A 54,919-nucleotide genomic window follows, 5' to 3' on the forward strand; every position below is an offset into this window, starting at 1 on the left:
CTCCATCGACGTTCACGGCGGAGCCGTGAGCGCCTGACGTGACGGGAATCGCCGACGGGGCGCATTGGGAGCGTGCTACCTGCTGATTCATCGTGATCACCACTCCACGTCGTACGGCTGTGGTGGACAGGGACGGCGATCCGCTTCCGCCTTCGGGGCATCCACTGGTGTGCGTGCTGCTCGGGGCACGAGGCACGGCGCCGATCGCTTCTCGGAGTTGCTGTCCATGTGGCTGCGCACGGGAGATGCCCGCGCCAAGTTCCCTGGTCGTGGTCCCGCTCGGAACTGAGGGGCGGGGATGTCAGGCAGCCACAGGGTCGTCGTCCGCGAGGACGGCGTACTCGTCGTCCAAGATCGAGTTGAACACGCGGTCCGTACGGTCGCGTGCCTCTTCCTCCCGGAAACCGCCGAACTTCTTCCAGTAGGCGCGGGCGATGTCACGTTCCATGAGCCACTTCGCCTGCGCCCGCAGCGACTGCTTGTCGAGCAGGCCCGCGCGGAACTTCACCGACAGGAAACTGATCAGCCGGTTGGCGTGCAGGTGGTTCGTGTACTCGCCGTCGGGCAGTTCGCTGCCCGACGGCGTCCAGACCGTCTGCAACTCGGGTTTCTGGGCCAGCTCGGCGATCCACGCCTGGTGCATCTCCTCGGCGTGCAGCGCGAGCCGCCGGCGGTTCTGCCGCTCGGACAGCCAGAGCCCAGCGGCCCCGACCATCGAAGCGAGGAGCACAGAGTGGGAGGTCTTCATGAAGAGCCCTGCCTTCTTGTCGTGGCGTGTCGCAGTTGAGGGTGCGTGGTGTGCGTCTGTTCCTTGGTGACCCGTCCGGCTGAGCGCAGCAGCCCCTTGACGAGGCGGGCGAGGTTCTGCGCCCGACGCGCGGCTGCGTGTGGCGTGCCGGGCGGGGGCGCGAGGTGGAGCCGTCGGACGGATTCGCTGAGGGTGGCCTGCGCGCTGATCCAGGCGTCCGAGTCCGCAGAGATGCTGAGGACCAGCGTGCGCAATTCGTCGGCGAGGGTCCGGCCGTATGCGATGAACTGCTCGACCTCGGCGAGCGAGATGTCGACGGCCGGGAGGTCGGGGCCTTCCAGGTTCCGGGCGAGCGTCATGTCGACTTTCGCCAGGATCTCGACCTCGTCCGGCACAGCGGGGGTCAGCGGAGCCATTCGGCCACCAGGTCGGAGGTGAGGATCTGGACTTGCCACGCGCGGGTGATCAGGTGGGTCCGGTTTCGGGCACCGAGGTTCGTGAGGAGTCCGCGGCCGTCCGCTCGTACTGCGGTGACCGGTTGGTTCAGCTCCGTGGCCATCTGGGCGGGCCCCATGCCCCGCGCGATCAGCGGGATGAGGTCGCGTTGTTCGCGCGGCAAGTACAGCGTCTCGGGGTCGAGCAGGGGCGGATGCGTGAGGGCTCTGGTGGCGTAGCCGACGGCGACGGCGGCGGGGGTTTCGCTCACGCCGTGCAGCTTGTTCTTCGCCATCTTGAGGTAACCCGCTGCGGTGCCTTCGCGGATCTTGAGGTTGAGCGCGACCTCGGCAAGCGTGCTGCCGACAGACAGGCCCTCAAGAACCTGTCGCTCTCGGGGCGCGAGAAGAACCGTCGCGATGATCATGCGGGTCACTGCTTAACTCCCCTGATTGTGCGGGTGATCCGCTGGCACAATGCGGCGAACCGCAACTCATCGACGGCCACCCGACGGTGTAGGGCTGGGATCGGCTGCTGTCGGCGTTGCTCCCTGCGCAGCGCTCCGACGCCTGTGAAGTGAAGGCGCGTCATGAGGCGACGTCTCCCATCTGGTCGAGGAGCGTGAGGATGGAGCTTGCGAAGCGCACGAGGTGACTGTGTGCGTCTTCGAGGGCGGGCTGCTCGGCGCTCAGGTCGATCACAGCGCGCAACTGGGCTACGGGGTAAGGCTTGATGAGGCGCGGGACCACATCCACGAGCTTGGTTGCCGTCACCCTCATCCGGTCCGCGATGGCTGCCCCTTCGGTGGAGGAAGGGCGGACGGCGAATTCGCCGAGAACGGTCTCCAGGTCGTCGTACAGCTCGTCGGTGACCGCCTCGGCGGCGAGGAAGCGCAGCAGGCCGAAGAAGACCCTGCCGGCCGTCGCATCGTCGTTGGCGAAGTCACCGTTCCGTGAGGTCTCGTGCATGACGGTGGTCACCCCGTACCCCTGGCCAGGCTGAAGGCGGCCCAGGTGGTGCGGCCGTTGCCGCTGACGCCCCACACATCAGCCAGAGACGCGACGAGGAACAGACCTCGGCCACACAGGTCTTCGCGATCAGCCTCCTGAAGCTGGGCGTGGGCCGGATTCTCGTCGGTGACCTCGATCCGGAGTTTGTCGTCGGTGTGCCGCATCCGTAGGAGGACGGCTCCCCGGCCGTGCTCAATGGCATTCGTAACCAGCTCGGAAACGACCAGCCGCGCCTCCTCCGCCATCGGTGTGGGTACGGCCCACAGCCGCATGTGCGCGACGGCGATGCGGCGTATCTGGGCCACACGAACCCGGTCCGGTGTCATGGCTACCTCGAAGGCACGTGACCTCGGCGTCTTCGGCTTTGTCGAGAGCAATGCGACGGCGGTTGCAGGGCTCATCGGGGGCCTCCCAGTTGGACGGTGTGAGAGAGCCGCGTGCGCCGTCGTTCCGTTTCTGCCGCGAGGCTCGGCCGTAGGGCGGCACGGCTGCTGACTACCGCCGGGGGCGTCACTGTCGCCCCGCATGGACGGCCGGGGCGACCACGGCGACGAACGCACGGCGCAGCTCGAACCAGTGCAGCTCCTCCTCGTACTCGTCGGTGTGAGGGCTGATGACACCGGTGGTCACGACCACGACGCCGTCCGCGTATCCCGCCTGAATCTGCTTCCGCACGAGGCACCAGCCCGTACGCGTACCAGGGGACGCCGCGCCATGGGGGTCCGTGAAGGTCTGTTCCTCACCGACCTGCCAGGCTTGGCGCACCGCAAAGGCGGTAGCCGCGGCCAGGGAGGTGGAAGGCCAGTGGCCGTCGATGCGCAGCGCGTACCGGCACACCCGAGGCGCCCGGCCCTTGGCCCGGACCTGGGCGACCACTCGCCGGAGGTTGTCAGACCGTAAAGCAGCGAGCCGCGCTATGGGGTCGGGCTCGACCGGGAATTTGCCCGGGTTCCACTCCACGTCGCGCTCGCGCTCGGCGTCCATCCAGTCAGGGGTCCTGTGGGCGGTGATGCTCTGGCGCATTACTGGCCTCGGCTTCGTCGGAGGATGCGTTCGCCTCATGCGGTGACGTGGCCTTCCGCAACTGGGCAGGGGAAGCCACACCGACGAGCGACCGCACGTCACTAAGTGATCATGAAATGACTGTGCGCCACCTCATGGACACCAGCATGCTCCCATCGAGCGTCGCTGCGCAATATCGAGCACCAGATTCTCGAAAGACCAGAACTGTTGTTTTATCGCCAATGCTCCTCGTGACTGACAGACTGCTACCCATGACTCAAAAGAAGCTCCCTCCGCCTGTCATGAGACGTCGCGTTGGTAGTGTGCTGCGCGATTACCGTGAACGTGCGGGCCTGGCACCCGGCGCAGCCGCCAAGCAACTCGGCTGGGACTCCACGCGGCAAGGGCGTATCGAGCGGGGCATCTACAGAGTTGCCGTCGACGACATCCGCAAGATGCTGGAGACGTATGGCATCCACGACGACGAGGAAGCGGTCCACGAGATGGCGGCAGCCTCCAACGAGGCGCCGGGCGCCGGCTGGTGGGCCGCGTACGTGGGGCAAATCTCCGACGCCCTACTCGACTTCATCATCCTGGAGTCGAAGTCGAAGAAGATCCAAGTTCAGCACCCTTCGATCATCCCTGGCCTGCTTCAGGCGCCTGGATACGTCAGGGAGATCTTCAACAGCCCGCTTCACCCGGACAATCGAGACCGGTCAGACATGCTGAGCGCCATCCGCATGGCGCGTCAGGAAGTCCTTCATCGCCCCGGAGGCGCGGTCCACCTTCACGCGCTGATCTCCGAGGCCGCGCTCCTGCACCGCTTCCCCAGCGCTCCGGGGGTGATGAAGGAGCAACTTCGCAAGCTGGCCGACGACGCCGAGCAACCCAACATCACCATCCAGATCGTCCCTGCGGACGTCCCCGCCTACGCGGCAGCGAACCAAGCCATGACCGTCATGAGCTTCCGCCACCCCTGGCCCGTGACCATCTCCATCGACAACTCCTTGGGCGGCAACTTCTTGGACGACCCAACCGAAGTGAGCGACCTCTCCGTCATGTTCGAGAAGATCGCCGAGCTTGCTCTTCCCGCGGACAAGTCGCGGGATCTCATCAACGCTCACCTTGAGGAGAAGTTCTGATGACCGGTTACAGCTACATCGACAAGAAGACTGGCCTGACCTGGCGAAAGTCGTCCTACAGCGGCGGAGAGCAAGGGCAATGCCTGGAGATCGCCGAGACCACCAGCGCAGTCCATGTGCGGGACTCCAAGAGCCCTGACGGTTCTACGCTGACCTTCGCCGCTGCCGAGTTCGCCGCCTTCGCTCACTTCGCGTCAAAGTTCGAGGTCTAACCCGTACGACGCACCGATCGAAAGGGCTCGCCTCCCCCCACGGCCAGTGCGGGGGGAGGCGAGCCTTCTCGTGCGGCCGTACCTATGGTTGCGTGGAGCGTACCCTGCGTGATCAGTAGCGAAAAGGCGGCACGAGGGGCCGCCAAGTGGTTGCTCGTGCCTGTGGGAAGTGAGTGTCCCGCCGCTTCCTACGAGGGGGGTTTCCTGTACACGCGGAACTGGGCACCGGTCTGTTGCTGGCCACAGAGCCTCTTTCGGGGGTGCCTGTAGGCCAGGCGGGACCGTTCCTTGCTCCGTGTCCTTTTGCGCTGCCCGTCGTTGCGGATGTATGACGGTGATTGCTGTATGAAGGGTGATCGGCACCCGAAGCCGGATGTCGAAGCGGCTCTGCGGCGGGCGGAGAGCACTGGTCTGAAGGTCAAGCGAGACCAGAATGGCCACCGGTGGGGATACGTAATCTGCTGCCCGTGCTCGGCCAGCACGAAGGTGTGGTCCACGCCGGCGAATCAGGGCACGGAAGGTAAGAAGATCGATGAGTTCACCCGCCGGCACAGCAACTGTGCGTGAGTGGTCGTTCGTTCTATACCCCGAGGATGAACCGACGCAGGAGCAGTCCGACCGTTTCGACCATGCGGACGCCCTTGCCGGGGGGCAGGTCGGCTGGGAGGAGGACGGAGAAGGCACGCGGTTCCCCTGCGTGGTAGAGGCGCCCCACTTCGATGAGGCCGTCGCTTGGGCTGTTGAGCGTCTAGGTGAACTGGGAATGCCGATCGCACGGGTCGAGACAACGAGGTAACTGGTCACGATGTGCCCAGTTACTCGGGCGTGTACGCCGCCGGGGCGGAGGTCCAAGCAGCGAGTTGGAAGCGAGCGGGGCGAGCGTCGTGCCGACCGACTCGACACTCGTCACCGGCCTTGCCGAGGACGTTGTTCATGCGGTTGAGGAATCGGTCGTACTGCTCGTGCCAGATCACGACGGACCCGGCTTCCACGTAAGCGTCGGTTCGGGCGAAGGCCAGAGCCGCAATCTCGTACGCCAGATGTTCGTGCTCCGTCCAGCACGGAGGTATGACGTGCTGCGGGAGCCAGGCGTAGGTCTGGTTCAGCCAGCGGCACACGGCGTCGAGCCACGCGGGCAACGGTGCGAGCAGCTCAGCAGTCAAGGCTCCGATATCCCACGGCGAGGGACCGTCCATCACTGACTCCATAGCGCTCCTCTCTGCCATGTAGTCCGCGATCAGCGGGGGCGGCTCTGGGAATGGTGCGTAGCCGGCAAACGGGTTCTTGGTCATACGACGTGGATCCCCTGGTGGTTTGCCCACGTGGCGGCGTGGGCCATCGCCTGATTCTTCTTCGCGATGATCTGGCGTGAGCGCTCGGCCTCGTTGGCCGCTCGGAGGTTGCGGACGTGACCTTGAATCTTGGCCCAGGACTCCCACGTCCACATGCCGTCGAGGCGTGTGACGACTGGAGGGAGGTTGTCCGCGAGCACCAGGGCGTGACCTTCAGGCAGAGCCCTGATTTCGTCCCCGCGCAGGATCGGCTCCAGTGCCATGTGCGTGGCGGTCGAGTGCCCCCCGCGGTCTCCGCCGGACGTCGTCTTCGTAGTGCGTTCCCGTTCGACTTGGCCGCATAGGTCGGACATGTCTTTGAGGAAGACCGGGTCCTTGGCTCCGCCGAAGACCACTACGTGGTTTGTGAACGAGGCCAGCTCGTTCGCAGTGTCCTCGCCGAAGCGGGCCCGAGCGGACGCCCAACCCTGAAGGCCATAGATCACCGTGATGCCTCGGCCGCGGCCGTCGGCGACGCGTTGACGAAGGCTGGGGATCGGCGCGATGTTCGGCGCCTCGTCCAGAGCGGCGAGGAGGGTCGGGTCGAGCCGCCCCGCAGGGGAAGTGATCGAGTGGGTCTCAGCGAGGTCTAGCAGGTCCTCGGCTATCGCCGTGGTCAACGGTGAGATGGAGTTGACCTCCGAGTCCTTGCCGAGCAGGTAGATGGTGCCTTCCGCGTCAAGGAACTCGTGGAAGTCCGTCGGGGCCTCTCCGTCTCCTTGCAGAGCACGGATCACCGACTGGTGCATCAGGGGTTCGAGGGCCGCGTCGAGGGTGCTGGCCGTGTTGCCGACGGTGCGGCTGTCACCCGTGGTGGCCGTCCGCAGCATGTCGGCCCAGCCGGGGCCGGCGCCGGGGTGGGCACTGAGGATGCCGAGGGGCGCGGGGTCGGTCAGCTTGCGGGCCCACTTCAGCACCCAGTCCAGGTTGGCGCCGTCGAGCGCGGCTGCGTGGAAGAACGCGGCGAGGATCTTGGATGCCTGGCCCTTGTAGAAGGCGCTGCCCTCGCTCGACTGCGCCGCGGACCCAGGGGTCCGGGAACCGGCGACGAATGCCTTGGCGCGCATCATCGCGACCTCCGTTTCGGCCGCGCCCGTGATCGGCGTCCACCGGAACTTCGGGAGCGAGGGAGCGATGTTCTGCGGGTCGAAGACCATGACCGGTCGGTCGTCACGCCGCCGTGCGTCGAGGGTCAGTTCGACCAGGTCAGGCTTGGTCGAGGTGGCGAGAACCGGACCGGTCCAGCTACGGATGGTCGGGGCGAAGAAGCGCAGCGTCTTTCCGCTGCCCATGGGGCCGATGACCCGGCATGCCTTGTCGGCGCGGGACCACAGCTCGATGCCCTTCGGGCGTTGCGAGGTCCCCAGCGAGTAGCCGAAGTCGTGAGGATCGAGGGGGTGGCGCATGACGTGCTCCGGGACGAGGAGGGGGTGAGGAGGACGGGTCAGGATCCGGCGGTCCGGTCCTTCGCGAGGCTCACCGCTGATGTGTGGGCGGGTCGGTCTTCACCGCGGGTCAGGGAGGGGCGGATCTCTGTGGCCTTCAGGACCGCCTTGGCCGACAGCTGGCGTTTGAGCTGGGACTTGCCCGCGAATCCGGCGTTGCGGCGGCCCCGGTTCGTCAGAATCCAGACGGCGGCCAGGGACACCGCGCACACGGCGGTGAGGACGTACAGGGTCAGGGAGATCCCGCTCGGTATGAAGTCCACTACTCGGTCCTCCGTGCGACGCGGGCCGCGAGGTAGCGCATGCGCCGGCCGCACAGCCGGGAGAGGGAAGCATCGGGCCCTCCGCAGCGCGGCGGAGCCGTATGAAAGGCGCTGTGCAGGTCTTCCGCCGCGCGCCAGATGTGGGTGACGGCCGTACGGACGCGTCCACCCGCAGCGGAGTAGTCGCCGTGGTCCAGCACGGTGGCCAGCGCCTTCGTGCGGCGGGCGAGTGCGAGGGCATCCGCGTGCAGCTGGTCGATGTCCTGCCGCACCGCGCGCTCGTCCGCCGGAAGAGTGGTCTCGTCGGTGGTGCTGGTCATGGAGGGAGCGCGCTGCGAATCTGCGGGGAAGGTGCTGGCGGCGGAGAGGTGGCGGTAGCTGCTCATTCGGTGTCCGGCGAGGTGCTGGCGAGGTCGGTCATCGAGCCGGAGGAGAAGCACAGGTGCTGCTCGGCTTCGACCAGGAGGTGTTGGACGCCGGGGTAGATGATCTCTCCGACCTTCCACAGCGCGATCCCGCGGCGCAGGCGCATGATGTGCTCCGCCGTCCAGGACGGCAGTCCCAGCCGGGACACCGTCGCTTCGGCCTCGCTCTTCTTCTGCGAGTAGATGACGATGGTGTCCGCCATCTTCAGAGCGGCTTGGGTCTCCGGACTGTCGTCAATGTCCGATAGATGGTGGACGATGAAGATGCAGCTCAGCCCGTAGCCGCGAGCGAATTTGAGGAACTTCTCCAACAACAAGGCGAGTTGTGGGGTCCCGAGGATGTGCCATGCCTCTTCGCAGACGAGGATGCGCTTCCGCTGGGTGTAGCGGCGGCAGCCCGACGCCGGGTTCGGGCCCAACTCCCAGGCGCCGGAGTTCGTATCGACCACGACACGTTCGTGCTGGCCCGGTTCTGTTCCGCACTCGCACAGCGGGCGCAGCCAGACTTCTTCGAGGAAGACGCTGATGACGGCGACGAGGATGGTCATGGCGACGCCGCCGGACGGGACCTTGGTCAGGTCGAAGACGATCATGTCGGCGTCGAGGTCCACCCCGAGGCTGGTCGGCCCGTCGAGCATGCCGGTGAGGTCGCCGGTCGCGTCCTGCTCGCTCCCGCAGAGCCGGTCCAGGACGTAGGACGCTTCCAGACCGTCACCGAGGAGTTCCTCCCGCGTCCGCTGCTTGGCCGAGGCGTCGGACTCCTCCGGCCACCGGAGCGCGGCGGCGACGTCCGCCAGGACGGGCGTCCGGCCGAGGTCGCCCGCCCGCTGGTGAGCCCGGCGGATCGCGATGCGCAGCGCGGAGCCGGCGAACTCGTCCAACTGCTTGCCGAGGCCGAGTTCCACGATCGTCCGCACCAGCTCGATCTGGCGCCTTCCCGCGATGTCAGGGTCCATCGGGTTGATGCACGAGGCACCCCGACCGCCGCCGGGGGCGAACTTCACCGGGGCCTTCCCGGTCAGCGAGCGCCCGAGCGCGGCCCACTCGCCTTCCTCCCGCTCTTTCTGCTCCTTGGTGTCGAGCACGACCACCTGACGGCCGAGGCGGATTTGCCGGGCGGTGTAGGTCTTGGTGAGCGCCGACTTGCCCCGGCCTGTGTCGCCCATCACGATCATGTTCCCGCCGGGTAGACCGTCGCCGAACGCCGAGAACGGGCAGTAGATGAACGCCTTGCCCGAGTACAGCTCGCGGCCGATGATCGCGCCCGCAGTACCGAGGGTCGGCGGCGCGATGGGCAGGTACAGGGCCTGACTGGTGGTCGTCTCCGTATAGAGCGGGCGGCGCACCGTCTCGTACATCGGGGACAGCGGGGCGAGGTCGAGCAGGTCAGTCACTTGATGCCTCCGGCGAGGGGCAGGGTCGTGGCGAAGGCACGAGCGTGTTCCAGGTCGAGCCATTCGATCCGGAGGTGCGCGTTGCGGGCCCGGGAAGCGGTCGTTCGCTTCGTGCGCTCCAGCTCCCCGGCGCTCCGCGAGGAGATGGTGATGTAGCCGACGACGGCGGAGCCGGCCGCGCCCGAGGAGGCCAGGGCCATGCCTCGTGAACCGGTGGCACTCGCCGCGATCTGGTCGCGGGGGTCGATGTTCCTGCCGCGCTGTCGGTCGCGGTGCATCTCCGCCTGGTTGTTCGTGTCCTCCGCGAGCATCCGTTCCACAGCCTTGTCGTTTGGCTCCAGCTGCTGAGTGATCGAGATGGTGCGGATCACGTCCGGCATTCCGATCAGCAGGGGCGACAGGAAGTCCGGGCCCACGGGTGTGGTCGGCCATCCGACGACGGCAGCCGTGGCGTGGAACCAGGCATTGCTTGAGCCTGCGGCCCGGGTGGCGACGTGAGCCCCGTCGCGAACGTCGACGTTGCGCGGGAAGGCGTGCGCCTGTGGGAGGTCGGTGTCCCAGATGGCATGGTCGGGGTCGTAGGAGTTGCGGATGAACGCGGTCATCCGGCCCTCGTCCAGGGGCGCGATCACGGAGAGGTCGGCGTCCTCAGCGCGGGACCACAGCTCGTCCAGATACGCGGTCATCGCGGCGGCGACCCCTTCGTCGCCGGTACCTCGGGCCGCGCCTTCGGCCGCCAGGTCGCGGGTGAACTTCGCGTGGATGGTGATGTAGTAGCGGTGCTCCTCGGCCGAAGTGGACACGGCGTTGGCCAGCAAGTCGTACGAGTCCTTCAACCACTGGGGAGCGTCGGCCGTCGCTGCCGATTCGTCGCGCTGCGCGATGAACCGCTGGTGCGCGTAGGGGTCGGACTTCATCTGCCGGGCGAGGACCTGAACCCTCTTCACCGGGTGTTCCTCGATGTTGCCGAAGCCATCCAGCAACTCGCCCCAGCGTTCCAGGGCGACGACCTGCTCACCGACCTCCTTGCCGCCGAGACCGGGGGAGGCGATCTCCAGGGTGGCCGTGACGCATCCGGCCTCCGGCTGGAGCAGGACCACGGCCTGCTGCCCGCGGACCGTGACCGGCACCCATGTCATGCCCGCGATGCCCTCCGGCTCCGTCAGGGCTGCCTCCGGCGGGGTGCCGTCGCGGCGCACGCCGGCCTCGACAGCCGGAGACACCCACACGCCGCCGGTGCGGCGGAGCGCCTTGCGGTGGTAGCGGTCGATCCGCCACCAGCGGTAGAGCGTGCGCCGCTGGGACGTGCCCTTCGGCCGGTACGGGGCGTACACGATGACCAGGGCGAGCAGGATCGGCAGGACGAGGCAGGCTGCGGCGATGGCCGCCTCTTCGTTGAAGAGGTAGCCGAACAGGATGCCGGTGATCGCACCGCCACCGAGAACGGCCTGTTCGCCGAGGTCGCGGCGGCCCACCAAGCCCGTCGGGCGGTGCTTTCCGAACTGATATGTACGAGTCGACATGGGTCACTGATCCTTGCTGGGGCTCGGTCGTCCGGGTGCCTGGCCGCCCGACGGCCGCGACGGTGGCGGAGGCGGAGGCGTGACCGAGGGACCGGAGCCCGAGGTGGTTCCTGATGCGGAGGAGGGGGAGGTGGGCGTTGGCGGCGGTGAAGAGGCCGCTGCCGCAGGGGCCTGCGATGAAGGCGGCTGCGCCGCACCTGGTGATCCACTCGCGCCCGGCGGACGTCCTCCAGCGGCGTGACTGCCTGCGGAGGACCAATCCGGAGGCGAGCTGACGACGGAAGGGGAGGGCGCTCCCTCTGGACGGGCGGAAGCTGGTGCGCCGGACGAATCACCGTGGTCGTCGCCGCCCTGCGGACCTTGGTCTTGCGCGGAGCCGCTGTTGCCAGCGTCGGCGCCCTGCGCACCAGGGGAACTCGTGACCTTGCTCTTCGCCATGTCGACACCGGCCTTGGCCACAGCAGCCGCCGCACCGATCGGTCCGGCCACCGCCGTACCGCCGCCGAAGGCCGAGCTCGCAGCCTTACCGCCTGCCGCAGAAGCCGCCTGGCCGCCGGCCGCCCTGCTACCGCCCCCGACCAACGAGTCCTGAACGCGCATGCCGATTGCTCGGTTGGCATGCTGACCAGGGCCGTCCACCACAGAAGCTGGGCCCGAGGACTGCGCATGCTTCCGGTCGTGGTGGAGCTGGGCCATCTCGTCGCCGAAGGCAGGCACCCACTTGTAGAGCGTGCCGGAAGCGAAAACGGCCAGAAGCAGAATCAGCCCGCCCACCAGCGTCTTAGAGACCGCGTCGGACCTGTTCCCCGACGAGTCGCTGAGGATAGCGCCGCCCAGGCCGAGCAGAGCGAAGAGGACGGGCTTGGTCAGGCCGATCGCGATGATCGCACCGATCCACTTCTTGCTCTTGCCCCACAGGTCCTTGTCCACCAGGCCCGCGTTCACGATGGGGCCGAGCGCGACGGCAACGTAGATTGCCGCACTGCGGATCAGCAGCTCGACCCACATCAGCAGTGCGCCGAGCAGCATGACCAAGTTGACGACGAGCAGTTGAGCCTGCCCCTGCCCCGGTGTCGTCGCCATGACCGTGAGCGTGTCCTCCAGGAAGGGCTTGAAGTTCGAGATTGCGTACGGCTCGAAGACAGCCGTGACCTCGTCAATCGCCTTCATCAGCAGGGCGATGGCACCCGGAGTCATCGCATTGACCACGAACTGGAGGAGCAGGAACCCCACCGCTTCGCTGACAGCGGTGGTCACCGCGACCCCGCGTACCGCACGTTTGGCGACGGCGATCAGCCACAGGGCTACCGTCAGAAGCGACGAGACGGCAAAGATGATCGCGTACTGCTTGAGGAACCCGCTGCTCGTGAGATCGATCTCCGTCGTGTCCTGCATCAGCTCCAGCATCTTGCGGAGGAACCAGATGTTCGCCTCGACGAGCTTCTGGAGCATGAAGCCAAGGGGGTCCTTGACGAAGTCGATCGTTGCCTTCGCCTCACACACCATCGGGATGTAGCAGAACGGGTTGGCGACCGCGAACGGCACCAAGAGGAACCCGACGATCAAGTTGACCCACGCCACCGTCCGGAAGCGACGCCTCCACCGGCCTGGCGTTCCCGGTTCGAGGGCCAGGAGGCCGGGGGCGTTGTCACGCAGTCGCAGGCGCATTGCTGGCACCCCCCACGTCCGCGAAGCCGACGGCGGGGTCCGCCTCCTGCATGGCGGGGGGAGATGGCACGAGCGGTTCGGCCGGAGTGACGGCCGTCGTCCTCCAGGTGCCGTTCTCCCAGACCAGGTCCACGGTCATCCGAAGGAAGGCGACCTGCGGGCGCTGGGTCTCGTCCCTGCCCGCGACTCCGCCCACCGACGCGGTCCACAGCTCGATGCTCGCGGCCTGGCCGGAGTAGGAGATGGACCGAGTACCGAGTGCCGCCGTCCGCGTGATCAGTTCGCTGCCGTCAGCCGCCTTGCCGTCAGCACCGACCCCGCGGTTCTCCACGACCAGACGAGCCGTCGAGTCGGTGTCCGAGGTGACCGAGTGCAGCACGCTCGACGCGGCGGTGGCCGCCAGCATCCGGTGCCGCCAGTCCTCGTCGGTGAAGAACCGAGGGTCGCCGTAGAGCATGGTGGCGCTGACCGCTGCGGCACGGGCGCCGCGCTTGTTGTGCCCGTACGGTGCCGGGAACCCACTTCGGCCTTCGGCGCCGCTCAGGATGGGGTCTTCCGCAACAGCCGGAACGTAGTCGGAAAAGTCGCCCGGAACGTTGGACGCCTGCCGTACGTCGATCGGAGCGACCAATCCGGTCGTGGCCGAACTACCCTTCAGCTTCCAGTCGTTGGACTCCCAGATGAGCGTGACTGTCACCGACTGGAAACCCGTCTTCGGCGTTGCGTGTCCGGCGGCGCTGCCGCGAACCGTCGTCGTCCACAGCCGAACCATCGCCCCGTGGGCGTCGAAGCCCAGGACATGAGCCGAGAGGACGCCGGTGCGCGCCACGGTGTTCTTGGCGGAGACCTTGGAGGTGTCGCCGCGCAGGGAGCCGACCGCGGCACCGGCCGCGTGGTCAGCCTTCTTTACCGCCGCCTCGGACGTGCCCTTGGCTGCCATGACCGCCAACGCCCGGTGCCTCGCGACCTTGTCCGTGAGGAACCGGGAACTGCCAGAGACCGTGGTGTAGTTGGCTGCCGCTGCTTTGGCGCCGGATCGAGTGTGCGGGTAGCCGACTGGGACGCCGTGCAGCTCGCGCACGCCTTCGCCGCTCGCTTGCGGAGTCGAGCGTGCGGGTACTGACGCGGAGGGAGCCGTGGCCGGAGGGGTACCCGTCGCCATGCTGACGATCACCCCGGCCGCGGTGACCACTGCCGCGCCGCCGACGGCGATGCCCCAGAGCTTGGCCGACGGGCCGCGCGCTCCGCTGGCCTTCGAGGAGGAAGCATTCCTCCGTCGGGGTCGGGAAGCCATAGCCATGGGTCACACACCCATGCCGTACGTGATGGCGAAGATGGTGCCGAAGCTGGCCACGAGGAAGACGCAGGTCAGACCGCCGACCATCATGCCCTTGCCGCGCGAGCTGTCCATCGTGGAGTGGCCCTCGCCGAACCACCCCTTGCTCTTGCCGACACCGGCGAGAAAGGCACCGGCGCCGACGACGAGGACGACGGCCGCGATGACGCCGAGGATCACCTTCGCCGTGCCGCCGAGCTTCCCGAAGGGGCCCCAGTCCGGCTTCACGCCGGACACGACATCGGCTCCGGCAGCGAGGGTCGTGTGCAGGGAGAGATCGGCAGCGGCGGACAGGAGGTTGTGCATGTTCAGCCCCTTGGTGCAGTAAGACATCATCTGAGGTGTTTTGGAATGATCAGCCGACGTGCCGCATCGCGATGATCTGCGGTTTCCAGTAGCTGAGCGGCTTGATCCGCACCTGAGCCCCGGTGTGCGGGGCGTCGATGACCTGGCCGCCGCCGACGTACATGCCGACGTGCCCAGGTCCGGCGCTGCCGGGGACGCTGAACAGCAGGTCGCCCGGGGCGAGTTGGGAAACGGCCCTCACGGCCGTTCCGGCGTGGACCTGGTCGTACGTGACCCTGGGGAGGTTCACACCCGCCGCCGCCCACGCCATCTTGGTAAGCGAGGAGCAGTCGCAACCGCCCGCGCCCTCGTACGGCATGACACAGCTGCCGCCCCACCGGTACCAAGTGCCCAGAGCCGTCTTCGCGGCCGTGATCGCGCGAGCAGCACCCTTGCCGGCCGGGGCGTCAGGGCTGACGGCGTCGGCCCATTTCGAGGCCAGCGCACGGATGTTGCGTACGTATTCGCGGGTCTCGGGGTACGGCGGGATACCGCCGTACTTGATCACCGCGCCGCCGCCCGCGTTGTACGCGGCCAACATGTTCTCCGTCGAGTCGCCCGGCACCTTCTTGACCTCTTTGGCCAAGGTGCAGTCGTACGCGGCCTGCGCGGCGATGGCGTCGGCTGGATTCCAAATATCCTTGACCCCGTCACCGTCGCCGTCCACGCCGTGCTGAGCCCAGGTCGCCGGCATGAACTGAGCGATGCCGAGGGCGCCGACGGGCGACTTCGCGTCGGAGTCGAAGGCGCTCTCGGTGTACAGCTGAGCCGCCAGAAGCGAAGCTGTGACCTGCGGGCACTCGCCCGCGTGCTTGTTGATCAGCTCACGTACCCAGCCCGGTACAGGAGCGTCCGTCCTGATGCCGCCACCAGGACCGGTTTCCTCTGCGGAAGCGCCGCCGACCCCTCCGAACGTGGTCAGCATCGCGACGCCAGAGAGGAGCCCGGCCGTGACGAGTCCCAGGCCAGCTTGCGTGCCCTTGTTCATCGCGGCCCCGTCACGCCCAGGGCAAGGCGGTGACGCGCCAGCCCTTGGAGTTGTGCTCCAGGCGGAGCGCGAGCTGTTCGCCACTGCTGCGTGCGTGCCCCGACTTCGGGGTGGTCGTGAGGGTGTAGCTCACGCGGACGAGAGCGGAGGAGGCTGTTACCGCAGGTGCACCGTCGGGGACGACGGCTGACGTGATCTTGGCCGTCTGGTATGCCTCCTCAGCCCGCAAGGCGGCCCAGGCGGTGTCCTGGCTCGGCCGCTTCTGGGCAAGTACGCCCGCGAGTTCCCCCGATGCGAACCGGGCGGCCCGAGCGCCGGCGTCCGTGTACGAGCTGTCGGCTCCGTCGCGGGCGTCGCGCTCCGCGTAGGCCGTAGTGAAGGCGCGCGCCGTCCGCTCAACGTCTGCCGGGAGAGCGGTAGTCGATGACGAGGCGGCGGCCTTGGCATTCGGCGGGGCCGTGCCGGGGATGCCCGCCGAGGCGGAGTGTGGCTGCGCGGTCGAGGTCGAGGTTGCGGACGTGCCGCTGGTCGAGCTGGAGCAGCCGGTCGACAGGAGGACCAGGGAGCCAGCCACTCCTATTGCCGCTGATATAGGTATGAAACAGGTGTATCGAAGCATGCGAGGACCACAACCTTGTGCATGAGATTCGGAAGTGCGAGCGGCGCGGCCCTGTGGGGCTGGGGGCCGCGCCGCTCCTTCGCAGGAGGAGGGGGATTCCTCCTGCGGGCTTTACCGGCGATTGCCGGAGAAATTGAAAAGCAGGCCGGAGCGTGTAGCTCTATCTGCCTGTCTCATCTGTTGAAGAGTTCGATCGTGTTTCGCATCTGCGAGACAGTTGAGCTGCCGGGTGCGTCACTCATATCAAGGTCATCAGCCCCCTGCCTACGACCGGAGAATGCCTTTTGGCGTTGGCCGTGCCTGAATCATTACAGGGGTTCGCGGACAACTCGAATCAGCAAAAGAGCCGGAACTTAATTCTAGGAATTAAGTTCCGGCTTTGGGTGGAGAGGCTTTCAGCCCTATGCGGAGCGGCGGCGCAGGTGGTCGATCGCCACGCCGAGCCACGGCGCAGCCGGCCCAGAGAGGAGCACGGGCGCGCACACGCTGTACGAGAGCACGACGGCGGACTGCTCATCAGTGACTCCGGTCAGGAGGGCGTGGTCGAACGGCAGCCAGTCACCAACCCTCACCGGCAGGAGCCGTACTCCGATCGAGGTGAGGACCACTCGGGCCATGGTGTGATCGCGCCACTGCGGTAGGGCGGCGTTCTCCGCTTCTTGGCGCCGACGGGCGTCGAGACGCCTATTGGTCACCCACCGTCGGCCGAAGGTCGGGTGATCCTCGAAGTACCCACTGCCCGAGGGCGGGTAGTCGACGTCTGTTCCGTAGAAGCGGGCGGCGGAGCACGCCACGTCCGCGAAGGCGACCTCACCGGTCGCAAGCGCAAGGCTGTCCACCTGGACCGGCAGAAGACCGCCGCCGCCCTGGAGGTGAACCGCGAGCGCGGATGCTGCCTGTACGGCATCGGCTCGGACGGCGTCCGCCGCCCGGCCGCGTCGGCGAGACCACATCGTCGTTCCTTCCTGATCAAGCGGACCGGCCGGGGCCTGTACAGCGCAAGCCGCCGGCCCCGGGCCTGCCATGAGATGAGATCACCAGAGGGCGCTGGAGTCAGCGGCGGGTGTCCTCGCCGTCTCGTCGTCCTCTTCCTTCAGCCGGGCCAGCAGCACACCAAGACGGTCGTTGCTGATCGCCTGGTGCTTGCGGACAGCGTCCGCCACCACCTCACGACTGGTCCGTCCGGCCCGCTCGGTAGCGGCCCGCGCAATCGGCAGCAGCTTCGCGAACCAATCGTCCATCGGATCCCGGTCCTGCGGGCACTCCGCCGCGTCCGGGACGGACGGCGTTTCGCCGTCCGCAGGGGCGCGGACTGCCGCCGGGACAGAGGGATTGTCTGCTGGCGAGGGTGCCTCTGTCGGACCGTGGCCCGGCGATCCAGGAGCTGGTCCGTCCGTATCGCACGGGCCTTCACCCACCTCGTCCGCGTCTGCGGACGAGGTGGCATCGGCCCTGTTCGGAGGTGGCTCGGAGTCTCGTGCCGCCTCACGTTTCCGCAGATCAACAGGAATGGAAGGCGATTCCTCTGACGCGGACGGACCGGATGCGAGACTCCGCGCCCCGGACGTTCGCGTCGTTACCAGAGCACGGGGATCAGGCTGAACGGCGATCTTTTCAAGCTTCGGGACCTCGTCGCGGACCGGTCCGGGACCGCCGTCCGCACCGTCCGGGACCGCCAGCTCAGCCGTCCGCGCCATCAGAATGTAAAGGTGCACGGAGCCCGCCAAGGCCAGCGGCGCGAGCGTCGACAGCACCCCGACGACGCTGTCCGCAAGGTGCAGAGCGGACCGTCCGGCCTGCGGTCCGTCGTTGAGCGTGACGGCGTGCAGAGCGTTGGCACCCAGGCTTGCCCCGGTGGCCGCGAGGAAGAGGAACCAGGCGTACAGCCGAGCACCGAAGCGCTGGTGGCGGAGGAGCAGAATCGCTCGAACGCCGTACGCAATGAACCCGTCGATGAAAACCGGAAACAGGTAGGACAAGCTCTCCCGTGCGTGGATCGCAATGGCGATCTGCCGCAGCGCGTCGTACGAGAAGGCGAAGCCGGCCGCGCCGAGAAGGATGATCGCGGAACGGTCCCAGGCCGTCATGCCTCGAAGGCTGTAGCCCCCCGGACGTTCGGCCGGCGCCGTGTCTATGTGAGTGCGTGACATCAGAGGTTGCGCCCGTCGCGCGGGTCGATGTCCTGCCAAGCCGGGGTCTGCGAGAGCAGTTGCCCGAGCTGCTCCAAGGACGTCACGTCGTGCACATGCTGACTCGGGCAGCTCACACACGACACCCGCAGCAAGATACGTTCCGTGCCGCCCTGGTCGGTGTAGTACAGCTCCAGGTGCTGGCCCCCGGTCGTGTCGAGGGACGCGAAGGCTTGCAGGTGTTCTTCGAAGCTGAGCAGGCCCAGAACCTCCCAGTCGAGCGTGACTGCGGCGTCGCCCAGAAGGGTGCGCGCGTACTTCGAGGCTGCGGTGATGGACCTCGGTCCCCAGGTGCGGAATGCGTTCTCCCGAGCGGTCTTCCGCCGCTCCTCAGCGGTTGTGAGGTGCTTGGCCGCAGCGAACATGATCGGGTGACTCATCGGGGGCCTTCCAGAAGATGGTTGGTTCGGGTTGCGCCGTCGGTCCCGGGTTCGTTGGCTAGACGGAGAAGCACGTCCGCGTGGCACGGGGCGTCAAGGAGGCAGGTGCACATCAGGTCGAGTCCCCGCAGCGCTCGGGCGAAGCGAGCGGCGTAGTAGCGGCCTACCGGGCCTCGGAGGGTGGCCGCGAAGAGGTCCACCGACTCCGCAGCGTCCATCGGGGGACCGAGCGGGGAGGGAACCCCGGCCGTGAACGGGTTCGCGTACCGGCTGCGAGGGCCGACGTATGCACAGGCTGTGGACAGTGATGCGGCGTCGCGGGACGCGCCACGGAGGCGGACGGGCATCACGCGGCCCTCCCACCGCGGCGCCGGTCGGCACCGATCATCGGGACGAGGGTCGTCACCATCTCTGCCAGGCGACTCGCCACCCGGGCCCCGACGAAGTCGGTCAGGTCCGGCCCGTTCTCATCGCGGGCGGGAAGGTTGGACGTGATGATCGTCGGCAAGCAGTGGTTGTACCGGGAATTGATCAGCCGGTACGTCACCTCTTCGGTCCACTCCGAGGTTTTCGCCGTACCGAGGTCATCGAGGAACAGGTACTGCACTTCGCTGAGTCGACGGAGCTCGCGTTCAGCCGCGCCCAGGACCTGTGAAGGGCGCAGGTTGCCGTACATGTCTGCCGAGTTCACGGTGATCAGCTCGAATCGGTTCGGTCCGCCGGCCGCGATCCTCCGCAAGGCCCCGTATGCCTGGTGGGTCTTGCCCGTCCCCGTGAGGCCGCTGAGGAGCAGCGCACCAGCGGCGGCGTTGTCCGCGAGTGCGCGATCGGCCCAGTCGATGACCTCCGGCATCGTTGCCTCGGCGTCGCGGAACCGAGGAGGCGTCGCCCTCCGCCAGCGGCTCAGGGCGTAATCGGCCCGAGCCCGGCAGTGCCACTCGCGGTCTCCGGGGCTCTCTTCCGGCACTTCGTCGGCGGCATCCTGCACGACCTGAAGTCCTTTCGCAGCGAGAATCCGTTCCATGGCGCGCATCGACCTGGCGCTGCCCGCACGTTCCGGCTCTGCCATGATCAAAATCCGTTCTGGTAAGCGCTGGGGGCAGCAGTGTTTTGGAAAGGAACCCAACTTCCGGACTGCCGATGCAGCGGCACGACATTCCCTTGGGTAACTGCTGTGGAAGCGTGCGAGGGGAGGTCCGCCCAGATGCGGAGTAGATAGCGCGCTGACTGTGGTGGGCGATCGGCGTTCCATCGCCGCGAGACCATCTCGACCAGCCGTTCATTCCCCCATCGCGCCGCGAGAGCTGTTACCCGATCCCATTCGGATTCAGTCAGTCTCCAGCCGACGAGCATTCCAGCGCTTGTCACGGCTGTTACCAGGTCCTTGGCGCCGTCCGGAACCGTCACCGAGTCCTGCGTGACGGATTGGTTCTCTCGACGGGAACCCAGCAAGCTAGCTTGCTCTTTGGTGGTGGTAATACTCCCGTAGGGAGTATTACCACCACGTACGTGCGAGGAAGAAACTTCCGAATCTGCGTGCTGAAAATTCCCACTTCCGGAATCCGGGGCGGAGTTCTGGGAAGGAACTTCCTGGAACCTAGTTCCCTCTTCCGGATCTTCAGGGTTGGGAGGTGGAAGTTCTTTCTCTGAACCGAAACGGCCAGCCCCAACCGTGCACAGCAGTATCGAGTAGGCGTTCGGGTTGGAGGCTCCCCCTCCCCGCTCGTGGCTGAGTTCTCCGAGCTGCTCCAGCTCACCGAGGCATTTTGTTATCGAGCGAGGCGTAAGACGGGTGAGCGTGGATATTTCGTCCAAGGTCAGCGTGGCTTTGCCGTCGTCGTCCGCCTCGCGGGCCAGCGCCAGCATGACGAGGCGCGAGCCCCTGCACGACTTTGATTGTGACCAGATCAGTTCGGTTGCTATGCCGCTCATCAGCGCTCACCGCCAACTATTGCTATGCGGCGGCGGAGGGAAAGGCCGAAAGAGTGGTCATCCTCCGGGATGTAGCCGTTCTGGTACGGCTCCGGGGTGAGGTACAGCGTTTCGGTGGGAAGGTAGAAATCGTGGGCAAGACGCCAGTCTGCGACCTTGCCGAATCCGCGCCTGACTATGCGCGCCACTTCTTCTTCGGTCCTGCGGTCGATAAGCATGCGGTAGAAGTCCGATTCGAAGAGGTAGGTAACAGACCGGCGCTCGGGATAAACCCGCACGAGTGTGGCTGTAGGTGCAATCTCACGGATCGCGTCACCGATATTTGCGCGCCGAAATCCGGAAGGGCTGTTCTGAAGCATGGGGAGAACTCCCGTGAACGCAGGGTCCGCTACCTGGAAGAGTCGTTTCCTCGGGCGCGTCAGGCCGCGTCTGAGGCGACGCGGACCGAGGGCGTGCTCCGCCCGGTCTGCGACTTTCGGTAGCGACGGGCGAGCTTCAGCAGGTACTCATGCGTTACGCCAAGGCCGCGAGCGACGGCGGCGGCGTCCAGTGAGGGATCAGTGGCGAAGCGCGCAATCACGGCGTCCCGGGCGGGCTTTGTCAAGGCCGCAGTGCATCCCCGAAGCGCGCCTTCTACGGCTTTCTCGCTGTCCCGTTCCTGCCATGCACGCCGCAGCTCTGAACGCTCCGAAGCCAGAATACCGCCCCGGATTCCGTATTCGTCGTCATTCTTGAAGGATTCCACCAGGCACCGGGCAGCGACGGCCAACGGGCATGACGCGCAGAGATTGCGCGGACGGTTGAGGGAGATTCCCAATTTGGCTTTCACCGAATCGGGGTCTTCCCGTGGGCCGTCAGCGAGTGGGACGAAAATGCTGATGTCCTGGTTCGTGCATCGTGCAGATTCGGCCCAGTGCTTACCCGGAGCCTTCTTCGACTCTTCTATGAGGGGCAGCCAGTTTCCGTGTTGCGCAGCCTCAATGAGGCTGGATATGTCAGTGCTCATATGTATCTCGCGATGTTTGCAGCGCCGCGAATTTGCAACCGGGCGCGAGAGGAGATCAGGAACGCTTACGAGAGCGCTTGGAAGGCTGAAGCGCCATTAGCGCCGACTCGTCATCCCTCTGGTTCTCTGCGCCAGGGTTGACGAAATGCATATCGGAAATCGCGTGGAGGTCGTCCTCCGTGAACTGAACGAATTTCCCGAACTTCCGGTGTGGGATCGTCGATATGCGCTCACGGAGCCACTTTTCCGGAATGTTCAGCCGTTCAGCGGCTTCGCTGTACCCGATGTGCAGTCGCTTGTCGCGGGAGTCCGTAGCCTGACTGCCCAACAGGGCATCCAGACCGCCGGCCTGAGCCAAGAGGCCGACCATGGCCGCGAGTCCCTGCAAGTCCACGGCCGGGCCCGCGTTCACCGGTGCCACGGCCGCCATCACGCTTCCAATCCGCACAGTTCAGCGGTCCGCAAGTCGAAGGCGTGCCCGCCGGAGGCCGCCCATCCGGCCTGTGGGAACGAGCGGATGATCCACCGGGCGATGGCGAGCGCCTGCGCCCGAGGCACACGAACTGTGCGTCCTCCGGCGGCCAAGACGGTGATCCCGAGATGGGGCCACAGGGTCCGAGGCCCATGGAGGCGCACCTGTACGACAGCAGCCTCGGGCAGCATGGATGCCAGTTGCGCGGCCAGCCGCTCGGCCGGGCCCGAAGCGATCTCCGGCTTCGGGTTGCAGTCCGCAGTAGGGGACATGCGAAACTCCTTCACGTGGTACGCCACTCCGTCGTGCCGTGCGAAAGGACACGGAGTGGCCATGCGAGTGACCGGCGCCCCTCTCGGGAGCTGCGGATCACGAGCTGTCTGGCGTCCGAGAGGTGCGAACTCTCGGACGCCGATGGCGTTTTGAGGGGGAGGGTCGCGCCTGATTGATGCGTGGCTTCCCCTCTCCACCGGACCGGTCCACGATGGGAACCACAGATGGGCGAAGGTTGAGAGGGATGCGAACCCCCTCGTTTTTCGCTAAGATGAAGCTATCTTGGTTCATCCAAAAAGTCAACAGTCCGAGATTTCCTCGGTTCATCCTAAAAACGAGGTCCGATGCCAGCTCGCCGTTTCGACAGAGAACGTGTGCGCGCGGTACGTCGGGCTGCGGACGTCTCGCAGGCCGACGTGGCGTCCGCCCTTGGTGCTGCGGACTCGACCGTGGCGGGGTGGGAGTCGGGAGCGACGGCACCCGATCAAGAGAAGTTGCCTGACCTCGCGGAAGTGCTCAAACGGCCGCTGGACGACCTCTTCCCGCGCGGCGGCTTGCCAGATCTGACCGACCTGCGATGCGACGCCGGCCTCTACCGGTACGAGACGAAGGCGATCATCGGGACCAAGAGCGATGGACCTGTGGCGGGAGCTGAACAGGGAGTCCGACGGCTCAAGGACCGGTACATCCCTCTCCTGGCGGCTGCCTACGGGGTGCCCGAGGAAGAGCTGAAACGTGCCCAGGACCGGTCTTTCGGAGAGGCCGACGAGGGCGCCGCCGAGGCCGAGAAGGTGCCGGAGACACTGGCTGAGAAGATCACTCTCCTACTGGAGCGCTCCTACCCGGGCCGAACCGCGCCAGGGGACCAAGAGATCGCGGAATCGGTGAACGCCTACGCAGGCTCCCAGGTCGCGTCAGCCGAGGACATCGAGGCCCTGCGGACGGGTGAGAACGACGCGCCGGTGCCCGTGGTCCTCGAAGGTCTTGCCCGGTTCTTCGATGTGTCCAAGCTGTACTTCGAGCCGAACGACGCCGTCGCCCGGCAGGTCTACGAGGGGCTCCGCCTCATGCAGGCGGCCAAGCAGGGCAAAGTGGGCCGAGTCCGCGCCCGCGGGATGAGTGCCGAGGGCCTGCCGGCCGATGTCCTCTCCATCCTGAACGACCTTGCTGGCGAGCTGGACAAGAAGGCCAATCCAGGTACCAACAGCTAGTAGGGCTTGGTCATGTGCGGTCCGTGACGGCGTGTCCTCCTGATCGGTCGTGTCGTTGATCGAGTGTGCTGAGTGAGGAGTTGGCTGCGGTCCGGTGTGATCTGGAGGACTTCGCGGCGGAGATGTTCGAGCCGTTCGCGCGGGCGGATCAGCGGCGGTGGGGCGGGGTCTATCTGCGGGGCCTGCTGCTGGACGGCGGGCGCAAGTCGGTGGAGCCGATGGCGGCCCGCCTGGGCGAGGACGGGAACCGGCAGGCCCTGGCCCACTTTGTGACCTCCAGCCCGTGGGACGCGGCGCATGTGCGGGCCCGGTTGGCCTGGCGCATGCAGCCGGTCATCAAGCCCACCGCGCTGGTCATCGATGACACCGGATTCCTCAAGGACGGGGACGCCTCCGCGTGCGTGACCCGGCAGTACACCGGCACTGCGGGCAAGGTCACCAACTGCCAGGCCGGGGTTTCGCTGCACCTGGCTTCCAACGGCGCCTCGACGGCGGTGAACTGGCGTCTGTTCCTGCCCGGGAGCTGGGACCCTGCCTCGCCGAAGGCCGATCCGGCCAGGGTCGCCCGCCGTGACAAGTGCGCCATCCCCGCCGGGATCGGCCATGTCGAGAAGTGGCAGCTGGCCCTCGACATGATCGACGAGACGCGGTCCTGGGGCATCGAAGTGCCCCAGGTCATCGCCGACGGCGGCTACGGGGACACCGCCGCCTTCCGGCTCGGCCTGGAGGAACGCGGTCTCGACTACGTGGTGGGCATCTCGACCACGACCACCGCGCAACCCGAGGACGCACAGCCATGCACCCCGGCCTACCCCGGCAGGGGCCGACGGCCGGATCCCGCCTATCCCGAGCCGGCACAACGGGTGAAGAGCCTGGTCATCGCGGCCGGTAAATCTTCCGCCCGGCCGGTGCAGTGGCGGCAGGGATCACGGCCGGGCAGCGGCCGCAGCGGGCACAAGCGCATGTATTCGCGCTTCGTGGCTCTGCGGATCCGGCCCGCCGGACGTGAGATCCGCAGGGCCACGGACGCTACCGGGCTTCCGGTCCGCTGGCTGCTGGCCGAATGGCCTGCAGACCAGGCCGAGCCCGTGCAGTTCTGGCTCTCCAACCTGCCCAAGACCACCCCGCTGCCCGAACTCGTGCGCACCGCGAAGCTCCGCTGGCGCATCGAGAACGACTACCGCGAGATGAAACAGGCCCTGGGCCTGGCCCACTTCGAAGGCCGGACCTGGCCGGGCTGGCACCACCACGTCACCCTCGTCTCGGTCGCCCACGCCTTCTGCACCCTGCAGCGACTGAGCCGATCCCCAAAAGAGACGGCGTCGGCCTGAGCCTCTATCGGGTCGTTCGCGAGCTGCAGATACTCCTCGTGATCTGGACCGGCGCCTGCCCCACCTGTCACCGCGACATGCCAGATCCCGCACCAACATGACCAAGCACTACTAGGGCCGGATCAAGCAACGTTCGCCCTATCGCCGACGGTGCGTAGGCGCTGGTCGTCGGCGTGGCGGTTTCGCCAGATGATGTAGCGGCGGATCATGCTGCCCTGCTCCTTGTGATCGGCGTGGTCCGTGCCGTCTGCGGAAGAGACGCTGGCTAATCAGGAGGGCCTGCTGACTCTCAGCCCAGGCGGTCGGATCCGGATGGCACCACTGTTCTCCGCAGTGCCCCCGGCGTTCGGAGCCACCCTCTCGCCATGTAGAGCCACCCCTTCGCCATCGACGGCGTTCAAGCCGTTCTTCGATGCGGAATCAAAAATTCCACTTGCACGTTAATTCGATTTCTTTCTCATATCAGCACACCGAAAGAGAGCCCTTTCGGGGGACAGCGGCATCTCGCCGCGTCGGCCTAGGATGATCAGCGTTCCACCGGTCCGTGAAATTTCATCGGTCCTGATATTTCTATCGCGGGGTCGAGGAAATTCGGTCGAACGCAAGAGGCGGCGTCCTTGTATGTGCAGGTCAACGGCAACGAAAGGGTTAAGATGATCAGTTTTCAGAATGGCGTGGCAGCGTCATCAATCAGCAGCGTACGGTGGGTGAAGAGTTCCGCCAGCAACCCGGCCGGAGGGGACTGTGTGCGGTTTGCAGAGCTTCCGAACGGGGACGTAGCGTTGAGTAACTCGCGCTTCCCTGATGGGCCCGCGTTGGTGTTCACTCGTTCGGAGATCACGGCCCTTCTGATCGGTGTTCGCCAGGGAGAATTCGACGGCATGGCTGGCTGACATCGCAGAAGACTGAAGGTTGCAGCCGCTCCTGTGACATCCTCACCCTGAGAAGCTAGTGAGCAGGTCAGCGAACAAGGGGCGGGATGTTGAGCAGTCAACCTCTCTTTGCAGTGCCGGACGATGGCAAGCCGTCCGACTCTCCAGCTGGCGCAGGGCGAGTGCTCGGCGCTCGCCTGCGCCAGCTTCGCGAGGGGAACGGTCTCCGGCTCTCAGACGTAGCCAAGGCCGGCGTAATCGGCTCTGTCGCGACGCTGAGCCGCATCGAGAATGCCGCAACTCCTCTGAGGGAGGAGACGGTACTCGCCCTGGCACGGTACTACGGGGTAAATGACACCGAGGCCCTTGAGATCATGTGTGAACTGGTCAGAAAGTCGCGCACCGGAGAGTGGTGGAGCGCATTCCACGATGTGGTACCCGGCTGGATGGAACGACTGATCAGCGTCGAGGCGTCAGCCAAGTCTATTCGCACGTACCAATTGCAGTACATACCTGGACTCCTGCAAACGGGCTCGTACGCGAGGGCTTTGATGCAGGCTCACCGCGAACCCGGAATAGATAAGGCCCAGATTGAGCGCAACATCGAGCGACGGGTCGAGGTCCGCCGTATCCGACAACATCTCCTCCAACGCCCCTCGCCGCCGCAGTATTACGCGGTGATGGATGAGAACGTGTTGGTCAGAAACGTGGGCGGCACTGCCGTCATGCGTGAACAGCTTCGCCAGTTGTACAGCTGGGAGGAAAACAGGGAGCATGTGCACCTGCGCATTATCCCCTTTGGTCGGGGTGCCGAGGCGCTTGCTCCCGCTGCCTCCATTAGCCATCTTTCTTTTGCGTCAGGACGCGAGATGGACATGCTGTATCTGGAAGTTCCCGATGGGGGAACCTATGTGACGAACCCAAGTGAACTGCTCCGTTACAAACTCGCCCTGTCGTCCCTGTGGGAGTTGGCAGCGGATCGCACAGAATCCATGGAAATTATGGACAGTCACATCAAAAGGCTCAAGGGCTGAACTTTACGGGACCCGTGCTACACCTCCGTACTCAATCCACTCGGTTTGCTCCTGCCGAGGTCCCACTTCGGTGTCTGGCCGCCACCGGGACACGTCACACAGTTCCCCGACGATTTCCAGTCCCTCGAAAAAACGGTCCACCTCGGCGAACGATCTGACTTTTCCCCATTTTCCTCCGGTGACTCGGTGCATTAATTTTGTCACTTCATCGCGCAGATCGGCATCATTGCTTGCCAGGTGGCAGAGAACTAGGTAACTGCCGGACGGCAGTTCTCTGATCACGTTTCTGATTAGTTTCCAAGGTTCATCCTTGTCGCTAATACAGTGAAGGACAGAGACGAACAGGGCCGCTACAGGTTGGCCTGGTTCGTAAAACTTCAGCCTTTTCGCTTGCTCGAAGATTTCACTCGTCTTCAACATATCGGATTCAATTACCGTGGTGTTCTGGTTTTCTTCCAGCATCATACGCCCGTGTGCCAAGACTATGGGATCGTTGTCGACATATACGACGCGTGCATTTCGATTGGCGCGCTGGGCTACTTGATGGACGTTGTTCTGAGTGGGTAGACCTGATCCGTGGTCGATGTATTGGTCGACATCACCGGTCCCTGCAATATATTTTACCGCCCGCACGAGGAAATGGCGGTTGATTAATGCGATCTGTTGCGTACTGGGGGCGATACGCAGAAGCTCTTCGCACGCCGCCCAGTCGGATTCGTAGTTGTCGGTACCACCTAACAGGTAGTCGTACATCCGCGCGACGCTTGCCTTACTGACGTCCATGGCGAGACCCCCGCTGTCATATGCCCGCGCAATATCACCACGGGCAAGCAGCGTTGTACGGCGTCCGCAGCCCTGGCAGGCGCCCCATGCTAGGAGTAATAGCCCACGCAGACCACCTCAACACCGTTTTGGGCCCCGAAAGGTGGAGCGTATTTGGCCAGCCCGAGGAACTCGGCTGCAGCCGTCAGTGGTGCGGGCTTGCCTGTCTCACAACGGTGTGCCGTACCAGGAGAATCATCACGCGTCGCACTCAAGGCTCGGAGCGCTGAGGGAGGGACCTGAGTGCCGCTTGGGAAGCTACTAGGACATCGGCGGTCGCGACACCCATGATGTCTGCGGCATCCCGGACGGTCAGGCCGATACGGTAGCGAAGCAGCACCACGTCGGCCTGTCGGGCGGACAAGGCCCGATGAAGCCAGTCTGCGCTCTGGCCTCGGACGGAGCGTACGATCCGCTGGTTCAGCAGCTGCCAGGACAGTGCGGCGGGTGAAGGACTCGCCAGGGCCTCCAGCCAGAGGAGAGCCAGGTCGCCGAGCGCGGCCATCGCAATTTCTCTCCCCGCCGAGCAACTGCTAGTACGCAGCGCGCAGTAGCGCGTGTAGAGAGGACAACGGCGGGTGCAGAAGGCGGCGAAGTCCGCCGGGAGCTGGATCACCGATGCCGCTCCATCTCCCGAGGCCCCGGCGTCAGCAGCCAGCTTTGTTGGTACGAGTGGGAGGTAGGGAGATATCTGAGCGGGGGAGGGAGCCCTCGGCTGAACGAAGTGCGGCTCATTCCTGTCCATGAGGTCCGCCCTTCACCGATAGAGTGAAGATGCTGTACTGAACGTCTTCCCACAGAGGACGGAACTGCTCTGGACGACCGCCGAGGTGACGGACGAGCAGTGAGATGTCCTCCCAACCAGCCAGCGAGTCACCAGCGAGAGCAGACTCCAGGATCCGAATCTTGTCAGTACCGAGGCTGCCGGACAGACTGACTTCGTCCAGGGCTGGACGTCCTGCGGCGAGGTGCAGACCTCGTAGTGCGCTCTGAAACCGCGATACCGCAGTGACGCCTCCGTGGAAGGCGATTGGGGCCCTGCCCTTGGCCCATTCCCACAACGGACGTAGCTCATCGGGGCGCCCGTCGAGGATGGTGACGAGCGTGAAGATCGTTGGCCACTCGGGGACACGCTCCCCCGCCAGAAGCCTGGAAATGGAGGCGGCGGGGACTCCGGTCTGTTCCGCTGCCGCACCGACCGTGCGACCACTGGCACGGAGCAGAAAGCCCAGCGCAGAACCCAGCTGCTGCTTGTTGGAGTGGGCCGGTGCAGTGCCTTTCCCCACGCGGGTTCGCCCCTCGTTCTCGGCTCCCGCGCTGCCGAGTCCGGGCGGCGGCGCGTCGGCGCCAGCAGTGTCCTTCCATTTCCGGCAAGCCACCTCCGAGCTGATGCGCAGCGCACGCGCGATCGAAGCCCAACTCTGGTCCTGCTCTCGCGCATCACGCACAAAGGCATCGACGTACCGCTCGACGCCCCCTGCCACCGCGATCGCAGCTTTCGCACGATCCTCTAATCCCGCGGTGCGATATTCGATGTCAAGCAGTTCCGCGCTCACCAGTTGGAGGCCTTGGGCGGCAAACTTGCCACGCTCAGCCCTGCTTCGCAGAGCGACAGAAGGAACAGCATGACCGTCCCGCAGACGCTGGGCCAGCCGCCTGCAAGCAGGCCGGCAATAGGTTTTGGGACGGCCGGGTCCGCGCCGACGGCGAAAGCGTCGCCGGCACAGCGCATAGCGGCACACGGCGTACATGTATTCGTACTCCCGGAAACCTGACTCAGGCTGAGCCACACTTCTCTCCGTTTCGTCTGGGTGCCACGAGAAGGCGCGCAGCGCCTTGGTCACGACAGGGAGAGAGCAGGGGGCCCGGCTCCGGGCCCCCTGCTCGCGTCCTACCGGCGGTGGTAGCGCTGGTACATCAGCACGGATTGGTCAGCGGCACATGCCACCACCAGCGCCCACAAGACCCCCGACGAAACAACAGTTCCCCTCATGGACGCCATCGCGACCGGCGGGGTCATCATCAGCGAGCCCCACGTCACCCGGACAGCGAAAGTACTGAGAAGCGTGGTTTGCGGCAGCAGAAACGGCGGAAGGGTAATCTCGGTTGAAGTTGGCTGCACGGCACTGTGCAGTCGACGGAGAAAGTGTCGCATTCTTGTTCTCCCAAAGGGATTTCCGGATGGACACACCAGGCGGGGGTCCCGAGGGCAATTCGGGGCTCCCGCTTTCTTGGTGACACCGGAAAGCTATCCCGTCTAGCGGCAACTCGTGTCGCTGCAACATTGTGAAAACCAGATGCGCGGACTGAAGTTACCCCCCTGGCAGCGCAGAGAGGCGCCAGTGAGAACGAATTTGACCAAGATCGCCTCCTTCTGATCGCCCCCTTGTGGGGTTTGATTGACTCGACATCCCTTAAATGTGATACTCGTCACAGTATGTTTAATTTCGGTAGGGTAATTATGCGCCGAAATGTCCATCGGTATGCGTTGTCCCTGAAAACGGAACCTGCGAGAAGGGCAGTTAGAGACTGCGTCCTGCCCGGTCAGGTTGCGGGAGGGGCAACGACCTCACACAAGCTGCGGGTCGATCACGTCTCAGCACCTGCCCTTACGTATCGACGTTCCCCATCGCACGTAAAGGCGTCGAGTCCAGCGAACGAGTCAGACGTCGCCGGTGGGTCATCGAACGCACTGATACTGGTCGGTCGGCTACCGGTGTCCGTGGACTCGTGCCCTGTTTCCCGGACCGGAGAGGGCCGGGAAAACAGGGCACTAAGGTGGGTTCCTACTGCTCCGTGCCGTTCGGCTCGTGGCGCAGACCGGAGACGAACACGGCTTGGACCCCGCTCAGCGCGGAAAGATCCCCGAGCGGGTCACCGTCCACCAGGAGGAGATCCGCGTGGTAGCCGGGAGCGACCTTCCCAGTGATGTCGCCCAGGCCCAGAGCAGCGGCTGCTTGTGACGTGGCCAAGTCGATGATCGAAGCGTTCGACAGACCCAGGTGAGAGTAGAACGACAGGGCCTGGGCGAGTCCGTCGAAGCCGGCGCGCTGCACGCCCGCGTCCGTCCCCGCGATCAAGCGGACTCCGGCTTCGGCCATCTGCCGCACCAGATCGAACATCGCATTGGCGCGTTCCTCGCCGAAGAAGCGCGGGATCATCTGCCAGTGCGGGCTTACGGCCGGGCAGACCGCGATGCCTTTCGCGATGATCTGCTGGACCACGTCGGGCCGGAAGTCCAGGCCGTCACTCGACATCCAGGTGCAGTGCTCGATGGTGTCGACGCCCGCCTCGACGGCTGTGGCGATGCCGTCGGCACCGTGGGCATGGGCCGCGACGGGAACGCCAGCCTTGTGTGCTTCCTCGACCAGAGCGGCCAGTTCCTCCGCCGTGAACTGTGACTGGTGGCTCTTGGGACCGCCCTTCGTCAGGCCGCCGCCGGTGACCATCGCCTTGATGACCCCGGCGCCGGCGGCGAGATTGCGCCGTACGAGCTCTCGGATCTCGGTCTCGCCGGACACTTCGCCGCCGAGGAAGTGGCAGTGTCCGCCCACGGTGGTCGCCGGGGTGCCCGCGGAGACGATCCTCGGTCCCGGCGTACGGCGATCGTTGATCTCGCCGGCCAGACGAAGCGCCAGTCCGCCCCGGTCACCGAGGTCCCGGACGGTGGTGACGCCGCTGCGCAGGAGCTGTTCGCCACGATGCCGCATGTCCTCGAAGAGGGCTTCGTCCGTCGAGCTCTGAAGGGTGGACACCGGGTCAGGCCCGCCGTCGAAGGCCAGGTGAACGTGAGCGTCGATGAGCCCCGGCAGAACGGTGCCGCTGAATTCGCATCGTGGCATGTCGGCCCCCGCCCGCTCCTCGATCTCCTTGCGCGGCCCGACGGCAGTAATTGACTCGCCCTCGATGAGAACGGCGCCGTCTTCCAGGTAGGTCCCCGAGTCGACGAGCACTCGTCCACCGGTAATCAGCATCGTGACTCCTTGATCTTGCTAGGTCATGCGGCTGCGCGCAGTGCGTCGGATACCGCTATCAGTTGTTTCACATCCGACTCCCGGTCACTGCCGAGTGCCATCGCGAGAGGGAACGCGCGGCGGGGCGCGGGGACGCCCTTCTCGATCCGGGCCGAGGCCCGGCGAAGCCGGACGGCAAGCTCCGAGGAGTTGATGTTGAGTACTGCGCCGTCGTCACCTTCGTCCAGCAGGTACGGGCTGATGTCCACCAGGCCGTCGCGGCACTCCACGATGCGCCGGTGGTAGCGCCGATGCACGCCGCGAGCCCGCCACCGGTCCAGCGCGGCCGAGGACGCCGGCCGCAACACATTGTCCGGGTACGCCTCCGCCAGCAGCTCCCACAACGGGGCGAGGCGGCGGTGATCGCGCCGATGCCGAAGCCAGAGGCGCAGAGACGAGATCCGGGCTCGGGCTCCGGAGTACGTGATGCCTGCCGCGAACAGCAGGATGGACACCACCAGGAGGAAAGCGACAGTGGCCATCAGGCGTCCAGGTACCTGGACGTCGGCCGCGCGAACGGCGACAAAGACGGCGCGGATCGCGCAGGCCACCGCCATCGCCCCGAGACCGACGGCGGCCATCCAGAGCCCGGTGGAATGCGGGCGCCGGGACATACGGGCGTAACGGCGAGTCCATCGGCACGCCGTGCCGAGCGCGTACATGAGGTAGAGGCCGGCTCCGCCGTAGAAGAACGCGATCTGCGGAGTCGTCATGTCGGCCGTGCTGAAGGAGCCGGCGAAGACCTCGTGCGGCACGGACTCGGCAGCCGCAGTGATCGCCACCGCGACGATCCCGACAACGACGGCTTCCTTACGGGCCCTTCGTCGGCCCGCGTCCTCGTCGGCGGCCGAGTAGAGGTAGAAGCACATCAGGAAGTACACCGCGAGGAGCAGCAGTACGTTCTGGACCAGCTTCGCCGCCCCGTGGCCGGCGACCGCGTCGACGCCGGATTCGCCGCCGGGCATGGCCACGGTGTTGGAGATCGCGGCACAGAACAGACAGAGGGTGACAGAGCGCAGAGGCGCGTCGTGCGGATTTCGCTTCAGCTGGTAGAGCTTCCAGACCAGAGCGCTTACGGGCAGCAGGAGCAGCAGTGCCACGGTTACAGCCATCCTCTGCGGTCACCGAGGGCCGACTCAACCCGTCGGAGAGCGGGGTCCTCAGCCGGAGGGGTGGAGCTGGCCAGCAGGGAGGACCACTCCAGGATGATCGTGGCGATTAGCTCGACGGAGCACTCCTGATCGTCGTCGTACGAGCAGCGCTGGGCGGCCCGTTTGACTGATCCGGTGCCGAAGACCGGCAGCAGGGCGGTCCAGCCTTCTACGTCGACGGCCGCTTCTTCACCAGGGTCGACAACCGGCGCCTCCGTCTCCGTCTCGCTTGAGGAGCCCCTGGCGGCCTCCTCGTTCTCGGCTACGAGGATGTGCCCGATCTCGTGCAACTTGATGTGATCTTGGTGAAGACGGGTCGTTTCCTGCTGGTACAGGATCACGTCGCATTCCTCGTATTCGATCCACATACCCGAAGGGCCGGGCTTGGGCAGCGGAGCTTCGCGCAGGTACAGAGGGCGCCCGCGCCGTCGGCTCAGAGCCCGGCAGAGGTCGTCAACGTCGAGCGGGGGAGTTGCCCCGAGGTCTTGCAACTCCCGTCGAATCAGGCGGTGCAGGTCCTTCTCCACCGTCCGGGCCGCGGCTGTGCGCCAACGCCCAAGGCGTCGGCGATTGGCTCGGTCCTGAGCGGGAACCGTGGACTTCGCCGCGTCTCGACCACTCTTATCCGACCACACTGAGTAACCTCTCCAACCGGCTGGTGATGGCTCTCCCGAGCCAGGCGACACCTCGCCCAGATGTCGATCGTCAGGTTCCCGGCGCCGGAAACGACCGCAGACGGCTGCGTCTGCGCCCCACTAGCCCCCTTGCAGGGGGCGGGGTGCCAGGTATCCAGGGCTTCTCACCTGCCTGCACGTCGCGTACGCGAAAGCAAACTGAGGCCCTGAGCGGGGCCGCCCCGCGGAGTTCCCGGGAACCACTTTGGACAGTACGTGACGCTTCCGGCAGGACTTGGCCTAAAAATCATGATCGATTCGTTCAGACCGTGAGTAACCGTGAGCTGCGAAAGTTACCCAAAGCGACCATGTTTAATGTTGTACGAGGCTTTGAGCTGCGAGTTTATCTTTGACGTGAACGGATCAATTGCTGTGAGGCTTCGGATTACTCCGTTATGAATTCGAGACTTTTGTTGTTGGAATCCCTTTCGTGAACATGTGCGAAATGGACAAAGGGACCGTTCGAGGAGAGTGTGGCGGTGGTCACTCTAGGGCAGTTCAGGCAACTGTCGCGTTTACGCTTTCAGCCATGTCGAACGCGATATCCGCACAACCTATAGCTACCCGGAGTTCTGGAACGAGTACCACCTGTGCATATTTGACCACGTTGCGCCCCGATGGTCGGCCCCACGTTGTACCGGTCCGCGTGATCATGGATGCCTCTATTGGAGTGGCCCGAGTTATCACCCGCAAATCGAACGTAAAGGTGTCCAACGTCCTTGCGTGGGAAAGTGAAGCTCGCGTGGCTGTGCGTCAGGTCGACGGCGGCCGGTGGGCCAGGCTCGAAGGGGCGGCGGAGGTGTGTACCGACGCGGATGTGGTCGAATATGCGGTTGTCCGTTACGGAAAGCGGTACGGGCGTACGCCGGCCTAGGCCGCGAGTCCGCGTAGATCGCGGGACCGCAGGGTGACGCGCGTCGGCCCCACGGCATAGGCATATCCAGACCCTGAGTGTTACTCAGCCCTGAATGTTCCTCGGATGAGCGGTCGAAGTGGCTTTCGTTTGCAAGTCATGACAACAAGTCACGAACAGGCGGAAGCTGGCACGGCACCCTTACCGCCCGCGACGACGCACCCCGCGTTGAACGCGGCTCTGCCCGACTGCACTATCCGTGGCATCGTCGTGCGTCTGGCCGCCCACCTCAACGAGCAGGACGTCGGCGTCCCCACCGACGCTGGCCCTTGGCGGGCGCGGGCCGGTGCTGGCGCCAACGACGCCACATGTGGGTCACCGTCTGTTCTTTGCTGGTGCAAGGGGTGTGGTTCTGGGGGTGCATCGCTTGTCTGGCAAGGTGGTTAAGGGCTTGATCGGTCCAAAAATTTCCTCCAGCAACGCATTTCGGGCCCGTGCTGACGTGTCAGCACGGGAGCCGGATCGAGACGGATGGAGCAGGGCGTAGAGGGATGGAAGCGGGGGTGAATGTCCGATTCTCCGGCGTTTCTGCAGGTCGGAGAGGTAACAATTTCGGGTTCGACTCCCCTAGGCTCCACCCCTACACACCTCCTCCGACCTGCGGAAACGCGGTTCGAGGAGGTGTTTTTCATGTGGCTGCGCCGGCACGGCGGCAGCCGGGCGGGGGTGTGTCCGGGCGGGGGTGTGTCCGGACGGGGCGGGCCGGCTCACCGGCCGGCGACGGTGAGGCGGTAGCCGCCGTCCTCGGCGTCGATGGTGATCCCGCGCCGGGCGCATGCCGCGGTCACCGTCTCGTGGTAGGTGGCTGCCGCCTCCGCCACCTTGCGGCGGCCCGCCTCGTGGATACGGGTGAAGATGCCGCGACGGTCCTCGGGGCACAGGCAGCGTTCGCACAGGCCCTGTGTCTCCAGCCGGGCCACGATCCTGGTCACCGAACTCTGGTTGAGGGCCACCGCGTCGGCCAGGTCCTGCATGCGCAGGCTGCCCTCCACCGCCTCGGCCAGGCTGCTGAGCGCGTGGAACTCCGACAGGCGCAGCTGATGCCGCCGGAACAACTCCCGCTCCAGGTCGGCGGTGACGAGCGTGTACGCCTGACTGATCTGCCGCCAGGTCTTGTCCTGCTGCATCGCGCGTTCTGCTGCCTTGGCCATACGGCATGGTCCCACATGGCCCATTCCCTATGAATGCATGTGCATGAAACTGGATTCGGAGCGTGGGCGCGGGGCTGCGCGGGGCCTGTTCGTCCGTCGACGGGCCGCCGCCGCGCCTGCTTCGGGGCGCCTGAATCCGGCCATGGCTACGTTGTGTTGTTCATCGTTGACACAAAACATATGTCTGTGCAAATAATGTCTGCCAAAGGAAATGGCGGATCTCTCCGGGGAAACCACCTGCCCTGACGCGCTCGGTAAGGGCGTCGCGGCCACCGGCCCGGCCGCCGTGGGCCCCTGAACCGCCGTCCGTCCCGCCCCCTCCCGCACGACAACCCATGAGGAGACGACATATGCGCGCAGTGGTGATGAACGCGTTCGGTGCGCCGGACGTCCTGCACGTGACCGATGTCCCGGACGCGCCGGAGCCGGGACCCGGACAGGTCCGGGTGAGCGTACGGGCCGCCGCGATCAACCCGGTGGACTGTCAGGTGCGTTCCGGGTCGAAGGGCGGCGAGCCGACCGTCCCGCTGCCCATGACGCTGGGCTGGGACCTGTCCGGGACAGTGGACGCGGTCGGTCCGGACGTCACCCGGTTCCGGGCCGGCAATCCGGTCGTCGGCATGTCGGCGCAGGCCGCCACCGGGCTCGGCACCTGGGCCCAGCGGGTGACGCTCGGGCAGGACCTGCTGGCGCCGGCGCCGGAGAGCGTGCCGCTCGCGGACGCCGCCGCACTGCCGCTCGGCGCGCTCAGCACGTACCAGGCCCTGGACCGGCTGAACCTGCCGGCCGGCGGAAGTCTGCTGGTCACGGGCGGGGCCGGCGCGCTGGGCGGCTTCGCGCTCCAGCTCGCCCGGGAGCGCGGCTGGTACACCGCCGCGCTGGTACGGCCGTCCGACCGGGACCTCGCCCGGGAGCTGGGCGCCGGCGAGGTTCTGACCGAGCTGCCCGACGCACCCCGCTACGACGCCCTGTTCGAGACCGCGGGCATCGCGTCGGCGATCGGGGCGGTACGGGACGGTGGCCAGGCCGTCACGGTCGTGCCGACCGCGGTCCCCGCCGCGGAGCGCGGTATCCACCCGGTGGTCTCCTTCGTCGACCAGGACGGGGCGCTGCTGGAGCGGCTCGTGGCACTGGTGGACGGCAGGACGCTGACGGTCCGGATCGCACACGCCTTCCCCTTCGACGCCGCAGCCGAGGCGGTCGCACTCTTCGAGGCCGGCGGGGTGCGAGGCAAGGTGCTCCTGATCCCGTGACCGAGACGAAGCGCGTGAAGTTCGGCGTCAACCTGCCCAACTTCGGCCCCGGCATGGACCCCCGGACCCTCCTCTGCTGGGCCCGTACGGCGGAAGACCTCGGTTACGACCTGCTGCTGGTCTCCGACCACCTGGCCCTGACCCCCGACGCGGCGGCCCGCTCCCCCGAGCCGTTCTACGAGGCGCTCACCTCGCTGGCCTGGCTCGCCGGACAGACCCGGCGGATCGAACTCGGCACCGGCGTCGTCATCATGCCGCACCGTCATCCGGTCCAGCTCGCCCGGATGACGGCCACCCTGGACCGGCTCTCCGGCGGCCGGTTCGTGCTGGGCGTCGGGGTGGGCTGGGCGCGGCTCGGCTACCAGGCGCTCGGTGTGCCGTTCGGGGACCGGGGCCGGCTCACCGACGAGTACCTGGCGGCCGTACGGGAACTGTGGACGCGGGAACGGGCCTCGTTCACGGGCGAGACCGTCACCTTCGACCGTATCCACACCGCCCCGCGCCCGCGGCGCGATCCCCACCCGCCCGTCTGGATCGGCGGAAACAGCCTGCCCGCGCTGCGCCGCTCCGTACGGTACGGGGACGCCTGGCATCCGCTGTGGCCCCGGCTCGGCTGGCTGCGGGAGTCCGCCGTACCGGCGCTGCGCGCGCTGGCCGAGCAGGAGGAGCGGCCGCTGCCCGCGCTGTGTCCGCGTATCCAGATCGCGGTGAGCCCGGTCCCCCTGGACGAGCACCGGCGGCCCACCGGGCATGGCTCGCTCGCCCAGATCCGGGCCGATGTGGCCGCTCTCGTCGAGCTGGGCGCCCAGTACGTCATCCTCGACACGGACCCGGGTGACCAGCGGCTGCGGCAGAGCGCCGAGGAGGACTGGCGGACCCTGGAGACCCTGGCGGAACAGGTGGTCCGGCCGCTGACCGGGGAGGGAACCACCGAGTGCTGAGGAGTTGACGCGTGTCGGCGGAGTGCGTGCTGCTCAGCGCGCCCGCAGGGGGGGGTGCCTCTATGTCTTTCGTCAAGGCGCCCGAGTTCGGTGTGGGGTGGTTCGGGGTTGCTGGGGTTATGCGGCGAGTTCGACGTCCTTCGGTGTTCGGGGTTCGTAGAAGGTGCCGTCGCGGAGCATGGCGAACAGGACGCTGATGCGTTGGCGGGCGAGGCGGAGGAGGGCTTGGGTGTGGGTCTTGCCGCGGGCTCGCTGGCGGTCGTAGTAGGTGCGGGAGGCGGGGTCGGCGTTCATGCAGGCGAAGGCGGACAGGAACATTGCCCGTTTGAGCTGCCGGTTTCCGCCTCGGGGTGCGTGTTCGCCGTGGATCGAGGTCCCGGACGATCTCGTGGTGGGGGCGAGGCCGGCGTAGGAGGCGAGGTGGGCGGCGGTGGGGAAGCTGGTGCCGTCGCCGACGGTGACCAGCAGGACGGCGGCGGTCCTGATGCCGACGCCGGGCATCGACGTCAGGACCGGGGAAAGAGGGTGGGCCTCCAGCAGGGTGTTGATCTGGGTTTCCAGGGCCCGGCGCTGGGTGTGGACGGCAGCCAGGGAGGCGGCCAGAGAAGGGATGACGATGTCGAGGGTGCCGGTGCCCGGGACGACGACAGTCTGTTCGTCCAGTGCGTCGAAGACGTCGTCGATGAGCCGGGTGGCCATGCGTGGGGCTTTCGGGCGGATCAGTTCGACGAGTCTGCGGCGGCCGGCTTTGCGCAGGGCGGCCGGGGAGCCGTGGCGTTCCAGGAGCCAGGTGACGGCCTGGTGGTCCAGGCGCGGTCCGAGGACGCGTTCGAGGCTGGGGTGGAACTGGGTGAGCAGTCCGCGTATCCGGTTGCTGGTGCGGGTGGCCTCGGCGGCGAGGTCTTGGTCGAAGCCGACGAGCACGGTGAGCTCGGCGGTGATCTCGTCGGTCAGTTCCAGGGATCGCAGGGTGTGCGGCATGGTGCGGGCCGCGTCCGCGATCACGGCCGCGTCCTTCGCGTCGGTCTTGGCCTCGCCCGGGTAGAGGTCGGCGATCCGGCGCATCGCGAGTCCGGGCAGGTAGGCGACCTTGCAGCCCGCATCGCGGGCGACGGTCAGGGGCAGGGCGCCGATGGAGGCAGGCTGGTCCACGATCACCAGGACGGTGCCGAACTTCGCGGCCAGTTTGTCGAACACGGCCCGCAGCTTCGGCTCGCTGTTGGGCAGCTGCTTGTCGAAGACCTTCTTTCCGGCCAGGGTGAGCCCGTGGCCGTGATGGGTGCTCTTGCCGACGTCCAGGCCGAGGAACACGCCCACGTCTTCGGTGTCGAACATGCCGCCCTTCCAGGGGTGTTGACGGTGCCGGCCTCGGCGTCGGTGTCGTACTCGCGCATCCACGTTATGCAGACCTGCCATCCGCGAGCTGTCCGGCGTTGCGCCGGACCGGGTGGCGGCCGGACCTCTGATCAGCGTCTCCGACGGCACCTCCCGGACCCGGTGACACCACCCCCCAGGTCATCCGTTCGACAGGGGGACACAGTCATGCCGGGCCCGGAGGCCAGCGGCCCCATTGCAGGACCGCGAAAAACATAACGGGGGGGGACCGGCGGTACGGCCCCGCACCGCGACACCACGACGGGCCGCGGACGCGTCGGCGCCCGCGGCCCGTCGTGGTCCGATGCGGCCGGACGGCGGTGCGGGAGGGCGGTCCGGGAGGGCGGTCCGGGCGCGGTGGCCCGAACCGCCTCCGGATCAGGCGAAGTTCACGTCACTGCACAGGAAGTACGTCTGGTCCATGTGCGACGCCTGCCAGATCGTGTAGACCATGTGCCGGCCGGTGTAGCCGCTGGTGGTGACGGGGATCTCGTAGTTCTGGCTCGGCGCGTACCGGCCGGTCTGCTTGACCAGTTGCAGATCGCTCCAGCTCGGCGCCTGCTTGGTGGGGTCGAAGCCCTGCCGGGTGACGTAGACGAGGAAGTAGTCGGCGCCGTGGCTGGCCTGGTCGTACAGCTTGACCGTGAAGTTGTTGGCGACGTTCGTGGTCTTCCACGCGCCGGGCGTGTCCAGCGAGTTGTAGCGACCGCTCTCGGTCCGGCCGCCGCTGCACAGCTGCCCGTTCGGGATGACGGCCTGGAAGTTGCCCGCCGAGCCGTCGCGGTAGAGGCCGTTCCAGTTCCACATGGCGTTGGGGTTGTCCTGCCACGCCTGCCAGCACATGGGGTCCTCCTGCGCCATGGCGGGGTTCTGGAAGTCGCTGCCCCAGCGCAGCCAGCAGCCGTAGTTGCGGGACGCGGGGTCGACGACTGAGCCGTGGGCGGAGGCGGTGCCGACCGAGGGGATCAGACAGAGCAGTACGGCGGAGAGCAGGCCGAAGGCCCACAGAATGCGCGAGGGGGGTCCGTGGTGCGCACGGGCGTTCCGGGACGCGAGGGACGGATTCATGGGGGATCTCCTTCTTCCGGTTGTGTGGGGATCCGGTATGGGAGCGCTCCCAGATTACGGTTGTGTTGCGCGGCGGCCTAGGTCTGAAACGCGCCATCGCGCCCGGCGGGCCCCGTCGAGGGGCGAGTGTCGGTCGGTGGTGCTCGGGAGACCGCACCCGCCGGAGGGCTTTCCGCGACGAGGTTCGAGGCAGCCGGGTAGCCCCGACGATGCGTCATGCATCCCTCGATCAGGGACATTTGGAGCGTTAAAATTGGAACGTTCAAAGCATTGACGAACCTTCGGCCGGGAAGCCACGCTTTCCAGGCCACCGGCACGAGTGGTCGATCCACCGGAATTCCATCCGCTTGATTTCGTGCCCCACGCGAAGGGTCGGTACGTCCGTGTTCCCCCACACGCTCCTCCGGAAAATCAGCACCGCCGTCATGGCGCTCGGTGTCGCCGCGTCCTCGCTCGCCATCGGTTCGGGCTCGGCCCGGGCGGCCGGGCCGGTCACGCGCGTCTCCTCCGAGGCGGCGGACAACGGCAACGCGATCGTCACCTTCACCAACAACGTCGACGGCGGGGTGTACACCTGCGAGGTCACGTCCCCCAACGGCCTCGGACACCCTCCCACCCAGCCCCACCAGCTCTCCTGGCGCTCGGTCGTCGTATGCGGCGTCGTCGTGCGCATGTACGGGGTCAGCGCCTCGTATGTGTGGGGCAGCGACCTCGCCTACTACCCGGGCAGCACGTACGACATCACCGGCACGATCGCCGAGACGGTCGGCAGGGTCAATGTGCCGCCGGGCGCGTGGGGGCTGAACAGCAACGTCATCATCTTCACCCCCGCCGGGTACACGGCCACCCCGGGCAGCGGCTGCGCGACCGTGGCCGCCGACCAGACCAAGTGCACCGCGACGGCCGGGCCGATTCTGGTGAGTTGAGCCCGAGGAGCCCGAGGAGCCCGAGGAGCGTTACGGCGGGGGCGGGGGCAGGGGTGGTGTCGCGGATACCGGTGCCACGCCCGGGCGCTACAGCTGGCGCAGGTGGTCGCGCAGCGTCCGGGCGGCCTGTGCCATGAGCGCGTCGGCGCCCGGCTGGGCGGTCGCGGGCACCAGGGATTCGGTGAGGACGGCGATGGCGAAGGCGCTGCCGTCGGCGTGCTCGACCACGCCGATCTCGTGGCGGAGGTTGAGGAGCGTGCCGGTCTTGGACGACCACGTGGTGGCGTCGGAGCTGAAGTCGGGGGCGAGCCGGTGGCGCAGCACGTTGTGCGACATGAGGCCGCGCACCCGGTCGGCCACGTCGGGATGGATGGTGGTCGGTGTCCACAGGGCCTGGAGCAGGTCGACGTAGGCGCGGGCGCTGCCGGAGTTGGCGCGGGCCACGTCGAGCTGCGGCAGGCGGTGGCCGTGGCCCTGGGTGCCGGCGTCTATGGCGAGCGCGTGGGCGAGATGCGCCTGGGCGGTGTCGAAGCGTTCCGCCGGGGTGTCGCTCAGTTCCCGCGTGTTGTGCCGTACGGAGATGCCGTGCAGGCCGAACTGGTCCAGGAGGCGCGCGACTTCGGCGGGCGGGGTGAGTTCGAACAACGCGTCGGCGGCCGTCCCGTCGCTCACGCAGGTGCTCAGATAGAGCAGGTCGTCGATCGCGATCCGGGCGGGGTGGCGGAACCGGCTCAGGCCGGTCGGCCCCGGCGTGGTGACCCGGCCGGGCCGTACGTCGAGCGCGGTCGCCCCGTCCAGTTCGCCGCGCCTGATGCGTTCCAGCGTCGCCAGGGCGAGAGGGATCTTGACCAGGGAAGCGGTGGGGAGCTGGGTGTCCGGCTCGATGCCCAGCTCCTGGCCGGTGCGCAGATCCCGGACGAGGAGGCAGCCGTACAGACCGCCGTCGAGCAGTTCCCGGCGCAGGGTGCGCAGCATCGCCTCGGTACTCATGCCGTCGCCCCGGTACTCATGCCCTCACCCCGGTACTCATGCCTTCGCCTCGTGCTCGGTGTCTCTGCTTCTGCCGCTGCTTCCGTCGCTGCTTCTGCGGATATACGTCGGGGACGCCACGTCCGTTCCCAGGCAGCGGGCGATCGCGTCGCCCAGCCGCGCCCGGACGCGCTCCGGGTCGCCGGTGGCGGCCGCCGCGAGGGCGAACCCCCGGCTGAGGGAGGTCTCGCCCAGGGGCCGCCAGTGCAGGTCGAGCTCCGCGGCCTGGGCCGGTGAGCACAGCAGCACGTCGTGCGAGCAGAGCACCTCCGCCGCGGCGGTCGTCAGGTCGGGGGCGACGGTGAGCTGGGCGGGCCGTAGCCCCACCGCGTCGCGCAGCCGGGTCAGCGGGTCACGGATGTGCGGTACGTCGTCCTCCGGCTGGATCCAGACGCGGCGGGCCGGGCCGGTGGCGGCGCGCCCCAGGCGCAGCGTCTCGACGTAGAAGCGGTTCACGCCGGGGTCGTCCGCGCCGGCCAGCCCGAGCGGGAGCGACCAGGCGGCGTCGCCGGGCGGTACGGCGAGCAGCGCGGCACGCACCTGCTGGGAGTGGAGCAGCTCGGCCCGCTCCGCCGGCGCCGCGACGCGCAGCTCCAGCATGACGCCGCGCTCGCGCCCGTCGGCGACGAGGCGGGCGAGGCCGGCCGTCGAGCAGGTGCCGGGCACCGCGAGCCGCCAGGGCTTGCGCCGGGCGGCTTCCGCCTCGTGCTGGAGCACCTCGGCCGCCCGTACGAGCGCTCGCGCCGCCGACAGCATGTCCCGGCCGAACGGCGTGAGGGTCGCCCGGCGGGAGGTGCGCTCGAAGAGTTGCTCCCCGAGGTGTTCCTCCAGTGCGGCGACGCGCCGGCTCGCCACCGGCTGGGACATCCGCGCGGCGGCGGCCCCGACGGTGAAACTGCCGCGCTCGCTCACGCTGACGAACGCCCGGCACGCTCCCACCAGATCCATGACCGCACTGTATGCGTTTCCGTCATGGAGGAGTGCGGAAGTGCATTGGACCGCATGGCCGCCGGAGGGTGAGGTGGGGGTGGCAACCGCGACCGTGTCCGGCTGGGCCCGGTCGCTCCCTTTCCCGTGCGCTTCGCGTGACGGGTCGGCCAGAAGGTCAGGTATTCATGTCTATGCCAGTCCAGTACACGCGTGCCCGCCGCGCCCTGTTCGGGGCGCTCGGCGCGCTGGTCCTCGTACCGCTCGCGGCCTGCGGGCAGGACGGTTCCGGCTCCGCCGCCGTCTCCGGGGCCGGGTCCGGAGCGGTGTCGTCCGCGCCGCTGTCCGCGCGGACGACGACCACGCAGACGGCCACTCAGCCGTATGCCGACGCCTTCAAGGGGCTTGAGAGCAAGTTCGACGCCCGGCTGGGGGTGTACGCGATCGACACCGCCACCGGTGAGGAGGTCGCCTACAACGATGGCGAGCGCTTCGCCTACGCGTCCACTTTCAAGGCGCTCCAAGCGGGTGCCGTGCTGCGGAAGCACGGCACCGGCGAGCTGGACAAGGTCGTCAGGTACGCGGAGAGCGACCTCGTCGCGAACTCTCCCGTGACCGAGAAGCACGTCGCGACCGGGATGAACCTGCGTGAACTCTGCGACGCGGCCGTCCGGTTCAGCGACAACACGGCTGCCAACCTGCTGTTCGACCAGATCGGCGGACCCAAGGGCCTCAACGCCGTGCTCAAGAAGATGGGTGACGACGTCACCCGGATGGAGCGCCGCGAGCCGGAGCTGAACGACTGGACCCCGGGCGACACACGGGACACCAGCACCCCGAAGGCGCTCGCCGCGGATCTGCGCGCCTTCGTACTCGGGGACGCGCTCGGCGCGGGGGAGCGCGCGCAGCTGACGAAGTGGCTGCGGACCAACACCACCGGGGACGAGCTGATCAGGGCCGGGATGCCCGAGGGCTGGGTGGTCGGCGACAAGACCGGAGCCGGCGGCACCTACGGCACCCGCAACGACATCGCCGTGGTCTGGCCGACCGACGGGGCTCCGCTGGTGATGGCGATCCTGTCGAACCGGACCGAGAAGGACGCCGAGTACGACAACAAGCTGATCGCGGAAGCGGCGGCCGTGGTCGCTGACACCTTGTCATAACACCGTTCCGGTGGGCCCGCAGGGTGGCGGGCGTCGGCCGGTCAAGGGGCTGTGGGGAAAACGCGGGGGCGCCGGTTGGACCGTACGAGTGGTGTTCATCCGAAGAACTGGGTACGGGCGGCGTCGCTCCCCCGATTCCCGAGGTGCGTCCACATCATGAGGAAGGTATGTAGATCGCGCAACCCGACAGCTCGACCGAGAACCGAACCGAAAGCGAGGGATCATGGCCGCCAACAAGGTCAAGAAACTGTGGACCGTCCTCATCACCGCCTTCTTCGCGATGCTCGCCTCCCTGGGGCTCACCGCCCCGGCCGCCGCCGCCGGCACCGCCGTGCGCCAGCCGGCCGACCAGCCCGTGCCGGCACCCGCCGCCGCGTCCCGCCACCACGCCGAGGCCGGTACGGCCAGAAGGGCGGTGGTGCCGAGGGCGCTGCCGCGTGACCGGTCGCTGCCGCCGACGATCAAGCAGCGCATCCGCGCCGAGGCACACGGTTCCTCACCGTCGGTCCGTCATCTGCCCGCCGTTCTGCCGAGCGAGACCGACGCCGCCGCGGCACGTGAGAACAGCTACGCGGCCGACGCGGCACTCGTCGCGGCATGAGGCGCCGGGAAACCCTCGGTCTCCCGGCGCCTGTCGAACCCGGCAGCCGCAGCAGCCACGACCGCAGCAGCCACGGCCGCAGCAGCCGCTCGTGCACCGGCCGCTCCCGTACCGGTCACTTCCGTACCAGCCGCTCCGGTCACTTCCGTACCGGCCGCACCGGTCGCTTCCGTACCAGCCACACCGGCCACTTCCGTACCAGCCGCTCCGCTCACTCCAGGGGCGCCGGCCACAGCCACCGTGATCAGCCGCGGTCGTCCCGGTCCCGCTCCGAAGCCTCGGCCTCGGCCTGCTTGGCCTCGACCTCGGGATCGAGCGGATCGGCCGCGTGGACCACGTGGCTGCCGTCCACGGACGTCAGGGAGCCCCGCTCCGCGACCTCGGTGGCGGCGGGCGGCTCGACCAGCCAGTCCGGATTGGCCTGCTTGTCCCACCACTTCCAGGCGGCGAAGGCGCCACCGGCCACCACACCGACGACGGCCAGCCCCTTGGCCAGCCGGCCGGCCCTGGCCCGCCGTTCGTGCTTCCTCACCAGCTTCTGGATCTCTTTCGGCGTGACCTGTCCGCGCAGTGCGGCCAGAGCCGCGGCGGAACGCGCCGCCGCCTGCTCGGCGACCGGCTGTGCCGTGGCCACCGCCTGCTCGACCCGGGGCACCGTGTAGTCGGCCGCCTGACGGGCGGCCTTGCGGGCCTGGTGCACCCCACGGTGAGCGGCTTCGTCGAACTTCGGGGGTACTCGGGGCGCCACATGGGCGCCGTACTGCTTACGTGCTTGCTTACGCGCCTGCTGCGCGGCCTTCGACACGGTCGGGGCGAGCTTCTCGCGTGCCTCGCGGGCGTATACAGCGGCCTGCTCCTTGGCCAGAGCGGCCTGTTCCTTGGCCGTACCGGCGTAAGGTGCCACCGCTTCCGCGGCGTGCTGCACGCTCTCCTTCGCCGAACCGGTAGCGGCGCGCACGCTGTCCATGCGGGTCACAGGATCATCCTCCTCGGTGGCGTTCTGTATTTTCGCCTATCCACCCTTTTCGAAATCATGCATGGCACGCACCGCTCCGGCATGCGCAACGCGCATCCGGGTCATGACCGCGGGTCATGATCGCGGGTCATGATCGCGGTCAAGGAGCGCGACGTGGGCGACGCCCCGCGCCGCCGCCGACGGCTGCCCTCTTTCCGTTGCGCCCGACCGTACGGTCCGCTTCGCGCCGTCCGCGGCATCTGTTCCCGGTCCGCGCCCCTTCCGTGCGAGGATCGTGAGGGTCAGCGACGACTTACGGAAGGCACATCGTGGCCGAGCAGCTTTACGCCACCCTCAAGACCAACCACGGCGACATCGAGATCCGGCTCCTGCCGAACCACGCGCCGAAGACGGTCAAGAACTTCGTCGAGCTCGCCCAGGGTGAGCGCGAGTGGGTCAACCCGGAGACCGGGCAGAAGACCCACGACCGGCTGTACGACGGCACCGTCTTCCACCGCGTCATCGGCGACTTCATGATCCAGGGCGGCGACCCGCTGGGCAACGGCACCGGCGGCCCGGGGTACAAGTTCGCGGACGAGTTCCACCCCGAGCTGGCCTTCACCAAGCCGTACCTGCTGGCCATGGCCAACGCGGGCCCGGGCACCAACGGCTCGCAGTTCTTCATCACCTTGGCGCCGACCGCCTGGCTCACCGGCAAGCACACCATCTTCGGTGAGGTCAGCAGCGAGGCCGGCAAGAAGATCGTGGACGCCATCGGCTCCACCCAGACCAACCCGCGCACCGACCGTCCGGTGCAGGACGTGGTGATCGAGTCGGTCGTCGTCGAGACCCGCTGACGCGGCACTGACACCCCACCGGCCGTAAGGTTCCCGGCTCCGGGAACCTTCCCGCCCCGCCCGTCCGTAGTGGTTACATACCGGATGGGCGGGGCGGTGCGCTGTGCCCGGCCGCGCACCGTTCGCCGTTACGAAGACCGAGGGGACCGATGGACCACCCGCCAGGCGGCCACGGAGGCCAGGACCAGCAGCCCGCCGTCGACCAGTCAGTGCCCGGCTGCTACCGGCACCCGGGCACGGAGACGGGCATAAGCTGCACGCGCTGCGAGCGCCCGATCTGTCCCGCGTGCATGATCAGTGCCTCCGTCGGGTTCCAGTGCCCCGACTGCGTCAGGGAGGGCTCCGGTACGGGACACGGGCCGACGGCCAACCAGCCGCGCACGCTCGCGGGCGGCACGATCGCGTCCGACCCCCGGCTGGTCACGAAGATACTGCTGGGCATCAACGCGGCGGTCTTCATCGCCGTCCTCGCGGTGGGCGACCGGCTCGTCGAGGATCTCGATCTCATCGGGCGTGTCCAGTACGCCATGTTCGAACCGCTGGCCGGCGTCGCCGAGGGCCAGTGGTACCGGCTGCTCACCGCGATGTTCCTGCACCAGGCGATGACGCACTTCGCCTTCAACATGCTCAGTCTGTGGTGGCTCGGCGGACCGCTGGAGGCGGCGCTGGGCCGCGCCCGCTATCTGGCGCTCTACCTGGTCTCCGGACTGGCGGGCAGCGGCCTGACCTATCTTCTCTCCGCGCCGAACCAGGCGTCGCTGGGCGCGTCCGGGGCGATCTTCGGGCTGCTCGGAGCCACCGCCGTACTGATGCGCCGGCTCAACTACGACATGCGGCCGGTCCTGATCCTGCTCGCGCTGAACCTGGTCTTCACCTTCACCTGGCCCGGTATCGCCTGGGAGGCGCATGTCGGCGGGCTGATCGGTGGCACGGTCGTCGCCGCCGCCATGGTGCACGCGCCGCGCGAGCGGCGGTCCCTGGTGCAGTACGGCGCCTGCGCTCTGGTGCTGCTCGCGACGGTGGTCGTGGTCGTGGCCAGGACCGCGTCGATCACCTGACGCCGCTCGCCAGGCCCCGCTCGTCCGCCCGCCGTCCGGCCGCGCCCCGCTCTCATGAGACGCACCCGCGTTTCCGGCACGCTCCGGGGCTCCTCGGGGCTCCCCAGGGCTCCCGAGGGGCTCTTTCCGGGCTCTCCGAATACCTCTGCGGGCGGGCGCGCGACGCGCGAACGAGCGAGACGGTGAAAAGTTGTCCACAGACTGTGGCGGATCTTGTGCATCCTGTGTGGATCGAGCGCGCCCCTTGTCCTCGGTGCCGGACTGGCCAGCAAGGACAAGGGGCGAGCGCGTCATCAGGATGGGCGACCCGGTCACACCGGCGTCAACATCCCGTGGAGTTATCCACAGATCGTCTGACCTTTTCCCCTGCCTGTGGATAACCGTGTGGACAAGTCAGGGGAGAGCTTGACGGTCCGGAAGCGGAACGGCTACTTCCACTGGGTGGAGACGCCGAACCCGGCGGCGATGAACCCGAACCCGACCACGATGTTCCAGTTCCCGAAGCTCTTGACCGGCAGATCGCCGTCCGTCACATAGAAGATGACGATCCAGGCCAGCCCGATCAGGAACAGCGCCAGCATGACCGGGGCCACCCAGCTCCTGTTGGTCAGCCTTATGGCGGTCGCCTGCTTCGCTGCCGGAGGCGGCGTGAAGTCGGCCTTCTTGCGGATACGTGACTTCGGCACGAGGGACTCTCCTGTCGATGCGCTGCGATACCGCGCAGGGAACGTGTCAAGGGCGGTGACCGAGGCGGAGAGCAGGGGGATCACCGCCGCCGTCGGGCGTCCGTTAGCGTAGTGCTTCCGCGGCGCCTTAAGGAGATAAGGGTACGTTGAGCAATTCCGCCGACTCGAACCCAGGGCCGGTCCTCCGGCAGGGCCGGCGGCCCGTGCGGCTGCTCACCGCCGCCGTCTTCGCGCTCGCCGGGCTGATCTTCGTGACCAGCTTCAATACCGCCAAAGGCACCAATATTCGTACGGATGCCTCGCTGCTCAAACTCTCCGATCTGATCCACGAGCGGGACCGGAAGAACGCGGAGCTGGGCGACTCCAACGCGGCCGTACGCAGCAGGATCGACGCCCTCGTCGCCCGCGACCACGGCTCGACCGGCGCCGAGGAAGCCCGGCTGCGGGCGCTGGAGACCTCCGCCGGCACCGAGCAGCTCACCGGTGAGGGCCTCACCGTCACGCTGGACGACGCCCCGCAGAACGCCACCGCCAACCCCGGCTACCCCGATCCGCAACCCAACGACCTGGTGATCCACCAGCAGGATCTCCAGGCCGTCGTCAACGCCCTGTGGCAGGGCGGCGCCGAGGGCATCCGCGTGATGGACCAGCGGCTGATCTCCACCAGCGCCGTGCGGTGCGTGGGCAACACGCTGATCCTCCAGGGCCGCGTCTACTCCCCGCCGTACAGGATCACCGCCGTCGGTGACCGGAGCAAGCTGCGCAAGGCGCTCGACGACTCCCCGGCGATCCAGAACTACCAGCTGTACGTCAAGGCGTACGGACTCGGCTGGAAGGTCGACGAGCTGGGCAAGGAGACGCTTCCCGGCTACTCCGGCACCGTCGATCTGCACTACGCGGAGCCCGCCGGATAGCGGCCGCCCCGCGCGACCCGTGCGGCGCCTGTGACGAAGAGCAAGTCCCGAACGTCCGTGCAGCTGTCCCATGCACCGCCCACGGCCCCGTGCGGGCCTTTAGTCTGGTGCGGTACCGCCGGGCGCGGTACCGAACGGAAGGGACAGCATGTACGGCTGGATCTGGCGGCATCTGCCGGGCAACGTATGGCTGCGGGCGGCGATCTCGCTCGTATTGGCGCTGGCTGTCGTCTATGTGCTGTTCCAGTACGTCTTCCCGTGGGCGGAGCCGCTGCTGCCGTTCAACGACGTGACGGTCGACGGAGCGGGGGCGGCCCGGTGAGCGCCCGCGTCCTCGTCGTGGACAACTACGACAGCTTCGTCTTCAACCTCGTCCAGTACCTCTACCAGCTCGGCGCCGAGTGCGAAGTGGTGCGCAACGACGAGGTGTCCACCGCGCACGCCGAGGACGGCTTCGACGGCGTGCTGCTCTCGCCGGGGCCCGGCACGCCCGAACAGGCCGGTATCTGCGTCGAGATGGTCCGCCACTGCGCCGCGATCGGCCTGCCCGTCTTCGGCGTCTGCCTCGGCATGCAGTCGATGGCCGTGGCCTACGGAGGCGTCGTCGGCCGCGCGCCCGAGCTGCTGCACGGCAAGACGTCCCCGGTCACCCACGAGGGCAAGGGCGTCTTCGCCGGGCTCCCCTCGCCGTTCACCGCGACCCGCTACCACTCGCTGGCCGCCGAGCCCGCGGAGCTGCCCGCCGAGCTGGAGGTCACCGCGCTCACGGCGGACGGCATCATCATGGGCCTGCGCCACCGTGAACTGCCCGTCGAGGGAGTGCAGTTCCACCCCGAGTCGGTCCTGACCGAGCACGGTCACCTGATGCTGGCCAACTGGCTCGCGCAGTGCGGTGATCCCGGCGCGGTGGCCCGCTCGACGGGCCTGGCGCCGGTGGTGGGCAAGGCGCTCGCGTGACCGCACTCCGCCCCGAGCACGACGCGGGTCACGGGGCGCCGTACGGACAGGGCGCGTACGACGACGACAGCGCGTTCGAGTCGGCGGTGGACGGGCTGGCCGACCCGCTGAACGATCCGCTTCCGGGCCAACACCCCCGGGAACGACCGCCGTTGGAGCAGCCGATGCCGCCGCGCCGACCGGGTCGGCACCGGGGGCCGCGGCAGGACGCGCCGCCGGGGGTCCCGCAGGGGCCGCCCGCGCACTCCGTACCCCCGGCGCACTCCGCACCCGCCGCCGGGCACGCCGCACCCCCGGCTCAGCCGCTGCCGCCGGCCGGGCCGATGCCGCCGGCGCGTCCCATGCCGGCGGGCGGCGCGGCGCTCCCCGTACCTCCGGCACAGCCCGGCCGGCCCGGGGAGCACTACGCGCGGTACGAGGCGGACGCGGAGGCCACCCGGACCTTCCCGCCGCCCGCCGCCGCGTCCGGCCCCCGTACCGCACCGCCCCCGCCGTCCCCCGCGCCCGCTCAGGGCCCCGGGAGCGGCCCGGGGCCGCAGGACGGGTGGTCCGGCGGCCCGTCGGCTCGCGGGGCCGGAGAGACGGCCCCGCTGCCCGTCGTGGAGCTGCCCGACCAGGGCGGCCCGGCGGCGCCCGAGGCGGGCACCCCCGCGCCCGGGGGCCGGGCCGAGCGCCGCAAGGCCGCCAAGGGCGGTGGCCGGGGCCGCAGACGTACGGACGGACCGCCGCCCGGAGAACGGGCCGGCTCCGCTGCCGGGACAGGAGAGCGGGCCGGAGCGGCAGCCGGGACAGGAGCGGCAGCCGGCGGCGAGCCGGGCGCCTCCGCCATGTCGGCCGCCCGCATTTCGCGGCCGCTCTCGCGCATGGAGGCGCGGCGCGCCGCGCGCGCCCTCAAGGAGAGCCCCGCCGTCATCATCAGCCGGGCGGTCGGCGAACTGTTCATCACCTTCGGCGTGCTGATGCTGCTGTTCGTCACGTACCAGCTCTGGTGGACCAACGTCCGGGCCGATCTGTACGCGGGCAAGGAGACCAGCAAGATCCAGGACAGCTTCTCCAAGGGCCGTAAACCCGGCGCGTTCGAACCCGGTCAGGGCTTCGCCATCATGCACATCCCCAAGCTGGACGTGGTCGTTCCGATCGCGGAGGGCATCAGCAAGGCGAAGGTCCTCGACCACGGCATGGTCGGCCACTACGCCGAGGGCACTCTCAAGACGGCGATGCCGGCCGACAAGCAGGGCAACTTCGCGGTGGCCGGTCACCGCAACACCCACGGTGAGCCCTTCCGCTACATCAACCAGCTGAAGCCGGGCGACAAGATCATCGTCGAGACGCAGGACGCGTACTACACATACGACATGGCGAGCATCCTGCCGCAGACCCCGCCGTCGAACGTGAGTGTCATCCAGCCCGTGCCCCAGGGGTCGGGTTTCACGAAGCCCGGCCGGTACATCACGCTGACGACCTGTACCCCGGAATTCACCAGTACGTACCGCATGATCGTGTGGGGCAAGATGGTGGACGAACGGCCGCGCGCCGAGGGCAAGCCGGACGCTCTCGTCCGCTGACGGCGCCCGCGGGGGCCGGCCGGAACTCACGACAGGGACGGGGACGGGTGCGGTGGCAGCGAGTACCGAGCACGACGAACAGGCCGACGCACCGCCACCGCCCTCCTCGCCGCGGGACCCGGCACGGGCCCCCGGCGCCCGCCGCCCCCGGCGGCGGGTCGCCGCCGCGGTCAGCGTCTTCGGTGAACTGCTCATCACCGCGGGCGTGGTGCTGGGACTCTTCGTCGTCTACTCGCTGTGGTGGACGAACGTCCTGGCCGACCGCGAGGCGGCCAAGCAGGGCGACGACGTACGCAACGGCTGGGCCCAGGCGGAGAAGGGCACCGGGGGTACCGGCGGGGGCCCCAGGACCTTCGACTCGGCGGACGGCATCGGCTTCCTGCACGTCCCGGCGCTGGGCGGCAGCGAGATCCTGGTCAAGAAGGGCACCAGCACCTCGCTGCTGAACGACGGGGTCGCCGGCTACTACACGGAACCGGTCAAGTCCGCCCTCCCCTGGGACAAGAAGGGCAACTTCACGCTGGCCGCGCACCGCGACGGCCACGGCGCGCGGTTCCACAACATCCACAAGATCAGGACGGGCGACTACGTCGTCTTCGAGACCCGCGACACCTGGTACGTCTACAAGGTCTACAAGGAGCTTCCGAAGACCTCGAAGTACAACGTGGACGTGCTGGCGGCGGTGCCGGAGGAGTCGGGGAAGACCGAGCCGGGGCGCTATCTGACCCTGACGACCTGCACGCCGGTCTACACCTCGGATTTCCGCTACATCGTCTGGGCCGAGCTGGACCGCACGCAGAAGGTCGACAAGCAGCGCACGCTGCCGCCGGAGCTGCGCTGAGGCTCTCGCGACACGCCCCGGGCCGCCGGGCACACGGGCACACGGAAGGACGGAAGAAGCCCCGTCCCCCACCGCGCACGGTGGGGGACGGGGCTTCTCGCCTGCCGCCTACGGTCCGGGCGTCAGCCCAATCCGCCGATGAAGCCGGAGTTGTTGCCCCCGTTGCCGTTGCCGTTGTTGCCGCCGTTGCCGTTCTGGTTGCCGAGGACGGACAGGGTGACGGTGTCGCCCTTGTTCAGCTCGGTGCCGCCGCCGGGGTCGGTGTCCAGGACGCGGGCGTCGTCGGAGGTGTTCTCCGGCACGGAGACCTGGAGGCCGAGCCCTTCGAGGATGCCGCGTGCCGCTCCGACCGTATTGAACTTGATCCCGTCCTTGGGGATCGTCACCTTCTCGGCCTCCGGCTCCTTCGGGCCGTTGGAGATCTCCAGCGAGACCTGACTGCCCTTGTCGGCCTTCGTGTTGCCCGAGGGGCTCTGCTTGACGACGGTGCCCGCCGGCTCGTCGGAGTCGACCTGGGTCTGCGTGACCGTGAATTCGAAGGCGGTCAGCCGGGTCTGGGCGTCGGCCAGCGCGTTGCCGGTCACGTCGGGGACCGTGACCTTCGCCTGCTTGGCGATCGTCAGGGTGACGGTGGAGCCCTTCTCGACCTCCGCGCCGCTGGCGGGGTCCTGGCTGAGCACCGTCCCCGGAGTGGCGCTGTCCGACTCCTCCTCCTTGGTCTCGACCCGGAAGTTCTCGCCCTCCAGGACGTCCGTGGCGCTCTCCTTCTGCTTCTCGGTGACATCCGGCACCTTGACCTGCGGCGCGCCCTCCGAGACGACCACCTGGACGGTCTCGCCCTCGGCCAGCTTGCCGCTGTCCGGGGTCTGACTACAGATGGAGCCCTTGGGCACGTCGCAGCGCTTGGAGTCGGTCTGTTCGAGCTTCAGATGAGAGTTCTCGGTCTGGGTCTGCGCCTCTTCCAGGGTCTTGCCGACGAGCTGTGGCACCTCCACCTGAAGGGGGGCGTCGCTGCCTCCGAAGACGGACTTGCCGATGAGGATGGCGCCGATCAGCACCAGGACGCCGGCGACCGCGAGCAGAACGGTGGAGGTGCTGGTCTTCTTCTTCTGGTTGCCGCGCCGCCGGCCCTGCCGGTCGTCGTAGCCGTCGTAACCGCCGTCGTCCGGGTTGACCGGCGGGAGCATCGACGTCGGGGCGCCCGCGCCGCCCTGGTGCATGGCCGCCGTGGGCTGGTCGTGCTGGCCGCCGTAACCGCCGTATCCCACCGCGCCCATGGCGGCGGTGGCGGCGACGGGCTGGCCGTCGAGGCACGCCTCGATGTCGGCCCGCATCTCGTCGGCGGACTGGTAGCGGTAGTCGGGGTCCTTGACCAGCGCCTTGAGGACGATCGCGTCCATCTCGGGCGTGATCTCGGGGTCGAAGACGCTGGGCGTCTGCGGTTCCTCCCGCACGTGCTGGTACGCGACCGCGACCGGGGAGTCCCCGATGAAGGGCGGCCGGACCGTCAGCAGCTCGTAGAGCAGGCAGCCGGTGGAGTACAGGTCGGAACGCGCGTCGACCTGCTCGCCCTTGGCCTGCTCGGGGGAGAGGTACTGGGCGGTGCCGATGACGGCGGAGGTCTGCGTCATCGTCATGCCGGAGTCGCCCATCGCACGGGCGATGCCGAAGTCCATGACCTTGACCTGGCCGGTGCGCGTCAGCATGACGTTGGCCGGCTTGATGTCACGGTGGACGATGCCGTTGCGGTGCGAGTACTCCAGCGCCTGGAGGATGCCGACCGTCATCTCCAGCGTGCGCTCGGGCAGCAGCCTGCGCCCGGAGTGCAGCAGCTCGCGGAGGGTCGAGCCGTCGACGTGCTCCATCACGATGTACGGGAGGGAGACCCCGTCGACGTAGTCCTCGCCGGTGTCGTAGACCGCGACGATCGCCGGGTGGTTCAGGGAGGCCGCCGACTGCGCCTCTCTGCGGAACCGCGCCTGGAACGACGGGTCGCGGGCGAGGTCGGCCCGCAGGGTCTTCACGGCGACGGAGCGGCCGAGCCGGGTGTCATGGGCGAGGTAGACCTCCGCCATGCCACCACGGCCGAGCACCGAGCCCAGCTCGTACCGGCCGCCGAGGCGACGCGCCTCTTCCATAACTGTTCCAGCCCTCTCCGTCAGTCCCGACCGCACCGGTGTGTGGTCCGGCGGTGTGCTGTTCGCGCCTACGCTACCGGGCAGGCCGCAGGCGGTCGGCCCGTAACGGTCACCTGATATAGGACCGGTATCGCAATGTGCAGGTATGGACGTCAGCCGTGACCGGCGTCACTTCTTGTCGACGACCGCCTGCATGACGGCCTTCGCGATGGGGGCGGCGAGGCCGCCACCGGAGATGTCGTCACGGTTGGCGCTCGAGTCCTCCACGACGACCGCGACGGCCACCGGGGAGCCCTGGTCCGTCTTGGCGTACGAGATGAACCAGGCGTACGGGTTCTTGCTGTTGTTCTCGCCGT

Annotated in this window: 62 protein-coding genes and 2 pseudogenes (2 of these 64 only partly in view); 21 read left to right on the forward strand and 43 right to left on the reverse strand. The window is 67.5% G+C overall.

What is annotated here, in order from left to right:
• Positions 1–37 carry the end of a Twin-arginine translocation pathway signal gene (locus tag ACFY6S_RS22680; RefSeq protein ID WP_388824373.1) on the forward strand. Its footprint begins 1,400 nt before the window's first position, so only the last 37 of its 1,437 coding nucleotides appear in the window; its start codon lies beyond the left edge, outside the window; the stop codon is at positions 35–37.
• A 264-nt stretch (positions 38–301) separates the two neighbouring features.
• On the opposite strand, the gene ACFY6S_RS22685 is transcribed toward ACFY6S_RS22680, so the two are convergent.
• The 6 genes from ACFY6S_RS22685 to ACFY6S_RS22710 all read right to left on the reverse strand — a co-directional run bounded on the left by ACFY6S_RS22685 (position 302) and on the right by ACFY6S_RS22710 (position 3,216).
• Positions 302–748 (reverse strand): DUF6082 family protein, encoded by a 447-nt coding sequence (locus ACFY6S_RS22685; RefSeq protein ID WP_388824376.1) that lies wholly within the window; start codon positions 746–748, stop codon positions 302–304.
• Entirely contained in the window at positions 745–1,164 is a 420-nt protein-coding gene (locus tag ACFY6S_RS22690) for a DUF6415 family natural product biosynthesis protein (RefSeq protein ID WP_388824379.1), read from the reverse strand. The genes ACFY6S_RS22685 and ACFY6S_RS22690 overlap by 4 nt, the downstream gene beginning before the upstream one ends.
• Positions 1,152–1,610 carry a hypothetical protein gene (locus tag ACFY6S_RS22695; protein ID WP_388824382.1) on the reverse strand — a complete coding sequence of 153 codons (459 nt, stop codon included), beginning with the start codon at positions 1,608–1,610 and terminating at the stop codon, positions 1,152–1,154. Before ACFY6S_RS22695 ends, ACFY6S_RS22690 begins: the two co-directional genes overlap by 13 nt.
• Before the next feature lie 160 nt (positions 1,611–1,770).
• Entirely contained in the window at positions 1,771–2,163 is a 393-nt protein-coding gene (locus ACFY6S_RS22700; protein ID WP_388824385.1) for a hypothetical protein, read from the reverse strand.
• Entirely contained in the window at positions 2,160–2,594 is a 435-nt protein-coding gene (locus ACFY6S_RS22705) for an ATP-binding protein (RefSeq protein ID WP_388824387.1), read from the reverse strand. Before ACFY6S_RS22705 ends, ACFY6S_RS22700 begins: the two co-directional genes overlap by 4 nt.
• A gap of 109 nt (positions 2,595–2,703) precedes the next feature.
• A complete protein-coding gene (locus ACFY6S_RS22710; protein ID WP_388824390.1) occupies positions 2,704–3,216 on the reverse strand; it encodes a hypothetical protein in 513 nt (170 codons plus the stop codon).
• A gap of 302 nt (positions 3,217–3,518) precedes the next feature.
• On the opposite strand from ACFY6S_RS22710, the gene ACFY6S_RS22715 reads away from it, so the two are divergent.
• Positions 3,519–4,337, forward strand: coding sequence for a helix-turn-helix domain-containing protein (locus ACFY6S_RS22715; protein WP_389462589.1), 819 nt, complete (start codon positions 3,519–3,521; stop codon positions 4,335–4,337).
• Positions 4,337–4,549 carry a DUF397 domain-containing protein gene (locus ACFY6S_RS22720; RefSeq protein WP_388824396.1) on the forward strand — a complete coding sequence of 71 codons (213 nt, stop codon included), beginning with the start codon at positions 4,337–4,339 and terminating at the stop codon, positions 4,547–4,549. The genes ACFY6S_RS22715 and ACFY6S_RS22720 overlap by 1 nt, the downstream gene beginning before the upstream one ends.
• A gap of 815 nt (positions 4,550–5,364) precedes the next feature.
• Here the strand turns inward: ACFY6S_RS22720 and ACFY6S_RS22725 are convergent.
• The 21 genes from ACFY6S_RS22725 to ACFY6S_RS22825 form a co-directional block, all read right to left on the reverse strand.
• On the reverse strand, positions 5,365–5,712 hold the full coding sequence (locus ACFY6S_RS22725) for a hypothetical protein (RefSeq protein WP_388824399.1): 348 nt from the start codon (positions 5,710–5,712) through the stop codon (positions 5,365–5,367).
• 125 nt (positions 5,713–5,837) lie between these two features.
• Positions 5,838–7,286 carry a type IV secretory system conjugative DNA transfer family protein gene (locus ACFY6S_RS22730; RefSeq protein ID WP_388824402.1) on the reverse strand — a complete coding sequence of 483 codons (1,449 nt, stop codon included), beginning with the start codon at positions 7,284–7,286 and terminating at the stop codon, positions 5,838–5,840.
• Between the two features lie 38 nt (positions 7,287–7,324).
• Positions 7,325–7,588: a hypothetical protein gene (locus ACFY6S_RS22735; RefSeq protein WP_388824405.1), complete on the reverse strand. Its 264-nt coding sequence runs from the start codon at positions 7,586–7,588 to the stop codon at positions 7,325–7,327.
• Entirely contained in the window at positions 7,588–7,908 is a 321-nt protein-coding gene (locus tag ACFY6S_RS22740) for a DUF6238 family protein (protein ID WP_388824408.1), read from the reverse strand. Before ACFY6S_RS22740 ends, ACFY6S_RS22735 begins: the two co-directional genes overlap by 1 nt.
• 62 nt (positions 7,909–7,970) lie before the next feature.
• Positions 7,971–9,407: an ATP/GTP-binding protein gene (locus ACFY6S_RS22745; protein WP_388824411.1), complete on the reverse strand. Its 1,437-nt coding sequence runs from the start codon at positions 9,405–9,407 to the stop codon at positions 7,971–7,973.
• Positions 9,404–10,930, reverse strand: coding sequence for an SCO6880 family protein (locus ACFY6S_RS22750; RefSeq protein WP_388824414.1), 1,527 nt, complete (start codon positions 10,928–10,930; stop codon positions 9,404–9,406). The genes ACFY6S_RS22745 and ACFY6S_RS22750 overlap by 4 nt, the downstream gene beginning before the upstream one ends.
• Positions 10,931–10,933: 3 nt before the next feature.
• Positions 10,934–12,511 (reverse strand): hypothetical protein, encoded by a 1,578-nt coding sequence (locus tag ACFY6S_RS22755; protein ID WP_388824417.1) that lies wholly within the window; start codon positions 12,509–12,511, stop codon positions 10,934–10,936.
• Between the two features lie 67 nt (positions 12,512–12,578).
• Entirely contained in the window at positions 12,579–13,790 is a 1,212-nt protein-coding gene (locus ACFY6S_RS22760) for a hypothetical protein (RefSeq protein WP_389462590.1), read from the reverse strand.
• Between the two features lie 111 nt (positions 13,791–13,901).
• Positions 13,902–14,240, reverse strand: coding sequence for a hypothetical protein (locus ACFY6S_RS22765; RefSeq protein ID WP_389462591.1), 339 nt, complete (start codon positions 14,238–14,240; stop codon positions 13,902–13,904).
• Between the two features lie 49 nt (positions 14,241–14,289).
• Positions 14,290–15,267, reverse strand: coding sequence for an NlpC/P60 family protein (locus tag ACFY6S_RS22770; RefSeq protein ID WP_388824426.1), 978 nt, complete (start codon positions 15,265–15,267; stop codon positions 14,290–14,292).
• Positions 15,268–15,277: 10 nt separating this feature from the next.
• Complete coding sequence (locus tag ACFY6S_RS22775) at positions 15,278–15,400, reverse strand: hypothetical protein (RefSeq protein WP_388824429.1); 123 nt, start codon at positions 15,398–15,400, stop codon at positions 15,278–15,280.
• Between the two features lie 887 nt (positions 15,401–16,287).
• Positions 16,288–16,839 (reverse strand): hypothetical protein, encoded by a 552-nt coding sequence (locus ACFY6S_RS22780; RefSeq protein ID WP_388824432.1) that lies wholly within the window; start codon positions 16,837–16,839, stop codon positions 16,288–16,290.
• A gap of 81 nt (positions 16,840–16,920) precedes the next feature.
• Positions 16,921–17,973, reverse strand: coding sequence for a DUF2637 domain-containing protein (locus ACFY6S_RS22785; protein ID WP_388824435.1), 1,053 nt, complete (start codon positions 17,971–17,973; stop codon positions 16,921–16,923).
• Positions 17,974–18,035: 62 nt separating this feature from the next.
• On the reverse strand, positions 18,036–18,455 hold the full coding sequence (locus ACFY6S_RS22790; RefSeq protein ID WP_388824438.1) for a DUF6195 family protein: 420 nt from the start codon (positions 18,453–18,455) through the stop codon (positions 18,036–18,038).
• Positions 18,452–18,802, reverse strand: a complete 351-nt coding sequence (locus tag ACFY6S_RS22795; RefSeq protein WP_388824440.1) for a DUF4326 domain-containing protein — start codon at positions 18,800–18,802, stop codon at positions 18,452–18,454. Before ACFY6S_RS22795 ends, ACFY6S_RS22790 begins: the two co-directional genes overlap by 4 nt.
• Complete coding sequence (locus tag ACFY6S_RS22800) at positions 18,802–19,524, reverse strand: ATP-binding protein (protein WP_388824443.1); 723 nt, start codon at positions 19,522–19,524, stop codon at positions 18,802–18,804. The genes ACFY6S_RS22795 and ACFY6S_RS22800 overlap by 1 nt, the downstream gene beginning before the upstream one ends.
• A 2-nt stretch (positions 19,525–19,526) precedes the next feature.
• Entirely contained in the window at positions 19,527–20,387 is an 861-nt protein-coding gene (locus tag ACFY6S_RS22805; RefSeq protein WP_388824446.1) for a hypothetical protein, read from the reverse strand.
• Positions 20,387–20,746, reverse strand: a complete 360-nt coding sequence (locus ACFY6S_RS22810; protein WP_388824449.1) for a hypothetical protein — start codon at positions 20,744–20,746, stop codon at positions 20,387–20,389. Before ACFY6S_RS22810 ends, ACFY6S_RS22805 begins: the two co-directional genes overlap by 1 nt.
• Before the next feature lie 59 nt (positions 20,747–20,805).
• Positions 20,806–21,393 (reverse strand): WhiB family transcriptional regulator, encoded by a 588-nt coding sequence (locus ACFY6S_RS22815; RefSeq protein WP_388824452.1) that lies wholly within the window; start codon positions 21,391–21,393, stop codon positions 20,806–20,808.
• A gap of 55 nt (positions 21,394–21,448) precedes the next feature.
• Entirely contained in the window at positions 21,449–21,823 is a 375-nt protein-coding gene (locus ACFY6S_RS22820) for a hypothetical protein (RefSeq protein WP_388824455.1), read from the reverse strand.
• Entirely contained in the window at positions 21,823–22,137 is a 315-nt protein-coding gene (locus ACFY6S_RS22825) for a transcriptional regulator (protein ID WP_388824458.1), read from the reverse strand. The genes ACFY6S_RS22820 and ACFY6S_RS22825 overlap by 1 nt, the downstream gene beginning before the upstream one ends.
• Before the next feature lie 375 nt (positions 22,138–22,512).
• Between ACFY6S_RS22825 and ACFY6S_RS22830 the strand changes: the two genes are divergently transcribed.
• Positions 22,513–23,349 carry a helix-turn-helix transcriptional regulator gene (locus ACFY6S_RS22830; RefSeq protein WP_388824461.1) on the forward strand — a complete coding sequence of 279 codons (837 nt, stop codon included), beginning with the start codon at positions 22,513–22,515 and terminating at the stop codon, positions 23,347–23,349.
• 65 nt (positions 23,350–23,414) lie between these two features.
• On the forward strand, positions 23,415–24,680 hold the full coding sequence (locus ACFY6S_RS22835) for an IS701 family transposase (RefSeq protein WP_388824464.1): 1,266 nt from the start codon (positions 23,415–23,417) through the stop codon (positions 24,678–24,680).
• 122 nt (positions 24,681–24,802) lie between these two features.
• Here ACFY6S_RS22835 and ACFY6S_RS22840 read toward each other — a convergent pair.
• Positions 24,803–24,935: pseudogene (locus tag ACFY6S_RS22840) on the reverse strand (IS630 family transposase); the annotation flags it as partial.
• A gap of 398 nt (positions 24,936–25,333) precedes the next feature.
• Here ACFY6S_RS22840 and ACFY6S_RS22845 point away from each other — a divergent pair.
• Positions 25,334–25,573: a DUF397 domain-containing protein gene (locus tag ACFY6S_RS22845; protein WP_388824867.1), complete on the forward strand. Its 240-nt coding sequence runs from the start codon at positions 25,334–25,336 to the stop codon at positions 25,571–25,573.
• A gap of 86 nt (positions 25,574–25,659) precedes the next feature.
• Positions 25,660–26,586, forward strand: coding sequence for a helix-turn-helix domain-containing protein (locus ACFY6S_RS22850; protein WP_388824467.1), 927 nt, complete (start codon positions 25,660–25,662; stop codon positions 26,584–26,586).
• A 3-nt stretch (positions 26,587–26,589) separates the two neighbouring features.
• Here ACFY6S_RS22850 and ACFY6S_RS22855 read toward each other — a convergent pair whose 3' ends face one another.
• From ACFY6S_RS22855 to ACFY6S_RS22865, 3 genes are all read right to left on the reverse strand, one after another.
• Positions 26,590–27,369 (reverse strand): SAM-dependent methyltransferase, encoded by a 780-nt coding sequence (locus ACFY6S_RS22855; protein ID WP_388824470.1) that lies wholly within the window; start codon positions 27,367–27,369, stop codon positions 26,590–26,592.
• A 250-nt stretch (positions 27,370–27,619) separates the two neighbouring features.
• Positions 27,620–28,024: a hypothetical protein gene (locus ACFY6S_RS22860; RefSeq protein ID WP_388824473.1), complete on the reverse strand. Its 405-nt coding sequence runs from the start codon at positions 28,022–28,024 to the stop codon at positions 27,620–27,622.
• Positions 28,025–28,139: 115 nt separating this feature from the next.
• On the reverse strand, positions 28,140–28,964 hold the full coding sequence (locus ACFY6S_RS22865; protein ID WP_388824476.1) for a helix-turn-helix domain-containing protein: 825 nt from the start codon (positions 28,962–28,964) through the stop codon (positions 28,140–28,142).
• 1,072 nt (positions 28,965–30,036) lie between these two features.
• Between ACFY6S_RS22865 and ACFY6S_RS22870 the strand changes: the two are divergent.
• Positions 30,037–30,144, forward strand: a pseudogene (locus ACFY6S_RS22870) (IS5/IS1182 family transposase); the annotation flags it as partial.
• 50 nt (positions 30,145–30,194) lie between these two features.
• Here ACFY6S_RS22870 and ACFY6S_RS22875 read toward each other — a convergent pair.
• From ACFY6S_RS22875 to ACFY6S_RS22885, 3 genes are read right to left on the reverse strand one after another with little or no spacing between them, the layout of a single operon-like run.
• Positions 30,195–31,382, reverse strand: a complete 1,188-nt coding sequence (locus ACFY6S_RS22875; RefSeq protein WP_388824479.1) for an amidohydrolase family protein — start codon at positions 31,380–31,382, stop codon at positions 30,195–30,197.
• A 23-nt stretch (positions 31,383–31,405) separates the two neighbouring features.
• Positions 31,406–32,521, reverse strand: coding sequence for an MAB_1171c family putative transporter (locus ACFY6S_RS22880; RefSeq protein ID WP_388824482.1), 1,116 nt, complete (start codon positions 32,519–32,521; stop codon positions 31,406–31,408).
• Between the two features lie 2 nt (positions 32,522–32,523).
• Positions 32,524–32,940 carry a hypothetical protein gene (locus ACFY6S_RS22885; RefSeq protein ID WP_388824485.1) on the reverse strand — a complete coding sequence of 139 codons (417 nt, stop codon included), beginning with the start codon at positions 32,938–32,940 and terminating at the stop codon, positions 32,524–32,526.
• Positions 32,941–33,775: 835 nt separating this feature from the next.
• Between ACFY6S_RS22885 and ACFY6S_RS22890 the strand changes: the two genes are divergently transcribed.
• The gene (locus tag ACFY6S_RS22890; protein ID WP_388824488.1) at positions 33,776–34,120 is read left to right on the forward strand and encodes a pyridoxamine 5'-phosphate oxidase family protein; all 345 of its coding nucleotides are present in this window, start codon (positions 33,776–33,778) and stop codon (positions 34,118–34,120) included.
• 746 nt (positions 34,121–34,866) lie between these two features.
• Here ACFY6S_RS22890 and ACFY6S_RS22895 read toward each other — a convergent pair.
• Complete coding sequence (locus ACFY6S_RS22895; protein WP_388824491.1) at positions 34,867–35,310, reverse strand: MarR family winged helix-turn-helix transcriptional regulator; 444 nt, start codon at positions 35,308–35,310, stop codon at positions 34,867–34,869.
• A 350-nt stretch (positions 35,311–35,660) separates the two neighbouring features.
• Here ACFY6S_RS22895 and ACFY6S_RS22900 point away from each other — a divergent pair, with 350 nt between their 5' ends.
• Together ACFY6S_RS22900 and ACFY6S_RS22905 are read left to right on the forward strand one after the other, a co-directional pair.
• The gene (locus ACFY6S_RS22900) at positions 35,661–36,563 is read left to right on the forward strand and encodes an NADP-dependent oxidoreductase (protein ID WP_388824494.1); all 903 of its coding nucleotides are present in this window, start codon (positions 35,661–35,663) and stop codon (positions 36,561–36,563) included.
• Positions 36,560–37,504: a TIGR03619 family F420-dependent LLM class oxidoreductase gene (locus ACFY6S_RS22905; RefSeq protein ID WP_388824497.1), complete on the forward strand. Its 945-nt coding sequence runs from the start codon at positions 36,560–36,562 to the stop codon at positions 37,502–37,504. The genes ACFY6S_RS22900 and ACFY6S_RS22905 overlap by 4 nt, the downstream gene beginning before the upstream one ends.
• Before the next feature lie 117 nt (positions 37,505–37,621).
• Here ACFY6S_RS22905 and ACFY6S_RS22910 read toward each other — a convergent pair whose 3' ends face one another.
• Both ACFY6S_RS22910 and ACFY6S_RS22915 read right to left on the reverse strand, forming a co-directional pair.
• A complete protein-coding gene (locus tag ACFY6S_RS22910; RefSeq protein WP_388824157.1) occupies positions 37,622–38,839 on the reverse strand; it encodes an IS110 family transposase in 1,218 nt (405 codons plus the stop codon).
• Between the two features lie 417 nt (positions 38,840–39,256).
• Positions 39,257–39,946, reverse strand: a complete 690-nt coding sequence (locus ACFY6S_RS22915) for a lytic polysaccharide monooxygenase (RefSeq protein WP_388824500.1) — start codon at positions 39,944–39,946, stop codon at positions 39,257–39,259.
• A 425-nt stretch (positions 39,947–40,371) separates the two neighbouring features.
• Here ACFY6S_RS22915 and ACFY6S_RS22920 point away from each other — a divergent pair, with 425 nt between their 5' ends.
• Positions 40,372–40,872, forward strand: coding sequence for a hypothetical protein (locus ACFY6S_RS22920; protein WP_388824503.1), 501 nt, complete (start codon positions 40,372–40,374; stop codon positions 40,870–40,872).
• An 87-nt stretch (positions 40,873–40,959) separates the two neighbouring features.
• On the opposite strand, the gene ACFY6S_RS22925 is transcribed toward ACFY6S_RS22920, so the two are convergent.
• Positions 40,960–41,862, reverse strand: a complete 903-nt coding sequence (locus tag ACFY6S_RS22925; protein WP_388824506.1) for a serine hydrolase — start codon at positions 41,860–41,862, stop codon at positions 40,960–40,962.
• A 36-nt stretch (positions 41,863–41,898) separates the two neighbouring features.
• Positions 41,899–42,849: a LysR family transcriptional regulator gene (locus ACFY6S_RS22930; protein WP_388824509.1), complete on the reverse strand. Its 951-nt coding sequence runs from the start codon at positions 42,847–42,849 to the stop codon at positions 41,899–41,901.
• A 173-nt stretch (positions 42,850–43,022) separates the two neighbouring features.
• Between ACFY6S_RS22930 and bla the strand changes: the two genes are divergently transcribed.
• Positions 43,023–43,991, forward strand: coding sequence for a class A beta-lactamase (gene bla, locus ACFY6S_RS22935; protein ID WP_388824871.1), 969 nt, complete (start codon positions 43,023–43,025; stop codon positions 43,989–43,991).
• Positions 43,992–44,214: 223 nt separating this feature from the next.
• Positions 44,215–44,592, forward strand: coding sequence for a DUF6344 domain-containing protein (locus ACFY6S_RS22940; RefSeq protein ID WP_388824512.1), 378 nt, complete (start codon positions 44,215–44,217; stop codon positions 44,590–44,592).
• 244 nt (positions 44,593–44,836) lie between these two features.
• Here the strand turns inward: ACFY6S_RS22940 and ACFY6S_RS22945 are convergent, their stop codons facing one another.
• Entirely contained in the window at positions 44,837–45,568 is a 732-nt protein-coding gene (locus ACFY6S_RS22945; protein ID WP_388824515.1) for a DUF5324 family protein, read from the reverse strand.
• A 308-nt stretch (positions 45,569–45,876) separates the two neighbouring features.
• Here ACFY6S_RS22945 and ACFY6S_RS22950 point away from each other — a divergent pair, with 308 nt between their 5' ends.
• Positions 45,877–46,404, forward strand: a complete 528-nt coding sequence (locus ACFY6S_RS22950; RefSeq protein WP_388824518.1) for a peptidylprolyl isomerase — start codon at positions 45,877–45,879, stop codon at positions 46,402–46,404.
• Positions 46,405–46,553: 149 nt separating this feature from the next.
• Entirely contained in the window at positions 46,554–47,462 is a 909-nt protein-coding gene (locus ACFY6S_RS22955; RefSeq protein WP_388824521.1) for a rhomboid family intramembrane serine protease, read from the forward strand.
• A gap of 428 nt (positions 47,463–47,890) precedes the next feature.
• Here the strand turns inward: ACFY6S_RS22955 and crgA are convergent, their stop codons facing one another.
• Entirely contained in the window at positions 47,891–48,148 is a 258-nt protein-coding gene (crgA, locus tag ACFY6S_RS22960; RefSeq protein WP_365387969.1) for a cell division protein CrgA, read from the reverse strand.
• Positions 48,149–48,294: 146 nt separating this feature from the next.
• On the opposite strand from crgA, the gene ACFY6S_RS22965 reads away from it, so the two are divergent.
• From ACFY6S_RS22965 to ACFY6S_RS22985, 5 genes are all read left to right on the forward strand, one after another.
• Positions 48,295–49,062 carry a DUF881 domain-containing protein gene (locus tag ACFY6S_RS22965; protein WP_388824524.1) on the forward strand — a complete coding sequence of 256 codons (768 nt, stop codon included), beginning with the start codon at positions 48,295–48,297 and terminating at the stop codon, positions 49,060–49,062.
• A gap of 148 nt (positions 49,063–49,210) precedes the next feature.
• Positions 49,211–49,384, forward strand: coding sequence for a hypothetical protein (locus ACFY6S_RS22970; protein WP_388824527.1), 174 nt, complete (start codon positions 49,211–49,213; stop codon positions 49,382–49,384).
• Positions 49,381–50,019, forward strand: a complete 639-nt coding sequence (locus ACFY6S_RS22975) for an aminodeoxychorismate/anthranilate synthase component II (RefSeq protein ID WP_388824530.1) — start codon at positions 49,381–49,383, stop codon at positions 50,017–50,019. The genes ACFY6S_RS22970 and ACFY6S_RS22975 overlap by 4 nt, the downstream gene beginning before the upstream one ends.
• Complete coding sequence (locus ACFY6S_RS22980) at positions 50,016–51,584, forward strand: class E sortase (protein WP_388824533.1); 1,569 nt, start codon at positions 50,016–50,018, stop codon at positions 51,582–51,584. The genes ACFY6S_RS22975 and ACFY6S_RS22980 overlap by 4 nt, the downstream gene beginning before the upstream one ends.
• Before the next feature lie 52 nt (positions 51,585–51,636).
• Complete coding sequence (locus tag ACFY6S_RS22985; RefSeq protein WP_388824536.1) at positions 51,637–52,425, forward strand: class E sortase; 789 nt, start codon at positions 51,637–51,639, stop codon at positions 52,423–52,425.
• 122 nt (positions 52,426–52,547) lie between these two features.
• On the opposite strand, the gene pknB is transcribed toward ACFY6S_RS22985, so the two are convergent.
• Entirely contained in the window at positions 52,548–54,563 is a 2,016-nt protein-coding gene (pknB, locus tag ACFY6S_RS22990; RefSeq protein WP_388824539.1) for a Stk1 family PASTA domain-containing Ser/Thr kinase, read from the reverse strand.
• 168 nt (positions 54,564–54,731) lie between these two features.
• Positions 54,732–54,919, reverse strand: the 3' portion of a protein-coding gene (locus tag ACFY6S_RS22995) for a peptidoglycan D,D-transpeptidase FtsI family protein (protein WP_388824542.1). Its footprint extends 1,276 nt past the window's final position; 188 of the gene's 1,464 nt are visible here — the last part of the coding sequence; its start codon lies beyond the right edge, outside the window — the gene reads right to left on this strand; it ends in the stop codon at positions 54,732–54,734.

Source organism: Streptomyces sp. NPDC012835, from assembly GCF_042900885.1.
Taxonomy (GTDB): Bacteria; Actinomycetota; Actinomycetes; order Streptomycetales; family Streptomycetaceae; genus Streptomyces.

Coding starts and splice junctions, on each gene's coding strand:
- ACFY6S_RS22685 (WP_388824376.1), bottom strand. CDS start 748: ATGAAGACCTCCCACTCTGTGCTCCTCGCTTCGATGGTCGGGGCCGCT.
- ACFY6S_RS22690 (WP_388824379.1), bottom strand. CDS start 1,164: ATGGCTCCGCTGACCCCCGCTGTGCCGGACGAGGTCGAGATCCTGGCG.
- ACFY6S_RS22695 (WP_388824382.1), bottom strand. CDS start 1,610: ATGATCATCGCGACGGTTCTTCTCGCGCCCCGAGAGCGACAGGTTCTT.
- ACFY6S_RS22705 (WP_388824387.1), bottom strand. CDS start 2,594: ATGAGCCCTGCAACCGCCGTCGCATTGCTCTCGACAAAGCCGAAGACG.
- ACFY6S_RS22710 (WP_388824390.1), bottom strand. CDS start 3,216: ATGCGCCAGAGCATCACCGCCCACAGGACCCCTGACTGGATGGACGCC.
- ACFY6S_RS22720 (WP_388824396.1), top strand. CDS start 4,337: ATGACCGGTTACAGCTACATCGACAAGAAGACTGGCCTGACCTGGCGA.
- ACFY6S_RS22730 (WP_388824402.1), bottom strand. CDS start 7,286: ATGCGCCACCCCCTCGATCCTCACGACTTCGGCTACTCGCTGGGGACC.
- ACFY6S_RS22740 (WP_388824408.1), bottom strand. CDS start 7,908: ATGACCAGCACCACCGACGAGACCACTCTTCCGGCGGACGAGCGCGCG.
- ACFY6S_RS22750 (WP_388824414.1), bottom strand. CDS start 10,930: ATGTCGACTCGTACATATCAGTTCGGAAAGCACCGCCCGACGGGCTTG.
- ACFY6S_RS22765 (WP_389462591.1), bottom strand. CDS start 14,240: ATGCACAACCTCCTGTCCGCCGCTGCCGATCTCTCCCTGCACACGACC.
- ACFY6S_RS22770 (WP_388824426.1), bottom strand. CDS start 15,267: ATGAACAAGGGCACGCAAGCTGGCCTGGGACTCGTCACGGCCGGGCTC.
- ACFY6S_RS22780 (WP_388824432.1), bottom strand. CDS start 16,839: ATGTGGTCTCGCCGACGCGGCCGGGCGGCGGACGCCGTCCGAGCCGAT.
- ACFY6S_RS22785 (WP_388824435.1), bottom strand. CDS start 17,973: ATGACGGCCTGGGACCGTTCCGCGATCATCCTTCTCGGCGCGGCCGGC.
- ACFY6S_RS22790 (WP_388824438.1), bottom strand. CDS start 18,455: ATGAGTCACCCGATCATGTTCGCTGCGGCCAAGCACCTCACAACCGCT.
- ACFY6S_RS22795 (WP_388824440.1), bottom strand. CDS start 18,802: ATGCCCGTCCGCCTCCGTGGCGCGTCCCGCGACGCCGCATCACTGTCC.
- ACFY6S_RS22800 (WP_388824443.1), bottom strand. CDS start 19,524: ATGGCAGAGCCGGAACGTGCGGGCAGCGCCAGGTCGATGCGCGCCATG.
- ACFY6S_RS22805 (WP_388824446.1), bottom strand. CDS start 20,387: ATGAGCGGCATAGCAACCGAACTGATCTGGTCACAATCAAAGTCGTGC.
- ACFY6S_RS22810 (WP_388824449.1), bottom strand. CDS start 20,746: ATGCTTCAGAACAGCCCTTCCGGATTTCGGCGCGCAAATATCGGTGAC.
- ACFY6S_RS22815 (WP_388824452.1), bottom strand. CDS start 21,393: ATGAGCACTGACATATCCAGCCTCATTGAGGCTGCGCAACACGGAAAC.
- ACFY6S_RS22820 (WP_388824455.1), bottom strand. CDS start 21,823: ATGGCGGCCGTGGCACCGGTGAACGCGGGCCCGGCCGTGGACTTGCAG.
- ACFY6S_RS22825 (WP_388824458.1), bottom strand. CDS start 22,137: ATGTCCCCTACTGCGGACTGCAACCCGAAGCCGGAGATCGCTTCGGGC.
- ACFY6S_RS22845 (WP_388824867.1), top strand. CDS start 25,334: ATGATCAGTTTTCAGAATGGCGTGGCAGCGTCATCAATCAGCAGCGTA.
- ACFY6S_RS22850 (WP_388824467.1), top strand. CDS start 25,660: ATGTTGAGCAGTCAACCTCTCTTTGCAGTGCCGGACGATGGCAAGCCG.
- ACFY6S_RS22855 (WP_388824470.1), bottom strand. CDS start 27,369: ATGGACGTCAGTAAGGCAAGCGTCGCGCGGATGTACGACTACCTGTTA.
- ACFY6S_RS22875 (WP_388824479.1), bottom strand. CDS start 31,382: ATGCTGATTACCGGTGGACGAGTGCTCGTCGACTCGGGGACCTACCTG.
- ACFY6S_RS22885 (WP_388824485.1), bottom strand. CDS start 32,940: ATGTGGATCGAATACGAGGAATGCGACGTGATCCTGTACCAGCAGGAA.
- ACFY6S_RS22890 (WP_388824488.1), top strand. CDS start 33,776: ATGTCGAACGCGATATCCGCACAACCTATAGCTACCCGGAGTTCTGGA.
- ACFY6S_RS22895 (WP_388824491.1), bottom strand. CDS start 35,310: ATGGCCAAGGCAGCAGAACGCGCGATGCAGCAGGACAAGACCTGGCGG.
- ACFY6S_RS22900 (WP_388824494.1), top strand. CDS start 35,661: ATGCGCGCAGTGGTGATGAACGCGTTCGGTGCGCCGGACGTCCTGCAC.
- ACFY6S_RS22910 (WP_388824157.1), bottom strand. CDS start 38,839: ATGTTCGACACCGAAGACGTGGGCGTGTTCCTCGGCCTGGACGTCGGC.
- ACFY6S_RS22915 (WP_388824500.1), bottom strand. CDS start 39,946: ATGAATCCGTCCCTCGCGTCCCGGAACGCCCGTGCGCACCACGGACCC.
- ACFY6S_RS22920 (WP_388824503.1), top strand. CDS start 40,372: ATGGCGCTCGGTGTCGCCGCGTCCTCGCTCGCCATCGGTTCGGGCTCG.
- ACFY6S_RS22925 (WP_388824506.1), bottom strand. CDS start 41,862: ATGAGTACCGAGGCGATGCTGCGCACCCTGCGCCGGGAACTGCTCGAC.
- ACFY6S_RS22930 (WP_388824509.1), bottom strand. CDS start 42,849: ATGGATCTGGTGGGAGCGTGCCGGGCGTTCGTCAGCGTGAGCGAGCGC.
- bla (WP_388824871.1), top strand. CDS start 43,023: ATGCCAGTCCAGTACACGCGTGCCCGCCGCGCCCTGTTCGGGGCGCTC.
- ACFY6S_RS22940 (WP_388824512.1), top strand. CDS start 44,215: ATGGCCGCCAACAAGGTCAAGAAACTGTGGACCGTCCTCATCACCGCC.
- ACFY6S_RS22955 (WP_388824521.1), top strand. CDS start 46,554: ATGGACCACCCGCCAGGCGGCCACGGAGGCCAGGACCAGCAGCCCGCC.
- ACFY6S_RS22970 (WP_388824527.1), top strand. CDS start 49,211: ATGTACGGCTGGATCTGGCGGCATCTGCCGGGCAACGTATGGCTGCGG.
- pknB (WP_388824539.1), bottom strand. CDS start 54,563: ATGGAAGAGGCGCGTCGCCTCGGCGGCCGGTACGAGCTGGGCTCGGTG.